Genomic DNA, 55,543 nt, shown 5'->3' with positions numbered 1-55,543 from the left:
TGTCCGGCGACGCAACACCATGTGCCGCTTCAGGACTTTTGACCAGCTGACAGCAACCGCACGCGGGTCACGCACCAGATTCAAAATACGCAGGTTCACAGTCGGGGCCAGATGAAGCGCAAGTGCAAGATCGACGGACTTGGAACTGTCGATCAACATCCGCCCCCCCGCCTGCTGCGCGGCTGCCCCGTAAAGGTCGCCGAACAGACCCAGAAAGATGTCATGTTCGCGCGACAGCCTTGCGCGAACGCGCGCATCGCCCCAGTTGGTGTCGTGTGCAGCCGCTTTTGCGAACTCGGCCATGCCAATCGAAAGCGCCTCAACCACATCACTGTCATGCGTTGCAATCAAATCGTCGACGACAGCACCCCAGAATGCACAGTCTAGCACGGACCTGCCGCAACTACAGGGCGATGATTTCGCATAGGCATCAGCAAGGTCGCGCATCTGGCCAACATTGTGCGTCTGCGCGTGTTGGGACAACAGCAACGACAAAAACGTCGACCCGGATCGCCCGGCCCCCGCAATATACAGCACATCAACTGTCATAGATTCCCCGATCAATTACTGAGTGGTCAAATAGATCGTCAGATACCTGTCATGCCAGCTCCTCAGACGCAACAGAACGACCCCGCAGCTAGCCGCCCTCGTCGCTCAGCGTTTTGACCTGTGACAATTTGAGACTGCGATCATTCCTGAGACCGTCACGCACGGCGCGGGACAGAAAGCGAAAATAGGCCCGTCTTTGACCTGTGGCAAACCGCCCCCGCAAAATCCACTTGGGGAGGATCAAAACCATAAGCGGCCAGAACGCCCAGCCCGTCGCCTGACGGTATAGGATCAACAGGTTGCGATGGTAATAATAGGCTTTCCACAACGGGGTAAACACACGCGCCGTCCCCGCCGAAAACGTAGAACAGTCATGTTCAAACCGGACAGCAGGATGAAATACCAGCCGGTATCCCCGCTTGGACAAGCCCAGTGAATACAACCCGTCATCCCCGTAGATAAACAAATCAGGATCGGGCAACGCAACCTCACGCGCGGCCTGTGCGGACACAAAGAAGCCGACAAAAGACGTGATATCGATCTCGGACGGATCGCTTGACTGGTACTGATCCGGCCAGATATGAAAACCGTCGCGCCGCCCCAGACACAGCACAGTGCGCACAAAGACCCCCTTGTGCCAGAATGGGTTCCGGCTGGGTCGGTTCATGTCACAAATCGCACCGTCAGGATAATAAACCGCAGCGGCAAGTGCGTCCCAGTTTTGCTCCTCCGGATCAAGGCTGTGAAAGACGTCCAGCGCGCCGATGTCGGGTCGTCCGTCGTCGTCCATAACGACCAACCAGTCCGGGTCATGCGCCTGAAGCGCGCGGCCCATCCCCATCGCAAAGCCCCCTGCCCCGCCCGTGTTCTCGCAGCTTAGGATAACATCAAGGCGCGGGTCTGTTTGGGCCGTCAGCCAGTCTTGCGTGCCATCCGTAGAGGCGTTGTCCACCACGACGATGGCGGCAAGGGCATCGGCCTGCGACCCACACAACCGTTCAATCGTAGCCTGCAACTTTTCCAACCGGTTACAGGTCACGACCACAGCCACCAGACGCCGTGCGGGTTTGGTTTGCGCGTCTACTTTGGTCATACCTTGGGCTCTCGGTTGTTTCACTTTGCCAACAAAACAACGACTAGACCGTTTGACATTGGATCACCACGGGGAAAAAGGCGCGATGTCGCCCGCAAGCCCGATTGGCCCCGACCAAATCGACTAAGTAATTGATAAAAATTTTCTTAGCAATCAGGCCAAAAACGGCGCGACCTTATCCGCGGATAAGGTTTTCACCCCTGTCTGACGTCAGCACTTATGGGACCAAATAGGGTCATTTGCTAAGAGAGGGTTTGTTGCTCATCGTAACCACCGAGGAGTGGACGATGAGAAAGACAACGAAGAGCCCTGGCGAGAAGATCGTCAAAGACATCAAGCGCGCCGACCACTGCCCGGCAGTCGAAACGCTGTTTCGATGAGAGGGGCGCAAACACTATTCATCTGAAGAGAAGATCAGGATCGTGTTGGATGGGCTGCGTGGCGAGGACAGCATTGCTGAGCTCTGCCGTCGTGAGGGCATATCGCAGGGCATCTACTACAAGTGGTCGAAGGACTTCATGGAAGCCGGGAAGAAGCGTCTGGCTGGGGACACCGCGCGCGCCGCAAACAGTGACGAAGTAAGGGAACTGCGGCGTGAAGCGAAGGATCTCAAGGAAGTTGTCGCGGAACAGACGCTTGAACTGCGTCTTCTCAAAAAAGCATGACAGGCGATGGGGGCGGCCTCGAATGAGATACCCTGCATCTGAGAAGCTAGAGATCATCAGGCTGGTCGAAAGTTCGCATATGTCGGCGCGTCTGACACTGGCCAAGCTCGGCATTCCCCGCACCACATTCTACCGCTGGTATAATCGGTATCTGCAGCGTGGTGAAGCTGGTTTGCAGGACCAATCTCCTAAGCCAAGGCACGTCTGGAACCGCATTCCCGACGCAGTGCGCCGCAAGGTGATCAAACTGGCGTTGAAGGAGACGGAATTGTCACCGCGAGAACTGGCGGTGACCTTCACTGACAAGGAAAGTTACTTTGTATCAGAGGCTTCGACGTATCGGATCCTCAAGGCACATGATCTGATCACCAGCCCAGCTTTCATTGTCATCAAAGCGGTCAGCGAGTTCAAAGACAAAACCACAGCGGTCAATCAGCTCTGGCAGACAGACTTTACCTACATCAAAGTTCTGGGATGGGGCTGGTTCTATCTCAGTACGGTCCTTGACGATTACAGCCGCTATATCGTCTCCTGGAAGCTCTGCACAAACATGAGAACCCAAGACGTGACGGACACGCTGGACTTGGCTTTGGAAGCATCCGGTTGCGATCAGGTTCACGTCGTCCACAAACCACGTTTACTTAGTGACAACGGGTCCAGCTACGTCTCTGGTGAACTGGCGGCATGGTTGCAAGACAAAGGCATGAAGCACTCTCGCGGGGCACCGTATCATCCACAGACCCAAGGCAAGATTGAACGCTGGCATCAAACCTTGAAGAACCGCATCCTGTTGGGTCTAGCTGGGCCAACGTCCTCTGGGTGATCTTCGTCTGCATGCTTCATCATTAGTAGCCAATTGGTAGCCTAAATAATTGCACAACTTGCAGCAGCGGCACAGTGCGAAAATCAGAAATGCTCGTTTTCTTTGAAAAAGTGGTGCCCAGGGGCGGAATCGAACCACCGACACGAGGATTTTCAATCCACTGCTCTACCCCTGAGCTACCCGGGCACGGGATGCGGCGACCATAAGATCACTGCTTGGGTGCGGGCGTTCTAGGCCGTTGTCACGGGGCTGTCCAGAGAGAATTTGGACAAATCAGTCAATGAGGTTTCGTATCATCAGCCTGTGGCGGAACTTCATCATCAGGATCGTTCGATGCGACCGCATAAGTACCATTAAACCACTTGGCCAAATCCAAATCTGCACAGCGTTTTGAACAGAACGGGCGATAGGTCGCAACGGTCTCTTTTTCGCACATTGGACAGGCCATTACAGATCCTCAGAGACGAGATCACTAAGCGGCAGCCGCTCTCGTTTGCGCTGTAGTTCGTAGTGTCCAAGCGGTGTCCAACCGACCAATGCAGTCTCGATCCGGTCCGCTCGAAACGCAGCCCGAAGTGTGGTTTCAAACTGCTTACGGTCATTCTTGGTCATCGGGGCCAGATCCAGCGTGATCTGCCCGCCAAGGCCGCGCAAACGCAACTGACGCGGCAATGCGCGTGCGACAGACATGTTCACTTTGAGACCAGCTGCAACGGACGTGTCCCCGCCTGTATTGACGTCCACCGCAATCAGGGCGCGGGTCGGTTCGATATACATATCACCAGAGGTCAAGCGCACCTTGGGGTCAAAAAACGCAGGCAGTTGATCCAGCACGCCGTGGCTCTCGAACCCGCCAGCATCGGTCATTACATCCGACTGGTCGGTCCATTCGCGCCATGCTGTTACATGGGGACCATCACCCTCATTCAGCATCTCTGCGTTTGGACCTTCGGCTTGGGCGATCACATGGTCAGCAATCGCCAGCATAGCTTCGATGTCTTCGGCGATTTCTTCGGCATCGGCACCGTCGCAGGACGATCTCAGGATCAGACCGTGATCGCCGTCAAAAACACTGTGTGCAACCGCGAGCAATGTATCGCGTGCGTCATCATCACGGATCGACCGGCTGACGTTCACACCCGGCGCACCGGGGGTTACGATCGCGTAACGGCTCTTGAACAATACCTTATGCGTGACAGGCACTGCTTTGCCCTCATCCGCATAGCCGGTCACTTGAACGAGAATAGGTTGGCCCGGTGCCAATCCCTTGGCGGCCCGCAGAAACCCTGTGTCGCCATCAGGCAGGCGCACCATCATACCGCCCTGCCCTTTGAGCGGACGATCACAGATCGCACGAAAGATTGTGCCAGGGCGCGGAACATCACCGCCGTCGATCAGAATATCGTCTAGCTTACCTTCGACCATGCGTGCGGCAGCTTCGACACCGTCAATATGGTCCAAAATGATCGTCGTCTTGTTCATCAAATTCCCTCGAAAACGGGCACACCGGCCGTTCTTAGCAACGCTGCGGCTTCGGCCAGCGGCAAACCTACGACGCCAGTGAACGATCCGTTGATCCACGGGATAAAGGCCCCCGCCGGTCCTTGGATCGCATAGCCCCCTGCCTTGCCCTGCCAGTCATTAATGGCGAGATAGGCGTTCATCTCGTCGTCCGACAGGCGCTTCATTCGAACGGCAGTCTCAACCACCCGTTCCCACAGCTGTTCGCCGGACCGGACCGCCACAGCAGTGATGACCCGATGACGACGCCCGCCGAGAGCCGTCAGAAACGATGCGGCTTCGCCAGCATCCACAGGCTTGCCAAAAATACGGCGGCCCAGCGCGACAGTGGTGTCGGCGCATAGGACAACCTCACCAGCGCCCAGCGTGACAGCCGCCGCCTTTTCCCGCGCCATACGCGCACAATAAGGTCGAGGCTTTTCGCCAGCTAGGGGTGTTTCATCAATATCGGGGGGCCGCACGTCCGAAGGGACAACGCCAATCTGCGCGAGCAGCTCTAACCGCCGCGGCGAGCCAGAGCCTAGAACAAGCGTCGGGGCATCGGTCATTTGCACAGCCCTAAATGCTGTACAAACCGACACCGCACGTTATTTAAAGCGGTAATTGATCCGACCCTTGGTCAAATCGTAAGGGGTCATCTCGACCTGTACTTTGTCGCCAGCCAGAACACGGATGCGGTTTTTGCGCATCTTGCCTGCCGTATGTGCGATGATCTCATGGCCGTTTTCCAGCTCGACCCGAAATGTCGCATTAGGCAGGAGTTCCTTCACGACGCCGGGAAATTCGAGCAGTTCTTCCTTGGCCATGGTATCTCCATACTTATCCGTCCGCCCAAATGCGAACAGAGCACTAAATGCGCCCGAACACGCGGGTTTTCAAGGGTTAATCGTCGTTGTCGCGTCTTTGTTCGGATAAACTCTGGTCCGAGAGGCACACAAGACCCAGGGGCACGGCGTCCTTTTGGCCTACCTGCCAGAGGCACGACCTTGCTAGACGGTGGCCGGTCCCCAACGCGCAATCAAACGCTCGCGGATTTGGTCACGGCTTTGACGGTACGACACCAATCGGTCTTCGCGGCCCTCGCCCAATCCCGTCGGATCCAGAATGGGCCAGTATTCCACCTCGAGATGAAAGAACCGCGTCAAATCCAGCGCTCTGCGCTGGCTGGCCGGCGACAACGCCAGAACCAGATCAAAGGACGATAGGTCATCGCCCCAATTCTCCATCTCATCAAAGGATCGCGAACGATGGCGCGACAGTTCGACCCCGAGCTCGGCGCAGACAGAAATCGCAAAGCCGTCGATCTCAAGATCATTTTTGACACCTACGGACTGAATGTAGCACCCAGTTCCATAGAGCTGCTTCATGATCCCTTCGGCCATGGGCGATCGGACAGCATTGTGGTCACAGCAAAACAGCACAGACTGAGGCAGCGGCTGGATGACAGTGCTTTCCTCCATCCTGTGCTCAGCCTCCGAAATGCAGGACGCAGATCAGCGTAAAGAGCCGGCGCGCCGTGTCGATGTCGACCTCGGCCTTGCCCTCTAGACGCTCTTGCAGCACCCGTGCACCTTCGTTGTGAATTCCGCGACGCGCCATATCGATCGTTTCGATCTGGCCCGCAGGCAATGTTTTGACAGCATCAAAATAGCTCTCGCAAATCTGAAAGTAGTCTTTGACCACCTGACGAAATGGGCCCAGCGACAAATGAAATTCGCCAGCGGCCTGTTCAGCCTCAGTCGCGATATCAAACACCAACCGCTTTTCCCGAATGGCAAGCCCTAGACGGTACGGGCCATCAAGGACCGCGCGTCCGTCACGTGCTGGCAGCGCAAAGCTATTGTCTTCGAGCAGATCAAACATCGCCACCTTGCGCTCTTGATCGATTTCAGGCGTGGGCGGCGGCAAATTGCGATCATCCAGATCTATGTGAATAATTCGGCTCATTCCTAACCCTCGTTCAAACGGTCAAGCCGCGCGCGCACACTTAGACCGTGCGCCTCAAGGCTCTCTGACTGGGCCAAACGTTCGGCCGCAGGGCCAATCGCCGCCAAAGACGCGGGCGTCATTTTGGCCAATGTTGTCCGTTTTACAAAATCCATCACGCTCAACCCGCTAGAGAACCGCGCCGACCGCGCTGTTGGCAGCACGTGGTTTGGTCCCCCAATGTAGTCACCAATCGCCTCGGGCGTGAACCCCCCTAGGAAAATGGCCCCTGCATGAGTGATCTTCTGGGACAGCGCATCGGGGTCGCCAACACATAGTTCGAGATGCTCGGGCGCCATACGGTCCGACAGCGTCGCCGCCTCGTCGAAATCGCGCACGGTGATCACCGCCCCAAAGTCGCGCCAGCTGGCCGCTGCGATTGTTCGGCGTTCGAGCGTTTCGAGCCGCTTGTCAACGGCGTCTGCCACAGCGCGCCCGAACGCGGCGTCATTAGTCATCAAAACCGACTGTGCGCTCTCGTCATGCTCGGCTTGGCTAAGCAGATCGAGCGCGATCCAATCAGGATCATTTTCCTTGTCAGCGATGACCAAAATCTCGGACGGGCCAGCGATCATATCGATGCCCACCTTGCCAAACACGCGCCGCTTGGCAACCGCGACAAAGGCATTGCCCGGACCTGTAATCTTGTCCACGGGGGCAATCGTGTCCGTCCCGTAGGCCAGAGCGGCCACCGCTTGGGCGCCGCCAATGCGGTAGATCTCGTCGACACCTGCGATTTGCGCGGCCAATAGCACCAGCGGGTTTGCGATACCGTCAGGGGTTGGCACCACAATCGCGAGCCGTTTGACCCCTGCAACCTGCGCAGGGATCGCATTCATCAAGACCGAACTGGGGTAGCTCGCCAATCCACCTGGCACATAGAGCCCCGCGGCCGACACAGGCGTCCACCGCCATCCCAGTGTCGCGCCACTGTCGTCGGTCCACGTCTCGTCGCGCGGCATTTGGCGCTCGTGATAGGCCGTGATCCGGGCCGCCGCCAGCTCGAGCGCTTCGCGGTCTTCTTTTGAAACTTTGGCGCATTCCGCTGCGATCTCGTCCTTGGAAAAGGCAAGCGTCTGCGGCGTCAGGTCCATGCGGTCAAATTTTGCGGTCAGATCAATCACCGCAGCATCACCACGAGTGCGCACATCAGCGATGATGGCTGCGACGGCGTCATCAACATCTGGGCTGTCTTCCCGCTTGGCCGTGAGCAGCGCGCCAAAGGCCGCTTCAAAGTCAGAGTCAGCAGTATTCAGAAACTGGGGCATATCGGATCCTATCGGTTCCGCCCTGATCTATCTGCAAACAAGGGCGGTTTGAACCACCCTTTTGACAGGGTGCGGTTAATCTAGCGAATGAGTTGGCGCCTTACGAGAAGGTGCGACATAGGGCCGTGTGACGTCTTTCAAGACCACTTCGAGCGCTTCGCACTCGATCTTGATCGCACCATCGCCGGCCAGCGTGAGCAAAACGGCACCGTCGGCATCTGCACCTGCGTCCCATGTGACTGACAACAACGACATCACTGTCTCGTCGTCGCGCGCGATCCCTTGGGTCGCGACCTTCTGGGCGCCTTCTATCACCAGCACGGCCTGAACCCGTTCGAAATTGCGGGACCGCCGTTCGGCCAAGGTCGCGTCTTCCCAACGGAACCGGTTCAACAAAATCGCAAAGCGACCTGTCTTGCGGTCCCACGTCATTTCAGACGCAGGAAAAACAGCATCTTGGATCAACGCCGACATGACATTCAAGTCGTCGGTATCCACGGCCATCAAGCGGAGAGGCCGTTCAGCCCCATCTTCAAATTTTGCGTCTTCGGTCATACGCCTTTGATCCGTTCCACGTTTGCGCCCACGCCTTGCAGCTTTTTCTCGATGTGCTCGTAACCACGATCAAGGTGGTAGACGCGGTTTACCTGAGTTTCACCCTCGGCGGCGAGACCTGCGAGGATCAGCGACACCGAAGCACGCAAATCAGTCGCCATGACCTGTGCGCCCTTCATCTTTTCGACACCGTGCACGGTTGCCGTGCCGCCCTGAACTGCGATGTTTGCACCCATACGGATCAATTCCGGCGCGTGCATAAAGCGATTTTCAAAGATCTTCTCTTCCAGAACCGAAGTCCCATCGGCCAGACAAAGCATCGCCATCATCTGCGCTTGCAGATCGGTTGGAAAGCCGGGGAACGGCTCGGTCACGACGTCGACGGCTTTGACGCGGTCGCCCGTGCGTTTGACCAACAAACCGTTCTTGGTTTCGGACACATCCAAACCAGCCAGCGCAAGTTTCTCAACAAAGGCACCGATTAAATCCAAACGCCCACCAAGACACTCGACCTCACCACCGCAGAACGCAGGTGCGAGCATAAAGGTGCCCAGTTCGATCCGGTCCGTCACAACGGGGTGCGTGGCCCCGCCCAAACGATCAACACCCTGAATTTCGATGCTGCTGTTGCCATCACCAGAAATCTGCGCACCCATCTTGCGCAGGCAATCCGCGAGATCGACGATCTCGGGCTCGCGTGCTGCGTTGTTGATGACTGTCGTGCCTTTGGCCAATGTCGCGGCCATCATGATGTTTTCGGTCGCGCCCACAGACGCAAACGGGAAATCAACGACAGCACCTTTCAGCTTGCCGCCCTCAGCCTTGGCATGCAGGTAGCCATCCTTGAGCTCGATGTCCGCGCCCATCTTGGCCAAACCGTCAGTGTGAATATCCATCGGGCGGGCGCCAATCGCGCAACCGCCAGGCAGCGACACAACCGCGACGCCTTCACGAGCAAGCAAGGGGCCAAGTACGAGGTTGGATGCGCGCATCTTGCGCACGATGTCATAGTCAGCCACATGGTTGATCGGGCCGTGCGACGACATCGCCTGAACTTTGCCGTCTTTCATGCTGGTGACCTCTGCCCCCAGTGACTGCAACAGCTGGGTCATCGTCTTGATATCCGAGAGACGGGGTGCATTTGTCAGCATCAGAGGTTCCTCAGACAACAGGGTCGCTGGCATCAGCGTCAGTGCCGCGTTCTTGGCACCCGCGATCTCGATCTGTCCTTTGAGCGGTCCACCGCCTTTGACCAAAATAGAATCCATTGCCCGCCTACTCTTTCTCTTTACCTGTGACGGACGGCGCTGTGCGCGCCCGTGCTTGTGCCTTACGCCGCCCCATGTTTGCCTTCAATGCCGCTTTGAGACGTTGTTCACGCCGCTCGGCCTCGGTTGGCTGGGATTTAGGGTCTTTTTTCTGCGTCATACAACAGGCTTTAACCGCTTGTGCAAAAACCGTCCAGTCAGGGCTTGCACCATTCGCACAGAACCGCTAATTCCCGCGCCAGTGCTGTGGTAGCTCAGTGGTAGAGCACACCCTTGGTAAGGGTGAGGTCGGGAGTTCAATCCTCCCTCACAGCACCATTAAGATATTGAAAAAAAATCAATATTTTATGAAGTTGCTTTTCCAAAAATACCGCAAATCCAGCAATGCTGGATTACCTTACCTCGGACCTCACCCCAACAGGTCCGAATGTCTTTTGTGTCTCGCGGTCAAACAGACACCACTTGCCGGTGCGCCACCCCCGGCCAGACGATCCTGACTGCCACCCTATTCATCCCTGTCCCCGACAACCATGTCGGCAAACTTGGAAGCCGCCGAGGCCAACGACCCGTATTGGATCGCGCCCGCACGTGGCGCTGCCAGCGTCGGCACGGTTGGCGTTACGGAAAGCAGAGCGGACAGGAACGGCCCGACGGTAAGCAGGTAGGCGCTTTTGACTGCGGTGTGTTCCGCTTTATTGGTGTTCGGGCTGTTGCAGCCAAGGCCGGGGACAGCCTTCAACACGTTCTGAATATGCGAGAGAGTGTAGGCTACGCCCGCGCCCGACGACACGCTCGTCAGATTGCGCTCAAAACGCATACCGTAAAGAATGTTGTAAGGAATATCGAACGGCCCATACACGCCCGACCGGCTCACAGCCGTCCACAAAAACTCTGGCATCCTGACGGGTGTATTCTTCTACAATCTTAGAACCACAGATCTCAGCCAACCTATTTACAGCAATAAAAACAGGCTTAGGGTTGATACCCTTTAGTTCGACGTATTCTTGTGTGATTTCAACTAAATTAGTCATTTTGTTATCCTTATGTTTTCCCAAGAGGAATCGACATAAGAATGAAGCCCCCACACAGACTCACTTACCGCCATCGGTACCGCCTATATTATTGATTAATATGGACTTATATTACCTGATCAGAATCATTTAGTACCATATCTGCGAAATACTTAGTAACGACCTCATCTTTAGGCTCCAGCGCTTTCGATATGGCACTCAGCAGGTCCATCCGGCTAACAGGTTTCATCAAACTAATCTCCGACGGCTTGAGCCGATTGCCCTGCGCTGCAGTTTCTGACGCATAACCAGACAAGAAAATGCAAGGAATGTTTGGATTGATCAAACGGATCTCTTTTGCTAAATTGGGCCCCAGAAGTGTGCCCGGCATGATGACGTCTGTCAGAAGAAGATCAAACCCACACTCGGACTTGAACACCTCCAAAGCCTCGTCGCCGCTGTTTGCTGTCGTGACAGAGTGTCCTGCATTTTCCAGAATGCTTTTCAGTATGTTCATGACTTCTATCTCGTCTTCGGCAACCAGGATTTTTGCACAATTTTTCGGTGAATGAAGCCGTTTGCGGACGTGACGAGTGGGTTTATCGGCCACTTGCTCAGCCGATTTGAAATAAAGTTTGAATGTCGTGCCAACGCCAACTTCGGAATAAACACGGATGGCGCCACCGGACTGCTTGATAAAACCCTGCACCATCGAAAGGCCCATCCCCGACCCTTCCCCGACGGGCTTCTCAGTATAGAAGGGTTCAAAGATCTTTTCGAATTTATCTGCTGGAATACCATGTCCTGTATCGCTGATGCCGAGCACGACATAGCTGCCCGGTCCGATATCCTCATCCCGATCAGAGTTATATTTGTCGTAAATTTGCAGGTTGGCGGTTTTAATCGTCACCTTGCCACCCTCCGGCATTGCATCCCGTGCGTTTAGAAGAAGGTTAATCAGCGCATTCTCCATTGACGTGGGATCCAGTTCAACATCCCAAAGCTCCGCAGCTAGCGAGTTTTCGATAATTACCGTCTCAGGCAAAACCCGAGCGCCCCACGTCATTGTGTTTCGAATTATCTGGTTTAAGTTTATGTGCGTCGGTTCAAGATGTGCGCGCCGTGCAAAGCTGAGCAGGTTTTTCGTCAGGCTTGCGCCACGCATGGTCGCCTCAATCGCGTTCTCGATTAACTCTCGTTTATCGTCATCTTGAGATGTTTCAAGGCTTAGTTCCAGATTGCCAAGGGTAACAGCAAGCAAGTTATTGAAGTCATGTGCTACACCACCTGTCAGCGTGCCAATGGCCTCGACCCGTTGTGACTGTCGCAGGCGCGCTTCTGCCTCGCGCAACTCAGTTATATCAATACTCGTGCCGATGCTTGCGGTCACATTGCCAGCTCTATTAAAAACCGGTTCGACTATTTCATAGATATACCGGATCCCACGAACTGGATGCAGGGCGCGGTATTCAAAAACTTGAGTTCCAAAGTCATCCAGTCGTGCGATGGCGTTCTTGACGACGTGACGGTCATCAACATGCACATGGTATGTATAAGGATTAAATTGTGCAGTTTTTAGAACAAATTCATTGGGTGTTAAGCCAAAATTTGCGGCGTACCGTTCGGAGCAGAAGGTACAAGTGTTGGTGGTCCTGTCAAACTCAAAGTGACCGATGCCGGCAATTCGGATCGCAGTCTCTAGTCGCGCTTCACCTTCTGCGACCTTGGCTACTTGGATGTCTTTTTCAGCCGTTTCTTCCATTAATGCCAGTTGAAGCAATTTCTCTTTTTTAGTCAGCGACCGAATGCTGGTATCAAGTTGATCTCTCAACCGACCAAGCCGGAAGCCAACACCTACAAAGAGCAGTGATCCGAGTGCCACCTGTAGAGCGCCTCCAGTCAAAGTGGGAGGGCCAAAACTTTTGAAATAGGACATAACGAGGAAGGCTCCTGCGGCAATCCCAGCGATGAGCCCCGAACGTTTTCCGCCTTGTGAGCCTGCAAGGCCAACACAAACAATGATGATCAAAAACGGCACAGGAAGAGCAAAGCCAGTAAACCGAGTGGCCTCGACGATTGCGATTGAGAGCAGCGTCGGAGCTACCCAAGAAAGTCTAGCGCCCTGCTGAACAGAACTCCCAAGTAGTCGCTTCAATTCCATCTAAATTGTTTCCAATCTTAACGTTACTGTGTCGGTTTATAATGCCCTTTGTTTCCTACAAACTCGCCTTATTCATTTTCTGCTGTCTTGTTTCATGATCAATCGGCAAAAGCATGCCATTGTCGGTGTGCTTGCGTTTTGGACCGTAGACATCTCGATGCAGTCGAATACATTCAGCAGGGCGGCACCGCGCATGAACTGAGGGGAGGACAACAAACGAAGCTCCGCCTTGGGGGGGCATCTTCCGTAGCTCTGAGGGACAGAGGCCAGTGGAAGAGATTGCATACGTAATCATCTGAGCATTCGTTTGTTGATGAATCTTGGCTAACACAGAAAGTCTCACAATCATAGCCATTAGTGTTGTTTTTGTATACTAACGAATATATTGCTAGTTAACATCAGTCTGCTCGTTTGGGGCTACCTGCGGCATCGAAAAGGGAACAAACCCATGAAAAAACGTGTTTCGCAATGGTCACAGCAAATGGTCTGGCGGTTGCGCCAAGGTTTTTTGACCGGAGTTTGAGAGTGGCGTTTTTTGGGAAGCTAGTATTGCAGGTCGTGGTAACTGGCCTAGCTGTAGCTACCTTTAGTCTTTTTCAATCTGTCTCGACGTTTCAGCGCAAGGCAGCGTACAAATCCTAGAGGAATGCCAACAGGCCATTTCTGAGGGTAACCAAACTGCTGTAGCAGATGCGGTTGCACCCATCGACATACCCTTGGTCCGCCAAGCGACGCGCATCTTTGCGGCCTTGCTGTTCAAATCTGCGATGTGCGAAACGAAGCCGGCGTAGTTTCAAAGTGCCTGTAAACCAAAACGCCAAACCGACACACGAAAGGGCAACGCCCCCGATCAAGACCCATAAAATCAGGGCGGAATGGCGTCCAGCGCCCGCCCATCCAATGAAGATGCTTGCGGCCCAAATGACTAATAACTGTGTTGGCCCGATGACATCGCAGATCCTTCTGAATGAACGTAACCTTGTCGATGTTAGCATCGGATATTGATTAACCTATCGTGTCGAATTCATGTGAAGAGTATTCAATTGGCAGGGCGTAAAGACAGCCACTTTGTGAGGCCCTAACCTCCTCGCCCGACGCATGTGAACGCAAGCAGGTTCCGTGGCTTAGGGGGCGTTTTCGGGCAAGCCCAATACAAGGAGAACTTAAAGCAGGTGGACGCACGACGAAGCAGTGCGACCGTTGGTCGAGGCGTGAGAAGTAGCTCGGCGCTGATCGCATTTGCTGAATTGTTTCTTCAAATTGAGATCGAGCAGATTGATTTCATGAGCGCTATTTATGATTTTGACACGCTTTATTTACCGCTCGAGCGTCATGCCAAACTCAAGGGTATGCACCACGCTGCGCCCACATTGTTATGACATATTCTTGTAAACGGCGACGTCCCACGCGGAGACGTTGCCGGAATCCTGGGGACCTCTCCAAGACTTTCGCCCATGATCATGACGGACATGCTGAAAGACGGGATAATAGGTTCGACCACTGCACGCGGGGCGCTTTCTTTGCGATTCCCGCCAAGCGAGCATGACCTCTTATTTCCCCGTCTATTTATTGAAGCACAACCATTCCATCAGTGTCTGACGTCAGCGCCTATGGGGGCGGTGCAGCCGCCGGACAGGGAAAGGAACGCTTGCGGCTTCTCAAAATACTCATGGCAGGGCCGCGAGTTGACCGAACAAATCAAGACACGGTAGGTTTAGTGTCTGTCAATCCAGCATCAGAAATGGTGCTGGATTTTTGCTGGATTAAGGTGTGTTCAGCGCCCAAAATCCAGCATTTCTGGCTCGTTTGTCCGTTTGTGTCTCTTTTCCTACACAAAAACTCACACAAAGGGCCTTTAAAATGAGGGTTTATTTAGGTTTTTGTCGGTTATTTTGTAGTCAGAAATGGACAGACTTACACTTGGTAAGGGTGAGGTCGGGAGTTCAATCCTCCCTCGCAGCACCACCGTTGTTTTCTTGAAAATTCGACGCACCACAATCCCACCGCACCAGCCGAAATCGACCATTCACCGTGATCTGTTCGTGGGTTTGCAAACCGGCACTTCCCCAAAAAATAGGCTACCACGATCTCTCGCAGCGGCCCAAAAAATCTTGTGGTGGGAAATCAATCCAATCCCAGCGCGGCCTTTTTCTGACGTGCCCATTCCATGATGACCATGTCACACGTCAATGCCATCAGCGACACGCAAATTCCGAGAACAAAGTTCTTGCCCAAGTCGGTCCCTGCCAGTGTCCGCTGCAGTTCTTGGCCCAAATCCTGCGTGCCGATAAAGGCTGCAATGATGACCATAAAGAACGCGAACATGATGGCTTGGTTGAACCCAACAGCCATTGTTGGCAACGCCAGCGGTAATTGAACATTCACCAGCTTCTGCATCTTGGTGGCCCCCGACATATCGGCGGCTTCGGTCATCTCTGGTGGCACATTGCGCAGCCCTTCGACCGTATAGCGGACCAGTGGGACCATCGCGAAAATCAGGATCGACATGACAACCGAGGTCGCAGTGATACCGAACAACATGATCGCAGGGATCAGGTAGATAAAGCTGGGGAAGGTTTGCGCCGTGTCACATGCCAGTAAAACCCGACGTGACCACCGTTCAGATCGCGCGGCGAACACCCCGATAGGAAGACCCAAGAGAATCGCAATCGCAACAGCCGAGAGGACAGAATAGAGCGTGATGACCGACCGGTCCCACCATCCCGAAAACGCGACCAAGCCAAAGAACACGGCCGCAAGGACCGCTGCTTTCTTGCTCGCCATCGCAAGCGCAAAGGCCACAATAAACATGATAAAGGCTGATGTCGGGATCGACAGAAGGAAATCGCGGAACGGGTTCAGAACCCACACGTTCAATACATAGCGGATGCTGCCCGTCACTGCCTGAACACCGTCCAAAGCCAAAAAGGTCTTGATCGCGGTGTCCATCTCTTTGCCTTTGGACCACGTCTGTTTGCGGCCAATCTCGCCGAACCATTCGACAAAGATCGCCAAAATCGTAAAGCCGACAAAGGCTGCCAGCCCGAGGACCAGATATTTGTGTCGGACCCACCACGGTGTGCCGCGCTCAAAATGCTCGGGCAGCTTGACGACCCATGCCTTGGACAGGCGGTCCAACGTGACCGCCAGCAGCACAATCGTCACACCAATTTCGAAAGAACGGCCCAGTTTGAAACTGCCCATCATCGCAAGCAGTTTGGCCCCAAGCCCCGGCATCCCGATGAATGCGGTCAGAACCACCATCGCGAGACACAGCATTATGACTTGGTTCACACCGACCAGAATCTCCGTCCGTGCTGCGGGTACATAAACGTGCCGCAGCATTTGCCAGCGGGAACAGCCCGACATTTTGCCAGCCTCAATGACCTCGGGCGAAACTCTTTGCAGACCTAAGGTCGTCATCAGGATCATTGGCGGGATCGCATAAACGATTGTTGCCACCGCACCAGCCGTTGGTCCGACTTTGAAAAAGATCACCGCAGGCAAGAGATAAGTGAAGAATGGAAGAGTTTGGAGAACAGACAGAACCGGCTTGATCACGCGATTAAACGCTGGTGACTTCCACGCGGCGATCCCCAGCAACAAACCAATAACAAAGGCCAAAGGCGCCGCAACGACGAGAACCGACATCGTCTCCATCGCGATTTTCCACTGTCCGATCAATGCCGTCCAGACAAAGGTGCCACCCGCGAGCAGCGCTAAACGCCAGCCCCCTAAATAGTAGCCCGCAACAGCGGCCACAGCTGCAATCGCGCTCCATGGAATGGGTCCTAGATTAGGCCATCGTCGCTTGCCAAAGAGCAAGTTAGCGGTGGTATCCAACAAGACCTGCAATTGTTCGGTCAGAAAACGTGTCACGACCAGCAGGCCCAGATCGTCCTTCACAAAGTTAAAGAACGCGTCCAGCCACGGCGCAAAAGGCGGAATCCATTCTTCGGGCAAGCGGTGAAGCCACGCAGGCAACAGGCCGCTGTATTGAATGATCGTCACGACCACAGCCGTGATCGCAAACCCCGCAGCAAGCTGTTGACGGCTCCAAACTTTGGGAACAGTATTGTTTGTTGTCACGCTGGCCATCAGTCAGCCTCGAGCAGAACAGTCAGACCATCTGCACGCTCCATCGCGCCGATAATTTCCCCATCCAAAGCGACAGGGATCGTTTTACGTTTATCGTGAACCAGCAAATTGGCGAGCTGCTTGACGTTTGATTTTGCATCGACAGGCTCGCCCGTGCCTTTCTTGCCCGAGATTGCCAACACGCCAGCCGTAATGACCCGCGCCTTGTCGATGTCTTCGGTGAATTTGCGCACATATTCAGTTGCGGGCTTCAGCACGATTTGATCCGGCGTATCGCATTGTTCGACCGCGCCGTCCTTCATGATGGCAATCCGATCGGCAAGCCTAAGGGCCTCGTCAAAATCATGCGTGATAAACACGATCGTCTTGTTCAGCATCTGCTGCAGACGAAGGAATTCGTCCTGCATTTCGCGGCGGATCAATGGATCAAGGGCCGAGAACGGCTCGTCCAGAAACCAGATATCCGGCTCAATCGCGAGGCTACGGGCAATACCAACACGTTGTTGTTGGCCGCCTGACAGCTCACGGGGAAAATAATCTTCGCGGCCTTCAAGGCCTACGAGTTTGATCACCTCTAACGCGCGTTCGCGTCGGGTGTGGCGGTCTTGGCCGCGCATTTCGAGTGGGAAGGCAATGTTGTCCAAAACAGTGCGGTGCGGCAACAGACCAAAGGATTGGAACACCATCCCCATCTTGTTGCGGCGCAAATCAATCAGTTCTTTTTCCGACAGCGACATGATGTCTTGGCCGTCGACTTCGATCGTCCCGCCAGTGATGTCATGCAATCGCGAAAAACAGCGAACCAAGGTCGATTTCCCAGATCCTGACAGGCCCATTATGACCAACATCTCACCCTTGAGGACATCAATCGATACGTCGCGGACACCTGCAATATAGCCCTGAGCGCGAATGTCTTCAAAGCTCATCTCTGGTTTGATTGTTTTTAGATGTGCTTCGGGATCGGCACCAAAGAGTTTCCAAGCGTTTTTACAAGAAATGACAGGGGCTTGCGAAGACATGTGTCACCTTTTGGGATAAGTGACCCCGCCCGGAAAACCGGACGGGGCTGGTGTCGTTTTAAACGTTTGGGTGGCTTAGTTCAGCCAAGTCTTCCAAACGTCTTCGTTTGCTTCCAGCCACTCAGCAGCGGCATCTTCTGGCTCGAGCTCGTCGATGTCGACCAGTTTAGCCATTTCAGCAATCTGTGGGTTGGTGAACGAGATGTTCTCGAGAATGCCGTATGCGTTTGGCCATTTCTCTTCCATACCGTCCCAAGCCGCTTTCTTGAGGTAGCCCGTAGCTGGGTTGCCGCAATCATACAGCGCATCTGGGTTTGGACCAACAGCTGGATCTTTGTCACAGCCATCTTCCCATGCTGGGAACTCGACGAACTCACCTGGCCATACAGCCTCGGCAAAGTTTGGTGTCCAGTTAAAGACAACCACTGGACGTTTGTCCGCTTCGGCAGCGCCGATTTCAGCCCAAAGAGCTGCAGCCGATCCCGCGTTTACAACGACAAAGTTCATATCGAGCGCTGCAACACGCTCTTGACCGTGCTTGAGCCAGTCCACTGGACCGTCGAGGTAACGACCTTTGTCGCCAGTCTCAGGTGTCGCGAACAGAGCCGCACAATCGTTCAAAGCTTCCCAAGATGGCAGGCCTGGGCATGCATCTTTGGTCCACATTGGATACCACCAGTCTTCGCGTGTCACAGCGTTGTGGTCACCCACATCGACGATACCGCCCTTTTCCAAAGCCGCGCGGAACGAAGCGCCAAAGGCCCCTTCCCATACTTCCAGCTCGAGTGTGACGTCGCCCAGACGGACCGACTCGTACACCGCTTGGCTGTCAGTTGTGACGTACTCAACGTTGTTGCCAGCCTCTTCGAGGATTTGACCTACAACATTCGACATCACGATCTGGCTGGACCAGTTGTGAATTGGAATGACGATTGGATCGTCACTGTCACCGTGACCGGCAGCCATTGCAGCGATTGGAGCGATTGCCAATACGCCAGCTGTCAGTGCTGTTGTGAATTTTTTCATTTTTAGTCTCCCTTTGAACAGTGCGCCACACTTGGCGCGCCCAACCCCTAGACGAGGCCGTGAGAGGCGATGCGATTCTCTTGTGACCACTAACACCTCAATGACCGCAGTCTGACCAATTATTCCTACCAATCAAGTTTTTTTCTTGCCGATGAAACAATCGGATGTCGCTCAATTTTTCATCGCGTCGGTTTTGCGGTGGCAAATGTCTAATATCACGAGGACGTGCGCCCCGTATCGGACCACATTGAGATTGCGAAAGGATGCATCTCATGAGGTACTCTGGATTTCAGGTCATCAAGCAGGCCCTCACTGGGCACAAAGGCTGGGCGCCCGCGTGGCGAGATCTCGAGCCACAACCACACTATGACATTGTCATCATCGGTGGTGGCGGTCACGGACTGGCGACGGCCTACTATCTGGCCAAGGAATTTGGGCAGAAAAAGATCGCAGTGATTGAAAAGGGCTGGATCGGCGGCGGCAACGTAGGTCGGAACACCACAATCATCCGTTCGAACTATTTGCTAGATGGGAACGAGCCGTTTTACGAATTCTCACTAAAACTTTGGGAGGGGCTCGAGCAGGACTTTAACTATAATGCGATGGTGTCCCAGCGCGGCATTCTCAACTTGATCCACTCTGACGCGCAGCGAGATGCGTTCACCCGTCGGGGCAACGCCATGATCCTAAATGGTGCGGATGCGGAGATGCTGACCACCGCGCAGATCAAAGAACGCTACCCGTTTCTCAACACAAATGACGCACGTTTTCCGATCAAGGGCGGTCTTGCCCAGCATCGTGGCGGCACAGTTCGTCATGATGCGGTGGCTTGGGGTTATGCGCGCGGCGGCGACAGTCGCGGTGTAGACATCATTCAAAATTGCGAAGTCACCGGCTTTAAAATCGAAAACGGCAAATGTCTGGGTGTCGAGACGACCAAAGGATTTATCGGCGCCACCAAGGTTGGTTGCGCTGTTGCAGGCTCATCCTCGCGCCTGATGTCCAAAGCAGAGATGCGCCTCCCGATGGAGAGTCACGTTTTGCAGGCCTTCGTGTCCGAGGGACTGAAACCTGTCTTGCCCGGCGTCATCACCTTTGGCGCAGGACATTTCTATTGCAGCCAGTCTGACAAGGGAGGCCTTGTTTTTGGCGGCGACATCGACGGCTACAACTCTTATGCCCAGCGCGGCAACTTGCCCGTGGTCGAAGACGTCTGCGAAGGCGGCATGGCAATCTTGCCTGCGATTGGGCGTGCACGATTGCTGCGGATGTGGGGCGGGATCATGGACATGTCGATGGACGGCTCGCCCATCATCGACCGCACTCATATCGAAGGCCTATATTTCAACGGTGGCTGGTGCTACGGCGGGTTCAAAGCAACGCCCGCCTCCGGCTTTGCCTTTGCGCATTTGCTGGCCAAAGACGCCCCGCACGAGACCGCAACCGCATACCGCTTCAACCGTTTCGAGACCGGTCACATGATCGATGAAAAAGGGATGGGCAATCAGCCCAATTTGCACTGATGATTATCAATCACCCCTTGCTAGGCCCCCGCGACAGCGCCGAATTCACCTATCTTGGCGATGCGCGCCTGATCGACCGCCCCGACTGGCAATCCGACACAGCCACGGCAGAATTTCACGACTATGGCTATCTGCGTGACAACCCAGCGGGCAATCACCGCGAGCTGTGGTTCCACGAAGGCGGCGACCGCTCTTGGCTGGTTGTCACCCGCAACACTGTCACTCACGAGATCAAGTCAGTCGAACTTGCCCGTGACGTGGCCCGTGCACAGGGGCGTTCCAAATGACCCAGAAAAATCGTCTTAAAGGTGGTCAAATTGACACCTCGCAAACTCTGAATTTCAGCTTTGATGGCAAGCAGTTCACAGGACACCCTGGTGACACGCTGGCATCGGCTTTGGTGGCAAACGGTGTTCGGCTGATGGGCCGTTCGTTCAAATATCACCGTCCACGCGGCCTTTTGACCTCGGGCTCAGAAGAGCCTAATGCGTTGGTCGAACTGCGCGCCGGAAACCGCCAAGAGCCGAACACACGTGCGACGACGATTGAATTGTTTGATGGTTTGCTCGCCAAGAGCCAGAATCGCCTCGGGTCGCTCAAGTTCGATCTGTTGTCGATCAACGATCGGTTCTCAAACTTTCTCGCCGCTGGTTTCTACTACAAAACCTTCATGTGGCCTGCCGCTTTTTGGGAGAAGATTTACGAACCGATCATTCGCAACGCAGCGGGTCTTGGCTCGCTCTCGCTTGAGGACGATCCGGACGTCTATGATAAAGGGTTCCTGCATTGTGATCTGTTGATTATCGGCGCGGGGCCATCGGGCGTTGCTGCCGCTCTGACCGCTGGTCGTGCCGGTGCGCGGGTCATTCTCGCCGACGAAGATTTCCGTATGGGTGGACGTCTCAACAGTGAAACGATTGCTGTGGGCGACGCTCATGGCTCTGATTGGGCCGCCCAAACCGTAGCCGAGCTGGCCACCCTTCCAAATGTTCGCATGATGGCACGCACAACAGTGATCGGTGCGTTTGACCATGGCACCTATGGCGCGGTTGAACGGGTCAGCGACCATCTCCACACCCCTGACGCTGGCAAACCGCGACAGATCCTGTGGCGTCTCTATACCAAACGAACATTGTTGTGTGCGGGTGCAATCGAACGGCCTATCGCGTTCGAAAACAACGACCGTCCTGGCATCATGATGGCAGGTGCGGTGCGCAGCTTTGCCAATCGCTGGGCCGCGACACCGCACGAACGGGTCGCTATTTTCACCAACAATGATGACGGCCACCGAACCGCCGCTGATCTACATGCAAAAGGCGTCAAAATCGCTGCCGTGGTCGACACCCGCGAAGGTGCCCCACGCAGCAACAGCTACGAAGTCCTCGCTGGCGCGCAAGTCACGGACACCAAAGGTCGGCTGGGCCTGACATTTGCCGAAGTAAAATTGGCGGATGGCAGCACTCGCAGACTAGATTGCGGCGCGCTGGCAATGTCAGGTGGCTGGAACCCGAATGTTCACATGACCTGCCACCAACGCGGACGCCCGACGTGGAACGATGACATCGCGGCCTTTGTCCCCAGTGCAGAACTGCCTGCGGGCATGTCCGTCGCCGGAGCCGCCACAGGTGTCTTTTCGACCCATGCCGCATTGACCACTGGCGCAAAAGAAGCAGCCGCGATCCTACGCGACCTAGGCATCAAATCTCGTGCGCCAAAGATGCCACAAGCCGAGGATGCGCCAACCAACATCACGCCATTCTGGTATGTCGAAGGCGCAAGCCGCGCGTGGCTGGACCAACAAAACGATGTGACCGTCAAAGACGTCAAGCTCAGCCACCAAGAAGGCTTTCGTTCGGTCGAACATCTCAAACGCTACACCACATTGGGGATGGCCACCGATCAGGGCAAGACATCCAACATGGGCGGCTTGGCCGTGATGGCTGAAATCGCGGGCAAAACCATTCCAGAGGTTGGCACAACGATCTTCCGCCCCCCTTATACCCCCGTCCCGATTGGCACGTTTGCGGGCAGAGCGCGTGGAATGGACTTCCACCCAACACGCAAGACACCCAGCCACACCTTTGCAGAAGAGCGTGGAGCCGTGTTTGTCGAGGTCGGCAACTGGCTGCGTGCGCAGTGGTTCCCGATTGAGGGCGAAACCACGTGGCGTGAAAGCGTTGACCGTGAAGTGTTGGCCACCCGCAACTCTGTTGGCGTTTGCGATGTCACCACATTGGGCAAAGTTGATGTCCAAGGCGCAGACGCTGCGGACTTTCTCAACAAAATCTACTGCAACGGCTTTGCCAAACTTGCTGTCGGCAAAGTGCGGTATGGCCTGATGCTGCGCGAAGACGGCATTGCAATGGATGATGGCACCGCCGCACGGTTGGCCGAAGACCATTTTGTTGTCACGACAACCACGGCCAACGCTGTTGGTGTTTACCGTCACATGGAATTTGTGCGCCAGTGCCTGTTCCCAGACATGGACGTGCAGCTGATCTCGACCACCGAAGGTTGGGCGCAATACGCCGTGGCGGGCCCCAACAGCCGCAAGGTGCTGGAAAAGATCGTTGACCAAGACATCAGCAACGAGGCGTTCCCATTCATGGCCTGTGCAAATATCACCGTCTGTGGTGGTCTGCGCGCGCGTCTGTTCCGCATCTCATTCTCAGGCGAGCTGGCTTATGAAATCGCTGTGCCGACGCGCTATGGCGACGCCTTGATCCGTGAGATTATGACAGCTGGAGCCGATTTCGACATCGTCCCTTACGGCACCGAAGCCCTGGGTGTGATGCGGATTGAAAAAGGCCACGCTGCAGGCAACGAGCTGAACGGCACGACCAGCGCCCTGAATCTTGGGATGGGTCGCATGGTCAGCAAGAAAAAGGATAGCATCGGCAGCACCCTGTCTGAACGCCCCGGCATGAACGAGGCAGATGCGCTGGCTCAGGTCGGCATCAAGCCGACCAATCCGAACGACCCTGTGCCTGCGGGCGCGCACCTGATGGCCGCCGACGGCCCGATCGACGCGGCCCACGACCAAGGGTATGCGACCAGTGCCTGCTACTCGCCCATCTTAGGTCATTCTATCGCAATCGGATTTCTCAAGGACGGCGCAAACCGCAAAGGCGAGGTCATGCGTCTGGTGAGCCCCCTGACCGGTATCGAAACCCAAGTTGAAATTGTCAGCGCCCACTTTATCGACCCAGATGGAGAGCGGTTGCGTGCATAATCTCAAACCCCTCACAGCCCTCGGTGGCGCAGTTGCGGACGTTCAAACCGTCGGAACCCTGACCATTTGCGAAGTGCCTGATTTGGCGCTGGCATCCGTCGCTGCGCGATTGGGTCGCGAAAAACAAACGCTCAAGACGCTCAAGACTTTGGTTGGCGCGACCCTACCCGGTCCGGGCAAGGCATCGCTCAAGGGCGACATCCCGGCCATGTGGATTGGCCCAGACCAATGGATGCTAAGCGCGGACTATGCCGATCACGAAACGCTTTTCGAAACCGTTGCTGGCGCGACCGGAGCCGACGCTTCTGTCACAGAACAGTCCGATGGTTGGGTTTGTTTTGACATCTCAGGCTCGCAAATGCCTGCGATGTGCGAACTGCTGTGCCCCGTTGATATTCACGGCATGGCTGTTGGCGACGCCACGCGTTCTACGATCCACCAGATGGGATGCTTTATCTGCAGAACAGGTGACACCGAATTGCGAGTGATTGGACCACGATCGTCAGCCGGATCATTGCATCATGCACTGATCGCCGCCGCCCATTCGGTCGCTTAGGCCGCTGGGATCGGGCCGTTGTCCTGAACGCGAAACATATTGATTTTGCGGCGATCCTCAGCGGGATGAAGACCAAACACTTCTTCGTAGTTCGCGATCATCGTAGTGGACGAGGCATAGCCAACCGCCAGCGCGATCTCGGTCATCGTATCATTTGAATATAGCACCAACTGCCGCGCGGCCTTCATCCGAAGGGCACGGTAATAATGCAGTGGGCTCTTTCCCGTCGTCTTTTTGAACATTCGTTCCAGTTGTCGACCTGAGACACCGATGGCGTTGGCGACGTCTGCCACGTTGACGGGATCCTCGATATGGCTGGCAAACATATCAACCGCATCACGAACGGCCACTGGCAACATATCATCTGTGCTGGCGGCATTCATGGTCGGGACCCGTTGTGCGACGCCTTGGCGGCGAACCAATGGGTGTTGGAACCAACACGCAACTTCGGTCGCGACACCAGCACCCAGCGTCTCTTCGATCAGGTGAAGCGATAGGTCAAAGGCAGCCGCGGCACCCGATGCCGTAATGCGCCGATCACTGAACGACATCACCTCGTCCGTCGCGGCTAGATCTGGGAACTCGGCATCAAAAGCAGCCGCATAACACCAATGAACCGACGTCGTGCAATCCGACAGCAACCCCGCACGAGCGAGCGGGAAAACACCCCCGCTAACCGCGCCCAGCGTCATGCCGTGCCGCGCGCTTTTGCGCAGCTTGCCCTCAGAGGACGTCGGATTTTCAAAGCGACTGGTGGGGCCACTTAACAAAAACAACTGGTCCAATGTTTCGAGGTCATCCAAAGCAAGATCAGGGTCGAAAGACACCCGAGCACTGGCCTCGACACGCGCTCCGGTCTCGCTGATAAGTGCCCAGTCAAAAGCTGTGTGGCCTACAATTTCATTCGCAGCACGAAGAGGTTCAATCATCGAAGTCAGGCAAGCCATTGGAAAGCCTGGGAAAATCAGGAATCCGAGCTTGATTTTTTTACCAGTATTCATATTTTTACACTATCAGGAAAAAATCCTGCTAAGCTAGAGCCAACATTTCAAAACGAGCGACTTGATTGAGACTGACAAAGGAATAGAAGGCAACCGGTAATGAACGTCGAATCTCCGAGGTCAAATATGAGTGCTGCGCAATTAAGCCAGAACCCCCACAGATTGCGCGAAGTGCGCGAGAATGTGTTGGAAGTCGCGATTGGACGAGAAGTCAAGGGATTCAGACGCCGTCAGAACATGACCGTTGCCGAGCTATCCGCCATGACAGGTCTGTCGATCGGGATGCTATCCAAGATCGAGAACGGCAACACATCACCATCCCTGACCACACTGCAAACCCTCGCTGATGCGCTAACTGTCCCAATTACATCCTTTTTTTCAGGCTTCGAGGAAAAGCGGATGGCGGTCCATACCCCTGCGGGTGAAGGCGTCGAGATGGAGCGGGACGGAACCCGAGCCAACCATCAATACAATCTGTTGGGCCACATTGGTGCCAACGCGAGCGGCGTGATCGTCGAGCCTTATCTGATCACCCTTTCGGCGAAATCAGACGTATTTCCAACGTTCCAGCATGGCGGGATCGAAACGATCTATATGCTGGAGGGGGAAGTTGATTATCGACATGGTGACGCTGTCTATTCGCTGAAACCCGGAGACACGTTGTTCTTTGATGCGGACGCGCCGCACGGGCCAGAGGTTCTGGTAAAGCTGCCAGCGCGGTATCTTTCGATTATTTCGTACCCGCAGAAACGTTAACCCACCGTTCGGGTTCGTTTTCGAACAGATCCCCATGCCCCAAAGATCCAAAAAATATGTAATTTATGTATTTTTGGTTCTGAAATACATAATTTGCATATTTTGGAATCGCCCAAACCCGCGTGTCAATCCGTGCGGTGGCGCAAGGATTGGAACACACAGGTTAAAGCGTTAACCAGTTTGGGACGCCCCCTTGGGACCCTATCTTAGGGGTGGCTCGGTGTCGAAATCAGGCCAGATGCCAGGGCTGGTCGGCTGCCCATCATCAAATTTTGACAGGTAATCGAGCATCATCGGACGGTTGTCGATAAAGCCTTTGTACGTCGCCAATTCCTCGGGGAGATCACGGATCACGCGGTGCAAACGGCGACCCCATTTTGGCATCGTCATCATGTCCTGAAAGCTGCACAGGTAGCAGCGGATCGGGAACACGAGCGCATTTGAACGTGGCAGACGGAAGAACGTCTGAAGCTCGACCCGCAGGTGCTGTTTCGCGCCAATGTTTTCGGGCGTCAGCGTGGTCTTTTGGATACCCCATTTGTGATAGTTCTCGGGCGACGTGTCCAACAGCGGGTTCACGGTCATCGTCCAGTTTAAACGCCGCGCGGGCGAGCCCTGTTGAATGTTCAACAGGAATTTTAGCGCACGAACAAAGATGCCTTTTTCGTGAGCCAGTGGAACCGGCGCATGCCATTCAAAAAAGTTCATGCCGAGATCAAAGTCGAGCGACCAATCGGCCTGTGTCGTGATCATGCCCGCGTCCATCCACAGGTTATCATCCCGTTGATCAAGGACGCAAAAATCACCTTGGGTCTGACGGGTGATGTATTCCATCGGGCCATACGGCAGCGTGGTTTCATCAAGAAACACAAAGCTGTCGTCGATGCCCAAAGGTTTGTTCAGCCAGCGCCAGTTGTCGCCATCGCGGTGCAGTTCGAAGAGATCAGGATAGTCCTCGGATTTGGACACCATGATGAGTTCCAACAGATCCCAGCCCGCCAACGTCATGTGCGGCAGCGACTGACAGCGCAGCGGATCATCGGCCAGTACCATCGCACGGTCGCGCATTTCCGAGACATAATGCTCGTCTACGTCGAAACGCTTTTCATAAATGCTGTCTGCGGGGCCGCCTTGGTGTTGTTCCATGTTGACCGAATACATGTAGCTGTCTTCGTGGAACGGAAACGGAAAGCGTTTGATCGCGCGTTCCGAGTTGTGGAACGAATAGTCGTCGCGGAAGGTTTCGTCGTTGAATTGAATGGTCATTGGATCGCCTCCTTAGCGGTCGAGCACGAGGGTCTTGCCCTCGAAGCGGGACACACATGGCATGATTTTCTGGCCCGATGCGTGTTCTGCATCCTCGAGCCAGTGATCGCGGTGAATGAAATTGCCGGAATAGTCGATAACGCTGGTTTCGCATTGCCCGCACGCGCCGCCGCGGCACAGGTATGGCGCGTCGACACCTTCGCGTTCCATCGCTTCGAGCAAGCTCTCTTGTTCGCCGACTTGGATGGTTTTGTTCGAAATCGCCAGCTTGACCTCAAAGGGTTTACCGGGTTGTGGAGCGAGGAATTCCTCGTAGTGGATCGCCTCGGCAGGCCAGCCCGCAGCCGCAGCCGTTCTGCGCACCCACTCGATCATACCTTTGGGCCCGCACACGTAGATATGCGTGCCAAGCGGCTGACCATCCAGCAGGTTCTGCAGATCGATCATCTGCTTTTGATCATCGTAGTAGACGTGCGTGTTGTTGGGGTGGTTTTCTGTCAGCTCGTCAACATACGAGCCCAGCGCGGATGTGCGGCAGGCATAATGGAGTTCCCATAGGCCATTGCTGCGCTCGAGCTGTTTGAGTTGCGCAAGGAACGGCGTGATGCCGATGCCACCTGCGATAAAGAGGTGTTTACGCGCGCGCAGATCGAGGCTGAAAAGATTGACCGGATAGCTGATGGTCATCTCGTCGCCAACCGACACGTTATTGTGCATGAAGAGCGAGCCACCGCGACCTTCGTCGTCGCGGCGTACACTGATGGTGTAGGCGCTCTGATCGGCCGGATCGGACATCAGCGAATAGGGGTTCATGCGCGTCAGGTCGCCATCGCGCATTTCAACAACCGTGTGCGCGCCGCCGGAAAACGTGGGCAGACGACCGCCGTCGGTGGGTTTGAATTCGAACCGTGTGACCAGATCGTTCAGAGGAACGATATCGGTGACTGTGACGGCGATTTTTGTGGCTCCGCTCATGTGTACAGCTCCTTGGGCTCGGGCACATTGCCGGGGTCTTCGGCGTCGATGCACACACCTTGGTAGGCGGCGAGACGGCGGGAATAGTGGTCGCGGACAAAGAGGTTGAGACCGCAGTGCGAACAGACAAACGGGTCTGTTGCGACGTCTTCGGTGATGCCTTTGCAGTGTACACATTGCATACGGCGCGCGACAGAGCCGCGATGTTCGGTTTGGATTGCCGTGTGCGGGATGCCTGCCTGCATGGCCTCGTTCTGGGCCTGCCCCATGAGACCCTCGGTCCCTGTCAGATACACCTGAAGGCCCATCTTTGCATCCTCGAGCGCCTTGCGGATGCGCTGTTGAGCGGCGGCGTAGCTGGGACCTGCGTAGAACTGGGCGGGGTTCAGGGCGCGCAGGGCATCCTCGTGATCCTCGCCTTTGGGGATATAGATGATATGCGCGGTCGCCATCAGACTTGGGTCTGACTTGGCCAGCTCGAGGATCGCCTCGGCGCCATGGGCATCGGCAATCAACAGATGGGCCGAACCTGCGCGGGGTTCCAGGGTGCCGTAAACGGGGCGGCTGCGAATGCTGTCGGGGAATTTGAATGTGGACATAGGGTCTCGTTCATTAAAGGACAAAAGGCGCCCCCGTTCAAACGGGGACGCCTAGAGTGTTAACCTTTGGCGGTGCGGACCGATTTGTCCTGATCGTAGAACGGCATTTCTTCGGCTGTGGCGGCAAGCTCGGTGCCGTTTGGCTGAACAACGGTCAGTTTTGTGCCGGGTTTCGCCGCATCAGGTGCGATACGCGCGATAGCCACGGAATACCCGTTCAGTTCAGAGGACAGGCCGTATGTGATCACGCCGATGTCTTTGCCATCTTGGTGGACACGCGCAAACATTTCCATCTGCTCCATGCTGCCGGACAGTTTAACGCCGTAGATCTTGAAGCGTTCTTTGCCTTTGGAAGCATAGTGGTTTTCGGAGCCGATAAAGCCCTCTTTACCCGGTGAAACCGTAAAGTCGAGACCGAGTTCCCACAGGGTATCGCCACAGGGCGAGCCATCCTCGAACGGGAAGGTTTCCGAGTTGTCGCCAGGATAGAACAGCAGGTAGCTCTCGATGCGGAGCATATCGAGCGTGCTGAACTGAGTTGGGCGGACGCCTTCGGCTTTGCCTGTTTCAAGAATGTTGTCCCACAGATGAACAGCGTCTTTGCCGCGGCAGAAAATCTCGTAGCCACGCTCGCCAGTATAACCGGTCCGCGAGATCATCACGTCACGACCAAAGAGGCGCGTTTGCATGATGCCAAAATAGGCGAGATCGCGGATCGCTGGAATTTCCTTGGCGAGGATGTCCACCGAGTTCGGACCCTGAAGCGACATGTCGTGCAGATCGTCGTCCATAAGGACGGTACAGTTTTTCGCTGCAGCAACTGTCGTCAGCTGCTCCATCCCAGTGCCTGTGCCGTGGACGACAAGCCAAGAGTTCACCGCGAGGTGGTAGATGATGCAGTCATCGATGAATTTGCCGTCCGAATTCAGGATCGACGCATAGGTCGAACGACCGGGTGCGATTTTCTCGACGTTGCGGGTGGTGACGCGGTCGATGACATAGGCCGCATCGGGACCCGTCACGTGGACCTTTTTCAGACCCGAGACATCCATGAGGCCTGCCTTGGTGCGGATAGCCTCGTAATCGGCCTTGGCCCGCTCGGGGGTGTTGTCATAGAACCAAGCGGTTCCCATACCGTTCCAGTCCTCAAGATCACCACCGATTTCGGCGTGACGATGAGCGAGTGCAGACGTTCTCCATAAAATGGCCATATATTTTTTTCCTTATGACGACTCTTTTTGTATTTGTCGTATTCAGCCCGACCCCATTCTAAAAAGCAAGAATGTGGTGCAACTTTTTTTCCTGTCAGGTAAATTTTTGTCACTTCTCGCCACTCATTTGGGCGCTCGGGCGCACAGAGGGGCCGATCCGGAATCGTCCAGTCGTTGATCTGGCCATCCAAACGGGATGCAATTTCTTGGGCCCAGCCGGAATTGGCCGCGACGAGCCCATTGATTTCGCGCGCGATCACCGACAATCTCCGCCCTGTATCGCCTGCACGGGCGGCCTCGATCCGGGCGTTTATCGACAACATCGAGAGCTGTTGGACCGATCCAAGGATGTTTTTGGCAAGACGCAGAATTTCGGTGCCGACCTGATCGGTTGTCTCAACCTTATCAGCCAGCTCTTGGCGCAGGGCCATTTCAGCGCTGGCATCGACGATCAGACCCTAAAGGTATTCGATCTCGCCCTCGCCGTTTCGCACAGCCCCGGCACGTTCGCGGATCCAGACAGGATGTCCGTCTACATGGCGCAGGCGGTATGACATGTCCCATTCGATCCGTTTGGCGATCGCGTCATCCACAATGCCAAAGACGCGATCGGTGTCTTCGTGCCACGTGATTTCGAAAAAAGAACGCGTAGCGTTGCCGACGACATCCTCGGGCCAGTAGCCTGTGATTTTCTGAACATGCCCCTCGATCTGTTGCATCGTGTAATTGCGATCGTTCACGCAACGAAACACGAATGCATCAGCGGTGGTGAACACACTGCGGAACATCCGAAGGGCGGCGTCATCAGTACGAGGGATGATGGTATGGGCAGACATGGCGTCGTGCATAGCCGACGCAGATTACCAAATCGTAACTAAAAAAGGACCGCCCCTGAGGGCAGCCCTTGGTCGTTTGGCATCTGAAACGGCTTAGTCGAATTTCTTCGCTTTTGCTGTTTCAGAGCGTTGACCTACGACCAGTACCGCGACGCAGATCACTGCAGCGATAAAGGTGGTCAGACCGGGCAGCGCTGTGCCCCAGCCCATAAACATGGCACCGTCAACGACAGACCAGCTTGCTTCTTCATATGGGAACATAGTGGTTCTCCTTTTCTAGTGTGTCGTTATTCGGCAGGTGTCTTGCTCGCGCCGGTGCCCCACTCGGGGTAGCCTGCAGCAGGCACTTTGACGACGTCCATACCAGCCAATTCCGCCCCTTCGCGTACACGCAGCATTCCGAACATGTTCAGGATGTACGAGACAACGTAACCTGGGACGAAGCCACAGAGGAAGAACACAATCGCACCGATGATTTGACCCATCAGGTTGATCGTTGGCACTTCACCAGCAGCACCCTGCAGCGCTGGGTAGCCCGCGCCAAAGATACCTAGCAGAACCACACCGTAGAGACCGATTGTGCCGTGTACTGTAACCGCACCAACAGCATCGTCGATGCCGCGGCGTTCCAGCCAATCAGCACAGCTCTTGAGGATGAAGCCAGCCGAGAAGGCGATGATGAATGTCAGAGCCGGGTAGTAGATATCCAGACCAGACGCGGTCGAGATGATCCCTGCCAGTGCGCCAGACATCATCCAGAACGGATCACGTGTGATCACCCATGCACCAATGATGCCGCCAGCGACGGCCATCAGGATGTTAAAGGCCAGAGCCGAAAGTGTGATCGGTGTGCCGTAGATGGTGGATGGCTTGTCAGCAAACCAGCTCCATGCTTCGCCAGGTACAATAACGCAGGCCATGAGAAAGCCCCAGAAACCAACGATGATCAGCATCAGGCCGACCACGGTCAGAGGCATGTTGTGGCCTGCGATGTGGTTGGCAGAGCCGTCGGCGTTGAATTTGCCGATCCGTGGCCCGAGGTTGATCAGGACACCCAGTGCAAAGAAGCCAGCAACCGCGTGCACGAGGCCCGCAGCACCAAAGTCATGGACACCGAATTCCGTAACCATCCAGCCGTCTGCATGCCAACCCCAAGCGGCGGCAACGACCCAAGCGAATGAGCCAAGCACAACTGCGAGGATGATAAAGCCGACTGTTTGGATACGCTCAATCACCGCACCCGACATGATCGAAGCGGTGGTTGCGGCGAACAGAGCAAAGGCACCGAAGAAGACGCCCGACGCTTGGTCTGCGATGTTTGGACCCATGTACTGTGCGCTTTCGCCCCAGCCCCATGCGATGGCATTGGCGTATTCAACGCCCGAGATGCCTGCTGGACCCGGTGCACCCGGTAAACCAGTTGGGAAGCCCCAATAGACCCACCAACCAAAGAAGTAGAAGGTTGGGATCATGAACGCGAATGCGAGGATGTTCTTTACACCCGACGACAGAACGTTCTTGAGACGCGATGCGCCCATTTCATAAGCTAGGAAACCCGCGTGGATGATGATCATCAGCGGGATGGTGAGATAATAAAATGTCTCGGCGAACATGGTGTTGGTGACGGCGCCACCTCCTCCTGCTGCCTCGAGCTCGGCCAGTCTGGCCGTGAGTTCTGCGATTTGTTCTTCCACGGTGGAATCCCCTGTCGGCTGTTTGCTTTTTGCACGAAACATTCTGTGTGCAATTACGTGCCCACTGGTTCCGCTGCGGAAACTGAACCACACGATAGACCCCACGCCTAGAATTTTTTTGCCTTCAGTGAAAAAAAGTTTCCCGACAGTTGAGTGAGGATATGTTTTCCATTAGCGTTCGATTCGACGGGACCGTGACAACGGGACCATGATTTCAGGGAATTCAAACATGTGCGGAATTGTAGGGTTGTTCCTCAAAGACAAATCACTGGAGCCTCAGCTTGGCGATCTATTGACCAAGATGCTGGTGACGATGACCGACCGCGGCCCCGACAGTGCAGGGATCGCAATTTATGGTAGGGAATCAAATGGTAAGACCAAAATGACAGTGCAGTCAGACACACCTGACGAGGACTTTGCAGGGCTTGATAAAGCACTGGCCAAAGCCTTGGGTGGGGATGTCGCCGTAGAGGTCAGTAGCACCCATGCTATTTTGACATTGCCAGCAGGCAAAACGGCCGATGCACGGGCCACTTTGGCAGAGATCAGCCCGTCCATTCGGGTGATGAGTCGGGGTGACAGCCTAGAGATCTACAAAGAGGTCGGACTGCCTGAAAATGTGGCAGAACGGTTTAAAATTGATCAAATGAGCGGTTCACACGGAATCGGTCACACCCGTATGGCAACCGAATCTGCTGTTACAACGATGGGTGCGCACCCGTTCAACACGGGCGACGATCAGTGCCTTGTGCACAACGGATCTTTGTCTAATCACAACAGTCTGCGCCGCAAATTGCGCCGTGCTGGTGTGCATATTGAAACCGAGAACGACACCGAAGTCGGCGCGGCCTATCTGACATGGCAAATGCAGAATGGTGCGACGCTGGGCGAGGCGCTGGAATCATCGCTCGATGATCTGGACGGCTTCTTTACCTTTGTGGTTGGCACAAAAGACGGGTTCGGCGTGGTCCGTGATCCGATCGCTTGCAAGCCCGCTGTGATGGCTGAAACCGACCAGTATGTTGCGTTTGGGTCCGAGTATCGTGCGTTGGTTGACCTACCCAGGATCGAGGACGCCCGCGTTTGGGAACCCGAGCCCGCAACCGTCTATTTCTGGAGCCATGACACGGCCCCGACGACTTCTGAGAAAGCGGCCTAAGATGCAGACTATTGATTTGACCCAAGTGGGGTTGCGCGAAACCAACAAGACGTTGCACGCGCAATCCGGAGACACCAACCAAACCGCATGGGAAATCGTAAATCCGCGCGGCAGCCATGCGATCGCATGTGGTTTGGATGCGCCAATCGAAGTGATCGTCAAAGGGTCGACCGGCTATTACTGTGGCGGCATGAACCAACAGGCGACCGTCAACATTCATGGCTCGGCCGGTCCGGGCACGGGTGAAAACATCATGTCTGGCAAGATCGTCATCGAAGGTGACGCAAGCCAATATTTGGGTGCGACAGGCCATGGCGGCTTGATTGTGGTCAAAGGCAACGCGTCATCGCGGTGCGGCATCTCGATGAAGGGCGTAAACATCGTTGTTCAGGGCAACATCGGGCACATGTCGGCGTTTATGGGCCAGTCTGGCAACCTCGTCGTATGTGGTGACGCAGGCGACGCGTTGGGTGACAGCTGTTACGAAGCGCGGTTCTTTGTCCGCGGATCGGTTAAATCGCTGGGTGCAGACTGTGAAAAGAAAGAAATGCGCGAAGAGCATTTGGTGCTTTTGCAGGGACTGTTGGATGAGGCTGGCATCGATGCTGACCCGTCCGAGTTCACCCGCTATGGGTCTGCGCGGACCCTCTATAACTTCGACGTCGATAACGCTGGCGCGTATTAAGGGCTATTTGAAATGACTGACAAAAGAATCCCCACAACGACGCCCCGCCAATCGGCGACGTTTACCCAAGACATCAACAGCGATATTCGTCGTGCGGCTGCCACGGGCATCTATGACATTCGCGGTGGCGGCGCCAAACGTAAGGTTCCGTCGTTTGACGACCTGTTGTTCATGGGTGCATCGATCTCTCGCTATCCTCTCGAAGGGTACCGCGAGAAATGCGAGACAAACGTCACAATCGGCGGTCTGCATGCAGAAAACCCGATCGAGTTGGACATTCCGATCACGATTGCGGGCATGAGCTTTGGTGCATTGTCCGGCCCTGCAAAAGAAGCGTTGGGGCGCGGTGCGTCTGCGGCTGGTACGTCGACCACCACTGGTGATGGCGGCATGACACCCGAAGAGCGCGGCCATTCCGACAAGCTGGTCTATCAGTATCTACCGTCTCGCTACGGTATGAACCCTGATGATCTGCGCAAAGCGGACGCGATTGAAATCGTGGTTGGCCAAGGTGCCAAGCCCGGTGGTGGCGGTATGTTGCTGGGTCAAAAGATCAGCGACCGTGTCGCCGAGATGCGTAACCTGCCCAAGGGTATCGACCAGCGTTCTGCCTGTCGTCACCCTGACTGGACTGGCCCCGACGATCTAGAGATCAAAATCCTAGAGCTGCGCGAAATCACCGGCTGGAAGGTTCCGATCTACGTCAAAGTTGCAGGTGCACGCCCCTACTATGACACGACACTGGCAATCAAAGCGGGTGCGGATGCGGTCGTTTTGGACGGCATGCAGGGTGGTACAGCCGCCACGCAAGACGTGTTCATCGAGCACGTGGGTCAGCCTACTCTGGCGATTGTACGCCCCGCGGTTCAGGCGCTGCAGGATCTCGGAATGCACCGCAAGGTTCAGTTGATCCTGTCGGGTGGCATTCGGTCGGGCGCAGATGTGGCCAAGGCGATGGCCTTGGGTGCGGATGCGGTTGCAATCGGTACTGCGGCGTTGATCGCACTGGGCGACAACGACCCCAAGTGGGAAGCCGAATACAACGAGTTGGGCACAACTGCGGGCGCATATGATGATTGGCACGAAGGTCGTGACCCTGCAGGCATCACGACGCAAGACCCTGAGTTGATGAAGCGCTTTGACCCCATCGAAGGCGGGCGTCGGTTGAAAAACTATCTCAAGGTTATGACGCTCGAGGCGCAGACGATCGCGCGGGCCTGTGGCAAGAACCACTTGCACAACCTCGAACCTGAGGATTTGGTAGCACTGACGATGGAAGCGGCCGCCATGGCCAAAGTTCCGCTCGCGGGCACCGACTGGTATCCCGGCAAACCGGGCACTGGGTACTAATAACATGGGCGCGCGGTCAGAGACGACCTGCGCCCCTTTCAATTAAAAGACAGACGACAGGGATAAAATCGATGGCTAGAGACCTCGCAAAATTTGCCGAAGAAAACGGTGTTAAGTATTTCATGATTTCCTTTACCGACCTGTTTGGCGGTCAACGCGCCAAGCTGGTGCCAGCACGTGCTATTGCGGATATGCAAGAAGACGGTGCGGGCTTTGCGGGATTTGCAACATGGCTCGATCTGACGCCTGCGCACCCAGACATGCTGGCTGTGCCAGACCCTGATGCCGCGATTATCCTGCCGTGGAACAAGGAAATCGCATGGGTGCCTGGCAACTGTGTGATGGAGGGCGAAGACGTCGCTCAGGCGCCTCGCAATGTGCTGCGCAAATTGATCGACGAAGCCGCCGCCAAAGGCATGCACGTCAAGACAGGCATCGAAGCCGAGTTTTTTTTGCTGACACCTGCGGGTGACCAGATTTCAGACGAATTCGATACAGCGGCCAAGCCTTGCTATGACCAGCAGGCATTCATGCGTCGTCTCGACGTGATCCGCGAGATCAGCGACTACATGCTAGAGCTGGGTTGGGGGGCGTATCAGAACGACCACGAGGACGCGAATGGCCAGTGGGAAATGAACTGGGACTTTGACGACGCGCTGGCGACAGCAGACAAGCACAGCTTCTTTAAGTTCATGACCAAATGCGTTGCGGAAAAGCACGGCTACCGCGCAACGTTTATGCCCAAACCAATCGAGGGTCTGACAGGCAATGGCTGTCACGCACATATCTCGGTTTGGGATGCGGCTGGCAAAGACGCAAAAACCAACGTCTTCGCGATGGACGCCAATGACAGCAGCCAAACCGCCGAGTTGGGCCTGTCCGAAAAGGGGCGCCATTTCCTAGGCGGGATCATGAAGCACGCCAGCGCACTGGCCGCGATCACGAACCCGACCGTCAACAGCTACAAGCGTATCAATGCGCCCCGCACAACATCGGGCGCGACATGGGCGCCGAATACTGTCACGTGGACCGGCAACAACCGGACACATATGGTGCGTGTTCCCGGCCCCGGTCGTTTTGAATTGCGTCTGCCCGACGGAGCGGTGAACCCGTATCTGTTGCAGGCGATCATCATTGCCGCAGGTCTGTCGGGTGTCCGGTCCCAAGCTGATCCGGGCAAGCGTCACGACATCGACATGTATGCTGAAGGTCACAAAGTACGCGGCGCGCCCAAACTGCCGCTGAACATGCTTGATGCGTTGCGCGAGTATGACAAGGACAAGGGCCTGAAGGCTGCGATGGGCGAGGATTTTTCGGCTGCGTATCTCAAAATGAAAATGCAGGAATGGAATGATTTCTGCGGCCATTTCTCGGATTGGGAAAAGGCCAACACAATGGATATCTAACCCTATCCATTGCCGATATTGGCCACGTTCGGGGATGCCTGAGCGCGGCCTTTTTTATGCGGGGATGGCGACGTGGCCGACTTGGGTACCGGTCAGCGTATAGCGACGTCCCGAGGTCCACCCATGTGCCGCGAGCGCCGTTTTGACCGTGTCTTTGTTGATGTGTTTGGGATGGTTGGCGTCGCCGTGGGTCACCAGCATGATCTTTTGGTCCAGCTTTTTCAGCGTGCGCGTGAGGTCGGCGTCTGATGCGATGCAGATGCGTTTGAGGGTCGGAATGGTCATGGCTTGGGTCCTAAATGCGTGTGCCATTATAGGAACATGATGGCGCGATGCGCAAATCGGCGGCTATTTTGGGGGCGTTTGGGACGCAATCGGCGGCGGATGTGGCCGATGTCAGCCCGCGTGGTGACCCTTGCGGGTGAATGGCACCGCGCAGATTACACGCGACCCAGCACGATTGGCACAGCTCGAGGTGCAAGGGCGCAGGCCCACGGTGGTGATCGTCGTCACGGTGGCGACTGTATTCATCCACTGCGCCAAGGCGCTGCGGCGGAGGCAGAGGCAGAGGCAGAGGCTCAATTGGATGCGGATCTGGAGCAGGAATACCGCGACACGATGTACTAGCGGTTCGTTCCGGTGGTCGTCAGCAAAAGGTGCCTGGGGCGCCCGATATGGGACCTAAAATTGGATACGAGGCGCCCACACTATGTGAGGCGCCTCGCTATAGTTTTTGGGATTAGAGACGTGCGCCGGATTCTTTGTCAAAGACGTGCACGAGATCTGGCGCGATGCCAAATCTGATGGTTTCACCCTTGGCTTCGACCGGTGGCTTTTCGGTTTTGGCGATAAATTCGACGCCAGTCGCTGTGACCAAGTGGACCAGCGCATATTCACCGAGGTTCTCAACCAGCTCGAGACGTCCTTCGACCACAGCCTTTGCCCCTTTGGCGGGAACGAGGTGCTCTGGACGCAGGCCCACGTGATGCGAGACTGCGATGTCGCGACCCAATGCTTTGGCAGCATTCCCTGTCAGATCATCAGCTGCGAAAAAGTTCATTTTTGGGCTACCGATGAACTGAGCAACAAAGGCATTGGCAGGCGTGTCATAGAGTGCGATCGGCGAGCCAACCTGTTCGATGCGACCGTCCCGCAAAACAACGATTTTGTCGGCCAATGTCATGGCTTCGACCTGATCGTGCGTCACGTAGATCATTGTCGTCTCTAGCCGCTGGTGAAGGCGCGCAATTTCCAGACGGGTCTGGACACGCAGCGCTGCGTCGAGGTTCGAGAGCGGCTCGTCAAAGAGGAACACCTTGGGGTCGCGAACAATCGCACGGCCAATGGCTACACGCTGGCGCTGACCACCCGAGAGGTTACGCGGGCTACGATCAAGGTAGTCTGTTATCTGAAGAATTTCGGCAGCATCGCGGACGCGGCGATCAATTTCTGCAGGGTCGGTTTTGGCCTGTTTGAGACCAAACGCCATGTTTTTGTAGACCGTCATGTGCGGGTAAAGCGCGTAAGTCTGGAAAACCATCGCAACGCCACGTTTCGCAGCGGCAACTTCGTTTACGACCTCGTCACCGATAGCAACTGTGCCATCCGAGATTTCTTCGAGGCCCGCGATCATGCGAAGCAGGGTCGATTTACCACAGCCCGACGGGCCGACGAACACGACAAATTCACCATCTTCAATATCAAGATCTACGCCATGCATGACCTGCGTCTCGCCATAGCTTTTGCGGACGTCGCGGAGTGTTAGACCGGCCATTGTGTCTCCAATTCATTGATTTCATGCCGAAGGGTTTCGGCAAATACAGGATAGGTGTGAGGAAGGTCGCCCCAAAGTTGGGCCGAATTGATGAAGGCATCAGTGCCCAACATCGCTTGAAGGTCGTCCCAACTTGGTTCGACATATTTGAAAGGAATTTTGCGCGCTTCGACGTGACAGGCAAAGACGTACCAGCTCGCGATGCTGCGGATCGCGTTGACCGGTACGATGCCTTGGGCCAAGCAGCCTGCAAGCGTCGGGCGGATAAAGATCGGGAATTTTGCCATGCCGTCCGCACAGATACGCGCAACGGTATCGCCAATCGCCTGATTGCCAAAACGACGCGTGATCGAGGTCAGGTATTCAGCCTTAGAGAACGGCAAATCAATTGTGATCGCTGGCAGGACTTCTTGGGTTTCGAACGCGTCAAAATGCGCGGCGAGTTCTGGCACGCGCATCGCTGCATCAAACGTCTCGACACCGCGAAGAGCAGCCAGATAGGCAAGTGCGGTGTGGCCGCCATTCAGTACACGAATTTTGGTTTCTTCGAAGGGGTCAACATCTGCAGTGACTGTGACACCAGCCTGAGCAAGGTCGGGCATGTCGCCCTTTTTGGTCGATTGCAGAACCCACTGGATAAAGTCTTCGGCCATGATCGGAGATGTGACATCACGACCGGTCATTTTGGTTAGCTCGGCGCCCAGACCCTCGGGCGCGCGCGGTGTGATCCGGTCGACCATCGAGCACGGGAACGCCACGTTTTCTGCGACCCAAGCGGACAATTCAGCCTCGCCTGTGGCATCAAGATATGCCAACAGGTTGCGGTTCAGCATCTTGCCGTTCTGGCGGATGTTGTCGCAACACGCGATGGTCAGCGGCGCACCTGTGGTGGTCATACGTTGGGCGAGCGCTGCGCGCAAATAGCCATAAACACTGGTTGGTGTTTCGCCCTGCATTTCAGCCGCGATCGCGGGATCCGTGAGGTTCAGCTGACCATTGGGATCGGTGTAATAGCCGCTTTCGGTGACGGTGATCGTGACGAGATAAACAGAACTGTTCGTCAGCAAAGCCTCGGTTTCAGCGGGTGTCACGCTCCAATCAGAAAAGGCAACATGCGCCCGTACGAGGCGCAGAGACACCTGACCGTCAAACGAATGGGATTTCAGATAGTAGCCGTCATTGCGTTCGATATCTGCCGCCGCATCGGCAAAAAGATCAGCTTCGGAGCCGCGCAAATTGACTGCGGCAACACCCCAGCGGAGGTCACCGGACAGATCCATGTAGTCGTCGAGGTAGACGGCCTGATGGGCACGGTGGAACGCACCAAAGCCGAGGTGGACGACACCAACCTGACAGGCCGAACGGTCGTATTGTGTCGTCGAGATATTCATATGGCGCGCCGAATTCATTGCGTTGTCTCAAGATGGGGAGCCAAGTCTTTGCGCGCCGTATCGCGGTATTGCGACGGGGTCATGCCCTTCAGTTTGAGAAACTGACGGTTAAAGTTGGCAAGATTATTGTACCCAGCGGCCTGGGCGATCGTGATGATCTGGTCATCGGATGCATAGAGCATCGCGCAGGCCTGACCGATCCGGATGCGGTTTAGAAACTCGACGAAGCTGTGGCCGGTTACTGTCTGGAAATTCCGGCTGAACGTGATTTCAGTCATGCTGGCCATTTCGGCAGCTTGAGAGACCGAACAGCCGTCTTGAAAATGGTTAGTGACGTGATCGACAACCTGAGCGATGCGCGCGTGTTTGCTGCCACCTTGGGGTTGGATCAGCTTCACCGCCGAAAGGGTTTTCTTTTCCGCGTGCTCGTTCAGGCGAACAAGGAAGCGGACAAAGGCAAGGATGCGTTCGGCACCTTTGTTGTCACGGATAGATTCCATATGGCCACGGGCAAATGTCGGGTTGAAGCCTTCGAAATGGATACCCGATTGCGCGAGCTGCAAGAGTTCCAAAACTTGGGAAAATTCGGGGAACCCTTGGGCCAGTTTTTCAACGCTCTCGTGGCTGAATTGAACCAGCATATCGCGGGTTTCAACCGGCGCTTTCCAGACCTGATCGGTGATCCAGTTATGAGGCAGGTTCGGCCCCGTCATAAAGAGATCGCCAGCCTTAAAGTCACCAATGTAGTCGCCGACAAAAGCCTTGCCACGCGTCTCAACAATCAGGTGCAGTTCGTATTCCCGGTGGGCATGCCAGCGGCACAGATCAGTGGGCCACCCGTGCTGCAAATAGCGGATAGACCGCGTAGAGCGATCGACCATTTCGATTTCTGGCGCAATAATCGACATCCGGCTACCTAAGCACAGTGCCGCCATCGACACCGATGGTCTGGGCGGTCATGTATGCAGATTGGTCGCAGGCAAGAAACACTGCCGCGCGTGCGACGTCAGACGGATCCCCCATGTAACCCAAGGGCACGGCTTCTCCGACTTCACGTTTTTTCTGGCCAAGTTCTTTGTCTTCGAACTTGGCAAAGAGCGCATCAACGGTGGCCCACATCGGCGTATCGATAACACCAGGGCTGATCGCGTTGACGCGGATTTTATGGGGTGCGAGGGCCAGAGCCGCCGACTGAGTATAGCTGATGACGGCAGCTTTGGTTGCGCAATAATGCGCGACCAAAGCTTCGCCACGATGACCCGCTTGGGAGGCGAGGTTGATGATTGATCCGTGCTGACCATTGGCGACCATGGATTTGGACGCGGCCTGTAGCACGGCATAAAATGCGCGAACATTGATGCCAAAGAGACGGTCGTATTGATCAAGGTCCGCGTCCAGAACGCTGCCCATGTCAAAGATGGCTGCGTTGTTGAACACCACATCCGGTTTGATCTCTGCGACCCACTGGGTGCACTGTTCCAGACCAGCCGCGTCGAGCAGATCAAAGGCACGGTAGGTCGCAGGACCGTTAAACCTAGGCACGATATCGGTCGCATAGACCGTCCCGCCCTGGGCCGCGAAATGCGCAACCGCACTCGCGCCGATGCCACCAACAGCGCCGGTGACAAGGCAAGTCTTGCCTGTCAGGTCTGTGGGGGCGGCGTTTAACATTATTTGACAGCTCCGAATGTCAGGCCTTGAACCAGCTGCTTTTGACAGAACCAGCCCAATACGACAATCGGCATAACAGCGGCCGTAGACACAGCCGAGAGGCGGCCAAAGAACAGACCCTCTGGAGCACGGTTACCTTCGATCAGTTTCGACAGCGTTGCCGCGTCAATCGTGGTCAGGCGCACAGTCCAGTAAGCTTCGTTCCAGCAGAAGATGAATGTCAAAAGTGCAGTAGACGCCACACCACCCCATGCCAACGGGATCAGGATGTCCTTGATCTCGCCCCATGTTGTGACGCCGTCCATTTTCGACGCTTCGATAATCTCGCGTGGGATCTCTTTGAAGTAGGTAAAGAGCATCCAGATCACGATCGGCAAGTTGATCAGGCAAAGCACCAAGATCACAAGGAAATGCGTGTCAAAGATCCCGAGGAAGTTCTTGGTCAGGAACGTCATAGGATAGAGAACAGCCGCAGCGGGCAGCATTTTTGTCGAGAGCATCCACATCAGAATGTCCTTGGTGCCGCGCGACGGGTTAAAGGCCATCGCATAGGCGCAAGGAACCCCGACCACGAGCGCAAAGAGCGTCGCAAAGGTGGACGTGATCACCGAGTTGATCGCAAAACGCCAATAGTCGTAGTTCTGCGTCATGTTTGTGTAGTTCTCGAGCGTCGGCGTGAACCGGAACAAGAACTCTGGTTTGACCGCATCAGCATCTGTTTTGAAGCTGGTGAAGACCATCCAGAAGATTGGAAAGAAGAAGATAATTGCGACGGTCCAGGCCAAGACGGGCCAAAGGACGTTCCCAAGTTTCGAGCGTTCGGTTACGGCTGCCATTGTCTTACCCCTAGTCCATCAAGCTCTTGCCAACCATGCGAAGCAAGAAGATCGCGATGATGTTGGCAAGGATCACGGCAAAGATGCCGGTGGCGCTGGCTGCGCCAATGTTATTGCTAGAAAACTCACCAATCAGATAGGGCAAGTTCTTGTTACCATTGCCGCGGCTGACGATCTCGATCTCAGCATAGAGCGACAAGTGAAAGATCGATTGGATCATCACGACAATTGCGATCGGTCGTGCAAGGTGCGGGATCGTCAGGTTAACGAACTGCGACCACGGGCTTGCACCGTCGAGCGTTGCGGCTTCTTTCTGGCTCTCGTCCTCGGACTGGAGCGACGTCATAAAGATAAGTACAGCGAAGGGGGTCCATTGCCATGTCACCATCATGATGACCGCATAGGCCGATGTTTGCGTGGCGCGGAACGAGATCGGCTCAATTTCAGGCCAAAGCGAGAAGAACGACCCCAGCAGAGGGAAGTCCCGCAAACCTTCGATCAGGTTATTTAAGCCGCCAACAGCGATACCTTGGAGGCCAAGAACCGGGTCGAGCAGCATATTGATCCAGAGAACCGCGTTCACCGCTGGCATAACAAAGAAGGGCGAGATCAGGAGAACACGCACGATCCCACGGCCCGGAAAGTTGCGATTGACCAGAACCGCGATACCAAGGCCTAAAATTACCGTCATAACAAGGATGCCACCAACAATCAGAACCGAGTTCTGGATCGCAAGCAGGAAGTCTTTTGCGTTTAGGACATATTCGTAGTTGCCCCAACCACGCCAGTTACTAAGCGATGGTGTTGTCCATTCGGGACGGCGCAAGTTGTTGAGCACGTAGCGAATAAACGAGAAATAGAGCGTCATGCTCAGCGGTACGAGCATCCAAATCAACAGCAGCACAACGGCGGGTGTTTGAAGCAAGCGGGGGATGGAACGATTTGCCATAGCGTAATGATACCCTTGCAGAGCTAAAGTTTTGTTCGAATGAGAGCGAACCGGTGGTTTATCAACCAGAACCGTCAGAGCGGCGGGATGGTCCCGACAGTCAAACGTCTCTGTTGAGATATAGCGGGGAAAGGTGGAGGGCCCGGAGTACCGGGCCCTTCTGAGTAAGCCTTAAGGCTTATTCGTAGTAGCCTGCTTCACGCATGATCGCGTCAGCTGCTTCTTGAGCGGCTGCGAGAGCGTCTTCTACCGACTTAGCACCGGAGAGAGCTGCTGCCATCTCTTGTGCAACTGCGGAGCCCACTTCTGGGAACTCAGGGATCGCAGCGAACTGAACACCAACGTATGGTTTGATGTCAGATGCAGCTGGAGCAGCGGAGTCGATCGCAGCCATTTCAGCAGCGGCGAAACCAGCAGCAGCCTGGAACTCAGGGATTGCATATGTGGATGCGCGCTGACCAGTTGGAACAGAACCCCAACCGAACTCAGCGTGGTTACCTACAGCCTGAACGTAAGCTTTGGATGTTGCCCACTCGATGAAGTCGTGAGCAGCTTCGGAATTAGGCGAACCTGTTGGAACAGCCATTGCCCAAGCCCAGAGCCAGTTTGCACCAGCAGCTACACCAGCGTTTGGCGACTGTGCGTATGCAACGTTGTCGTTCTCGAGGAAGGAAGCGGCGATTGTCGCGTCGATCCAGAGACCACACTTGTCTTCGTTGTACAAAGCGAGGATCTCGTTGAACGAGTTACCTTCGGAGCCGGGAGGGCCGTAGTTGCCCAGCAGGTCAACATAGAAGTTAACTGCCTGGTTCCACATCGCGCTGTCCAACTGTGGACGGCCGTCTGCGTCGAACCATGCGCCACCAAAGGAGTTCACAACAGTTGTGATGAACGCCATGTTGTCGCCCCAACCTGGCTTACCGCGCAAACATGCACCGTAAACGCCGTTGTCAGGGTCGTGCATTGCTGCAGCAGCCTGCATAACGCGAGCCCAGCTGTCGTTGTCGTTGATTGTCACGCCAGCTGCGTCTGTCAGGTCCTTGCGGTACATGACCATCGAGCTCTCACCGTAGAATGGTGCAGCGTAGAGTGTGCCTTCGTGGGACAGACCTGCACGCATTGCTGGCAGGATGTCGTCCACGTCGTAGTCCGCGTCAAAGTCCATTGGCTCGATCCAGCCTGCAGCACCCCAGATTGGAGCTTCTTGCATGCCGATGTTGATGACGTCGTACTGGCCACCACCGGTTGCTGTGTCGGACGTTACCTGCTCGCGCAGAACGCCTTCTTCCAGGGATACCCAGTTCAGAGTAACGCCTGTTTCTTGGGTGTAAGCCTGAGCAACAGTCTGCATGTTGATCATGTGGCCGTTGTTTACGATTGCGATGGTCAGCTCGGTGTGACCGTCAGCGAATGCACCGGTTGCGCCGGTGATGCCCATGGCAAGGCCAAGTGCTGTGTTGCGTAGAGATTTCATATTTTTCCTCCCAGAAATCACAGAGTGAATAACGTCTGTGAAGCTACGATGGGCGATTCTGTTAGTCTCGCGCAAATACGATACTGACAAAACGACATACAAATCCATCATTGCAATAGAATTTTATCCAGCTTTTTTGATGAATTTCACAAAAAGGAGTTGGGAAAGTATAGGTGGCCGTTTTTTGGCTTAGCGACTCGCGGTCAGATCATACAAACTGCTCGGGCAATATTTGCGACGACCGTAAGCATAGTAGAGCGCCATCGCTGCGCCAAAGAGTGCGCCTGCGACGAGCGCCGAAATCGCCGCCGCACTGATACTCATTCCACTATCACGCCATCCGGCGAGCCACATCATGCCCCCCCCATATCGGCCCGAACCAGAGCGTAAAGCCGACAATGATCTTGGTCGTGCTGTCGTAGTGTGGCGGACGCGGCTTAAACCCCAAGCGGCGCATGATGCGCGTCAAAGGCGGGTTGCCATTGCTGGCCCAGATACCGGCGGCGGCGAGTTCGGCCTCGGCTGCGGCAAAGCGTTGTTCATAGTCTGACATGTGGCGTTCTCAGTCGTAGGCCGCGTCGACGATGATCTCGACCATCAGTTCGGTGCGGGCAAGTTTCGCCTCGCCACAAGCACGTGCGGGGGCGTGACCCTCGGGGACCCACGCGTTCCAAACTTCGTTCAGGCCGGCAAAGTAGGACATGTCCGACAGCCAGATCGTTGCGCGTAGCATATTTTCGCGGCTGGACCCTGCTTCGATCAAAAGCGCATCAACCTTGGCCAGACAATCGCGGGTTTGGTCCTGAATGGTATCGCCTTCGGCCACTTGGCCAGACAGATATGCAATGCCGTTGTGTTTGACGATTTTAGAAGCGCGGGCGGTGGTCCCGATACGTTCGATCATAAGAGATGTCCTGTTGTGAATTAGCGCAGCCACCCCTTGCGGCGTGCAATCGTGGCGTACCAAAAGAGAGCGATGCCGACCAGCAACGACAGCGCGGTCGAGGGCACGAACCCAATCAGCATAGTTATAAAGACGACCCTCGCGAGGATGCCCAGCAGCGAAAGCACCAGAAGTTCGGCAGCGATCCGGCGACGCAACAGCAACAGGATGCAACCAACTGCGCCTGCGAATACCGCGATCGCAAATGCGGCTGTCGCCCATGCGGGGCGACCGTTGATAATGATCTGATATACCTCGGGCATTTCAGCCACGACATCAGCGACTGTTTGCATGACGTAGTTCAGACAGCCCCTCAAGTTCCAGATCAAGCCTGCACCAGCGATCAGCCAAAATGTAATGTGGGGTTTGGTCATGGAGCAGCCTCTTTGATAACTCGGCATAGCTTAGGAGCAAAGCAGCCAAAGGGGCCAGCCCTTTTCGCAGCTCGCCAATTTTACTGTCACGAATAATTGTTGACTGTCGTGGCCTGTATCGGGTCACCTGATGACACCGAGAATCCAAGACAGGGAAAACACATGTCCAAGAGAATTGCCGTCATCGGCGCAGGTCCATCAGGTCTGGCGCAATTGCGTGCGTTCCAATCGGCTGCCGCAGTTGGGGCGGACATCCCCGAGATCGTATGCTTTGAAAAGCAATCGAACTGGGGTGGCCTATGGAATTACACGTGGCGCACAGGTCTAGATGAATACGGTGAGCCCGTGCACGGATCGATGTACCGCTATTTGTGGTCGAATGGCCCCAAAGAGGGTTTGGAGTTTGCCGACTATTCATTCGAAGAGCATTTCGGCAAACAAATTGCGAGCTATCCGCCGCGTGCTGTTCTGTTTGACTATATTCAGGGCCGTGTTGAAAAGGCTGGTGTGCGCGACTGGATCAAGTTTGAGACCGCCGTGCGCTGGGTTGAGAAAACCGATGCGGGCTTTGACGTGACGGTGTGCAATCTGCCCGAGGATCACACTTATACAGAGAGCTTTGACCATGTGATCGTGTGCTCTGGTCACTTTAGCACGCCTAACGTTCCGTACTTTGCGGGCTTTGAGAACTTTAAGGGCCGCATTTTGCACGCGCATGACTTCCGCGATGCGATGGAATTCAAAGACAAGGACATCTTGATCGTCGGCACCTCCTACTCTGCCGAGGACATTGGCAGCCAGTGTTGGAAGTACGGCGCCCAGTCGATCACCGTCAGCCACCGGACAGCGGCGATGGGGTATGATTGGCCTGAAAACTGGGCCGAGGTTCCCCTGTTGACCCATGTGGATGGCAACACTGCGCATTTCAAAGACGGCACCAGCCGCGATGTAGATGCGGTGATCTTGTGCACAGGCTACAAGCACCACTTCCCCTTTATGCCCGACGACCTGCGGCTGAAGACTGCGAACCGTTTGGCCACGGCGGACCTGTATAAAGGTGTGGCGTATGTGAACGAGCCTGATCTGTTCTACATCGGGATGCAGGACCAGTGGTTCACGTTCAATATGTTTGACGCCCAAGCGTGGTGGATCCGTGACGCGGTGATGGGCCGTATCGAGATGCCAGACCGTGCCGCAATGGAGGCGGATGTGGCAGATCGGGTTGCACGCGAAGATGCGGGCGAAGACGATTATGACGCGATCTGGTATCAGGGCGATTATATCAAAGAGCTGATCGACGAGACGGATTACCCGTCGTTCGACGTCGAAGGCGCGTGTCAGGCGTTCAAAGCGTGGAAGGGCCACAAGAAGGCCGGCATCATGACGTTCCGCGACAACGGCTACGCGTCGGTCATTACAGGGACCATGGCGCCCAAGCACCACACACCTTGGAAGGACGCGCTGGACGACAGTCTGGACGTCTATCTGGAGAACTAAGGTCAGACAGACCTGTTAGACGCCGCTCGTCAGAACGGGCGGCGTCTCGAACTCATCTTTCCAAATCACCAGACATAGCACCGGTTCGTCATGGGTTTGCATGGCGTGCGGCTGGTTGCTGACGTGGATGGCTGTGTCGCCCGCGCGGAGCGTTTCGTTTGGCGCACCCGCCTTGCGAAACTCTGCGCTGCCAGACACGATCAGATACATCTCTTGGGCGGGGTGATGGTGATCAGGGTAGTCGAGGTCCGGCGGCATATAGACCATCCACACTCGCCCCGTGTCCGAAGCAAAGGGACCACCGGGGCCGATGATGCTGTAGCAGCCAAAGCGGTCCATGAAATCAGATCCGATGTCCGTGCCTTTATACGTCTCGCGCCAATGGGCGGTTGGCGATACGGCCAAGAGTGCACGGCGCAAGGGATCATAGGTGTCGTCGGGCCAGCCGGCTTCGGTCTCGAAATAGTCACTGCAGGGGCAATAGTGAGGGTCGAGCGGCTGTCGTTTGACGGCTGTTGGGAACGGGGCGAATGCGCGGACCACCGGATGCCCAAAGCAGGCCGCAAGGGTTTCGGCCAAGAGTGTTTCGTATGGATCGAGGTTCGTCATAGGGACGATAGTGGGACAATCCCCAGTGGGGTGTCCTCTCTGATTGCGACACCGGACGGGTCGGAAAATAATGCTCTACTAGATCAAAGTATGGGCCAAGACGCGGCTACCCACCCTGCCCTGTCAGCCGGACAAAGATGTAGGTCTGCGACAATGCGCCTTTGTCCTTAAGCGATATTTGCAGGGTCGCATCCGGCAATACGAAGCGGCGTAGATCATAGCTGTCGGGGTGGCTAACGTCTGGATCGGTTTGATCCAGCGAGGTGCCACATGTCGTGGCATCATCAAGTGCGCTTTCAAAGGTGGCCGTGGCCAAGGGCGCGCGAAAGTCGAACGGCACAGCACAGTGAACGGATGCCGCGCCACCAATGGCAAGGCTATGTTGGCAGCGCAATGTCTGTCCGGCGAGTGTAAATTCGGGGATGACATCAGGCTTGCCCAGCGCGCGGGTCAGTGTGCGAGGTGATCACAGATGTTCGCCGCGGCGGGTTGCCCAAGACAAAGTGCTAAGACAAGCGCCGAGCTTATCATTCATCGACCAACTTGAGACCGTCGAGAACCTCGAACAATGTGGGCGGGGTGGTTTTGCTGACCCAATAGAAATCGCCACCAAACTCCATGACAAACCAGCCCTGCCATTCGGCATCGCTGGGCCAGATGGATTGGAATTCATCCTGTTCGGGATCAGTGCGCCACTGACCACGGGCCGAACGGCTGCCGTCTTGGGCGTAGATGGTGTGGCCATCGGGGTCAAAATACTGTGCGTATTTGGCGCCTTCCCACTGGCCGACCACCGTATTGCCGGACAAGAGCGCGTCAATCTCGTGCGCTTGGAGCTTGACCGATTGCGCATGCGCCATGCTGCCCGCCACAAGAAACGCTACGGCCAGCACGGGCCGCACAAAATCCAGTATCTTGTGGCGCAGCATCATGAGCGAGGACGCGATTTGGTTGGATCGAAGGCCGCGAGGTCCGTGCGAATGGTTGCTGGAAGACGCTTTTGATGGCCATCCAGTTTGCCAATCTCAACGTCGGTCTCGGGGTCAGCATGTGCTACGTCAATGCGGGCCATCGCGATGTTGCGCCCCAAGAGAGGCGAACGCATCGCGGATGTCACTTCGCCAATTTGAGCGCGTCCAATGTGGATGCAATCGCCATGTTCGACGTCCACGTTGCTGTCGATATCCAGGCCCACCAGTTTGCGCTGTGGGTGTTCTTTGCGGCGGATCAACGCATCGCGACCGATAAAATCATCCGGCTTGGATTTGAGCGGCACGGTAAAGCCGATGCCCGCCTCGAACGGGTCGGTCTGGTCGGAAAAGTCGTAGCCTGCAAAAATCAGACCCGCTTCGACGCGGACCATATCCAGAGCCTCTAGGCCCATCGGTGTCAGACCGTGGCCCTGTCCGGCCTCCCAGATCGCATCAAAGATCTCGGGGGCGTGTTTGGGGTGGCACATCACCTCGTAGCCCAATTCACCTGTGTAGCCGGTCCGCGACAAAACAAAGGGAGTGCCGCCTTCGTTGTTGAGCCGCGCAGGCGTAAAGCGGAACCATCCGAGTTGGTCAAATTCAGGGTTGTGCGGCGCAGTCCAAGTGATTTTGCGCAGGATATCGCGGCTCTCGGGCCCTTGGACCGCGACGTTGTGCAGCTGGTCCGTTGACGAGCGGGCCAGAACCTTGAGCCCCAGTTTTTCGGCCTGCTCGCGGATCCATTCACCACCGTAGTCATTGCCGCCGATCCAGCGGAAGTTATCCTTGGCCAGACGGAACACCGTACCGTCGTCGATCATGCCGCCGTGCTCGTAGCACATGGCGGTGTAGACGACGCCACCAATGGGCAGTGTCTTCATGTTGCGGGTAAAGATGTATTGGCACAGCGCCTCGGCATCGGGGCCATTGATCTCGAACTTGCGCAGCGGCGACAGGTCCATGATGACGGCCTTTTCACGGCAAGCGTGGTATTCTTGGATCGGGCCCGCATCGGCAAAGCAGTTGGCCAGCCAGTAACCATTGTATTCAATAAAGTTGCGCGTGTGTTCGGCGAACTTGTCGTGGAACCCTGTTTGTTTGGTCATCTTGAACTCTGCATCTGGGGTCGGGCGATAGGCGACCGAGCGTTGGAATGTTTCGGCGCCCGAATAGGTGCGCACGTGAATATCTGTGGGGTTCCAGCCGTTGGCCGGAGTTGTGTCATCAGGACAGGCCGAGCTGACGCAGACCAGATCAGTCAGCGCGCGCAACAGAACATAGTCGCTGGGTCGCGACCACGGTTCGTCCGTGAACATCACACCGTGTTCGTCGATGCCGGTATTGAAGAAAAAGTTGATCGCCATCCAACCGGGACGCCCTGTGACACCAAAGGGGTCGAGGGCTGCGTTAAAGTTATCCGAGCAGTTGGCGTGACCCGGATACCCGATGTCGTCGTAGTATTTTGCGGCACAGGCCAGCGCAAAGGCATCGTGGCGTCCGCAGGTGTCTTGGACCACTTCGACCAGTGGGACCATTTCCTGATCATAATATTTCGCGTGAAGGCCCGGCATTGGATAGGCGTGACCCATCAGCGTGCGGGTCGTCGTCACGTCCAACGCATGTTCGATCCCTTTGTCCAGCTTGCGGGCACTGAAGCATTCAAAGTCCGTGCACTGACGCCCATCCACATCGATGATTTGGATATAGTCGCCTGCTTTGACGAAATATGCCTCGGCGGTTTGGCTGTGGACACGAATGTCAGCCAGCGGATCGGCTAGTGGATCAGGCAGTTCAAACCGCGCATGAGATTTCAGAACAGCGCGTTTGACCATCACAGTCAAAGGGGTCGCAGTATTCTGCGCCTCAATGTCCATCGTCCCGTCGCCACCCAAGATCGGGGCGGCGACGATTGCGATGCCGTCGCGGGTGGCTGTGAAACTGGCGGATGTTTTGGCAGGTGTGCCGGCGTCAAACATGCGCAGCGAGCTGGCCTGCAATAGATCGAGACCGCGTGCCTCAATCCCCATACGCAAGGACCGGAGCGATTGGTCGTCAGAGGTGAGCAACGACTTGAGACCGCTGGCATCTGAATTGGGCGCCTCGCCCAAGAGACCCGTATCGATCACCCCTTTGCGGTCCGCTGCAAGGATTTCACAAAGCTGGCCACCTTCGTCGTTGGTGACAGTCAACGTATCGCCCGTCTCGACAGCGACCAGGATCGCACCGCAGCCTTCGACGACATAGCGTTCGGTGCCCGGCGACAACGAAAACACACGGGGTTCGATTATTTTGCTAGGCTTGGGCGGCCCCGCATTCACATTTGGATAGATGTCGTCCAGCATCTGCGGACCTCCCCAACGCAGATGTTGCATCTGCGGAATAAATATTGAACTAAAAGAATATCGACTTTTATCTCTTCCATCAAGAAAAACGGAACGCCATCGTGACGAATAACCAGATCAACTTGCTTGGGTGGGTGCTGTTTATAGTATCTGCAATCGGATTCATCATCGCGAGCATCGGATCCTTTTGGGCAATGTTCGGAAGCGTGTTCTTTCTGATCGCCTGTCTGGTGTTTCTGATTCCCTTCTTCAGAGCTGATAAATGAGCGCTCTTGCTCTGGGGTTAATTGCCGCGTTTGCGTGGGGATTTCACGATATCTGTGTGCGGTATCTCAGCCAGCGCACCCCGTTGATGGCCGCGCTGTTGACCGTCTCACTGGCGGGCACGGCGTTTCACCTAGGGATGATGGTCTTGCAGAGCGACTTTCACCCTATGCCGCGAGAGGCCGTTGGTTGGTCCGCTTTGGCGGGTGTCTTTTTTCTGATCGCCAGTCTGGGCCTTTACGGCGCGTTCCAACGCGGGCCCGTCCGGTTGGTTTCCCCGATCATTGCCAGCTATCCGGTTTTGTCCGTTGGATGGGCCGCGATGCGCGGGGCCGAGATCAACCTGTGGCAATGGGGGGCTGTTTTAGCGATCATCTTTGGCGTTTCTATTGTCGCGGCTCTGTCAGATGACAGCACCGAAGACGTGCCAGCCAAGGGGCCAACAATCGCACTATCCGCAATCGCCGCAGTCGGGTTTGCGGGGACATTCGCCCTAGGGCAGATGGCAGCAGAGATGTCGCACGATATGCCAGCCACGCTGGTCACACGTCTGGTTCTGATCACGCTATTGGTGATCGGCATGGCCGCGCTGCGTTTGCCGTTTTGGCCCGGACGCAGTACATTGGCGGTCTTGTGCCTAATGGGGATCGCAGACGGGATCGCATTGATGAGCGTGGTATCCGCGGCAGGGTTGCCGGACGCACAATATGCGGCCGTCGCGAGCAGCGTCTTTGGGCTGCTGACCATCGTGATGGCATGGGCATTTCTGCGCGAGCGCATGACCAGCATCCAGTGGTTAGGGTGCGCAATCGCCTTTGCAGGGATCGGGTACCTCGCACTCTAGAGCCAACCTGCTGCAAGCTGGCGTTTATGTGCGACCACAGCGTTGCGCATGAGGATCGCGACAGTCACGGGTCCAACGCCACCCGGAACAGGGGTGACCCAGCCTGCTACCTCTTTGACAGCGTCTGTTTGGACGTCGCCCACGATCTTGAACTGACCATCTTCTTCGATCTGGTTGATACCGATGTCGATGACGGCAGCACCCGGCTTGATCATGTCAGGCCCCACGAGGCCAGCCTTGCCCACGGCAACAACAACCACATCTGCGCGACGCGAATGCATCGCCACCGAACGGGTCATGTGGTGACAGACCGTGACCGTCGCTCCCTCGGCCATCAGCATCATAGCGGCAGGTTTACCGACGATTTCCGAATGACCGATCATGACGACTTCTAGCCCTTCCATCGGAAGACCCGTTTGTTTGATCAACTCGACACTGGCTGCTGCCGTACAGGGGGCAAGCGCCACATCCGAATAGACAATATTGCCGATGGATGCAGGGTTCATACCTTCGACATCTTTGAGCGGGTGAATGGCCGATTGCAGTGATCGGACGTTGATGTGATCGGGAACAGGACGTTGTAGAATGATGCCCAACACATCGGCGTCATCGTTCATGGCCAGAATGCGCTGTTTGCAATCTTCTTGGGTCACATCCGCGGGCCAGACCTGTTGATCGAACCGCAGGCCTGCGGCCTCGGCGGCGCGGGCTTGGTTGCGGACGTAAACTTCGGCGGCAGCCGTATCGCCAATCAGGATCGACACAAGGCGCGGCATTATACCTACGGCATCTGTATAGGCGCGTACCTCGGCCAAAATGGTCTTTTTGACAGCAACGCCGTCGATCAAGCGGTGGTCGTTTTGCATTGTGTTCCCTGACCCGTTTCAAAGCTGTGCCAACACTGCTGCAGCAAAGAATGCGCGCTGTCGTGAGGGGAAACGGTCATTTCACTGCAGAAAAGCGACGGAACGCCAATAACTCTGAGCGCATAGGAAACAGAGGTTGGCCGCTAGTAATTCCCGTAAGCGACCTGCACCGCTGGATCAGGTGGGTGGTCGGTCAGGGTCGTTTTGCATCTGAAAATGGGTGTCATCCGCCCCAAAATTACGCATCTACATTGCGACCCGCCTAGCCTTCTGAACCAACATCCAGACGCATCGGGTGCCACGCTTTGCTGACCAAGAGAGGGTCACAGGCACGAGGTCCGAGAGCGTCTCTAAGCCTATCCGCGCAAACAGCCCAAGATCCGTCCGATAAGGGTTGTATCTGGTCGCTGCGTGGTGGAACGTCGTCTTACAAAATAGAGGATGATGTGATGGCTCGCCCTTTGCGTATTGCGATCAATGGATTTGGCCGGATTGGACGGTCTGTGCTGCGAATTTTGATGCAGGACCGACTGGAGACCGGCATCGAAGTGGTTTGCATCAACGACATCGCGCCAGTGGAAACATGTGCCTATCTCTTTGAGTATGACAGCGTGTTCGGCGTGTTTCGCGGCGATGTCTCGCATGATGCGGATCATCTGATTGTCGATGATACGCGGGTCCGTTTTCACCGGACGCCAGATCTGTCGACCGTTGATCTGGCTGGCGTTGATCTGGTGCTCGAATGCACAGGCAAGGCGCAGGCCCGCGACTGGGCGATGCGCGGCTTGGACGCGGGTGCCAAACGGGTGATGATCACAGGCCCTAGTGACGCGGCGGATGTGACCGTGGTTCTTGGGGCGAACGACGCGGTTCTGGGGGATCAAACGATTGTGTCGAATGCATCCTGTACGACCAATGCCTTAGCCCCGTTGTTGGCCCGTTTGGACGAACGCTTTGACTTGCGCGCGGCGCATATGACTACGATCCACTGCTATACCGGCAGCCAGCCAATGGTCGATGGGCCGCGCGGCGACATGGCGCGATCACGGGCGGGGGCGCTGTCGATGGTTCCCACTACTACCAGCGCATCGCGAATGGTCGGTGTGATCCTGCCTGATATGGCAGATCGTTTGACGGCTGCATCGGTGCGGGTGCCCACGGCCAGCGTGTCTGCAATTGATGTGGTGGCACGGTTTGATCAGACGCCCGATGCCGGATCCTTGCAGGCGTGGGTCGCCGAGCAAAGCGATACGATCATTGGCCATACGGACCGCCCTTTGGTCTCGACCGATTTGCGTGGACGCCCCGAGAGCCTGATCGTGGCCCAACCCGAAGCAATGGTAGGCGGAGACGGGCAGGTTCGGATTTTCGGTTGGTATGACAACGAATGGGGCTATGCCAACCGCGTGATTGATTTGGCGCTACGGATGACCTGAAAGAGTTAGGG

Annotated in this window: 57 protein-coding genes, 3 tRNA genes and 1 pseudogene (1 of these 61 cut by a window edge); 17 read left to right on the top strand and 44 right to left on the bottom strand. The window is 55.7% G+C overall.

Translation table 11 applies throughout. The features are described from left to right. Both TR2A62_RS16630 and TR2A62_RS16625 read right to left on the bottom strand, forming a co-directional pair. Positions 1–549: the 5' portion of a sulfotransferase gene (locus TR2A62_RS16630; protein ID WP_009157734.1), read on the bottom strand. It extends 369 nt beyond the left edge of the window; 549 of the gene's 918 nt are visible here — the first part of the coding sequence; the start codon lies at positions 547–549; the stop codon falls past the left edge of the window. Between the two features lie 88 nt (positions 550–637). After that, entirely contained in the window at positions 638–1,642 is a 1,005-nt protein-coding gene (locus tag TR2A62_RS16625) for a glycosyltransferase (RefSeq protein ID WP_040820906.1), read from the bottom strand. Between the two features lie 287 nt (positions 1,643–1,929). Here TR2A62_RS16625 and TR2A62_RS16615 point away from each other — a divergent pair. Further along, positions 1,930–3,100, top strand: a pseudogene (locus tag TR2A62_RS16615) (IS3 family transposase); the annotation flags it as partial. 141 nt (positions 3,101–3,241) lie between these two features. Here TR2A62_RS16615 and TR2A62_RS16610 read toward each other — a convergent pair. The 11 genes from TR2A62_RS16610 to TR2A62_RS18860 form a co-directional block, all read right to left on the bottom strand. Beyond that, positions 3,242–3,316, bottom strand: a tRNA-Phe gene (locus tag TR2A62_RS16610). Between the two features lie 91 nt (positions 3,317–3,407). Continuing rightward, positions 3,408–3,578, bottom strand: coding sequence for a DNA gyrase inhibitor YacG (locus tag TR2A62_RS16605; RefSeq protein WP_009158974.1), 171 nt, complete (start codon positions 3,576–3,578; stop codon positions 3,408–3,410). After that, positions 3,578–4,612, bottom strand: a complete 1,035-nt coding sequence (locus TR2A62_RS16600) for a ribonuclease E/G (RefSeq protein WP_009160451.1) — start codon at positions 4,610–4,612, stop codon at positions 3,578–3,580. The genes TR2A62_RS16605 and TR2A62_RS16600 overlap by 1 nt, the downstream gene beginning before the upstream one ends. Continuing rightward, positions 4,612–5,199: a nucleoside triphosphate pyrophosphatase gene (locus tag TR2A62_RS16595; protein WP_009157773.1), complete on the bottom strand. Its 588-nt coding sequence runs from the start codon at positions 5,197–5,199 to the stop codon at positions 4,612–4,614. Before TR2A62_RS16595 ends, TR2A62_RS16600 begins: the two co-directional genes overlap by 1 nt. A gap of 39 nt (positions 5,200–5,238) precedes the next feature. Next, on the bottom strand, positions 5,239–5,457 hold the full coding sequence (gene infA / locus TR2A62_RS16590) for a translation initiation factor IF-1 (RefSeq protein ID WP_007205486.1): 219 nt from the start codon (positions 5,455–5,457) through the stop codon (positions 5,239–5,241). 183 nt (positions 5,458–5,640) lie between these two features. Further along, a complete protein-coding gene (locus tag TR2A62_RS16585; RefSeq protein ID WP_009159362.1) occupies positions 5,641–6,111 on the bottom strand; it encodes a low molecular weight phosphatase family protein in 471 nt (156 codons plus the stop codon). Positions 6,112–6,118: 7 nt separating this feature from the next. After that, on the bottom strand, positions 6,119–6,598 hold the full coding sequence (locus TR2A62_RS16580; protein ID WP_009159943.1) for a UPF0262 family protein: 480 nt from the start codon (positions 6,596–6,598) through the stop codon (positions 6,119–6,121). A gap of 2 nt (positions 6,599–6,600) precedes the next feature. Further along, positions 6,601–7,905 carry a histidinol dehydrogenase gene (gene hisD / locus TR2A62_RS16575; RefSeq protein WP_009160940.1) on the bottom strand — a complete coding sequence of 435 codons (1,305 nt, stop codon included), beginning with the start codon at positions 7,903–7,905 and terminating at the stop codon, positions 6,601–6,603. 75 nt (positions 7,906–7,980) lie between these two features. Further along, complete coding sequence (locus TR2A62_RS16570; RefSeq protein ID WP_009160126.1) at positions 7,981–8,460, bottom strand: DUF2948 family protein; 480 nt, start codon at positions 8,458–8,460, stop codon at positions 7,981–7,983. Then, positions 8,457–9,728 (bottom strand): UDP-N-acetylglucosamine 1-carboxyvinyltransferase, encoded by a 1,272-nt coding sequence (murA, locus tag TR2A62_RS16565; protein ID WP_009158376.1) that lies wholly within the window; start codon positions 9,726–9,728, stop codon positions 8,457–8,459. Before murA ends, TR2A62_RS16570 begins: the two co-directional genes overlap by 4 nt. Positions 9,729–9,735: 7 nt before the next feature. Continuing rightward, positions 9,736–9,888: a hypothetical protein gene (locus TR2A62_RS18860; RefSeq protein WP_009159241.1), complete on the bottom strand. Its 153-nt coding sequence runs from the start codon at positions 9,886–9,888 to the stop codon at positions 9,736–9,738. 83 nt (positions 9,889–9,971) lie between these two features. Between TR2A62_RS18860 and TR2A62_RS16560 the strand changes: the two genes are divergently transcribed. Then, positions 9,972–10,046 (top strand) — tRNA-Thr (locus TR2A62_RS16560). A gap of 187 nt (positions 10,047–10,233) precedes the next feature. Here the strand turns inward: TR2A62_RS16560 and TR2A62_RS16555 are convergent. Together TR2A62_RS16555 and TR2A62_RS17785 are read right to left on the bottom strand one after the other, a co-directional pair. After that, positions 10,234–10,626 (bottom strand): hypothetical protein, encoded by a 393-nt coding sequence (locus tag TR2A62_RS16555; RefSeq protein ID WP_150103523.1) that lies wholly within the window; start codon positions 10,624–10,626, stop codon positions 10,234–10,236. Between the two features lie 239 nt (positions 10,627–10,865). Continuing rightward, positions 10,866–12,899 (bottom strand): ATP-binding protein, encoded by a 2,034-nt coding sequence (locus tag TR2A62_RS17785; protein ID WP_009159640.1) that lies wholly within the window; start codon positions 12,897–12,899, stop codon positions 10,866–10,868. A 1,172-nt stretch (positions 12,900–14,071) separates the two neighbouring features. Here TR2A62_RS17785 and TR2A62_RS16535 point away from each other — a divergent pair. Further along, the gene (locus TR2A62_RS16535; RefSeq protein WP_150103522.1) at positions 14,072–14,278 is read left to right on the top strand and encodes a hypothetical protein; all 207 of its coding nucleotides are present in this window, start codon (positions 14,072–14,074) and stop codon (positions 14,276–14,278) included. A 515-nt stretch (positions 14,279–14,793) separates the two neighbouring features. Beyond that, positions 14,794–14,864 (top strand) — tRNA-Thr (locus TR2A62_RS18590). 159 nt (positions 14,865–15,023) lie between these two features. On the opposite strand, the gene TR2A62_RS16530 is transcribed toward TR2A62_RS18590, so the two are convergent. The 3 genes from TR2A62_RS16530 to TR2A62_RS16520 all read right to left on the bottom strand — a co-directional run bounded on the left by TR2A62_RS16530 (position 15,024) and on the right by TR2A62_RS16520 (position 19,042). Next, positions 15,024–16,997: a proline/glycine betaine ABC transporter permease gene (locus tag TR2A62_RS16530; protein WP_009158311.1), complete on the bottom strand. Its 1,974-nt coding sequence runs from the start codon at positions 16,995–16,997 to the stop codon at positions 15,024–15,026. Beyond that, on the bottom strand, positions 16,997–18,016 hold the full coding sequence (locus TR2A62_RS16525; RefSeq protein WP_009160787.1) for a glycine betaine/L-proline ABC transporter ATP-binding protein: 1,020 nt from the start codon (positions 18,014–18,016) through the stop codon (positions 16,997–16,999). Before TR2A62_RS16525 ends, TR2A62_RS16530 begins: the two co-directional genes overlap by 1 nt. Before the next feature lie 75 nt (positions 18,017–18,091). Next, on the bottom strand, positions 18,092–19,042 hold the full coding sequence (locus TR2A62_RS16520; protein ID WP_009160767.1) for an ABC transporter substrate-binding protein: 951 nt from the start codon (positions 19,040–19,042) through the stop codon (positions 18,092–18,094). Between the two features lie 272 nt (positions 19,043–19,314). On the opposite strand from TR2A62_RS16520, the gene TR2A62_RS16515 reads away from it, so the two are divergent. The 4 genes from TR2A62_RS16515 to TR2A62_RS16500 are packed head-to-tail and all read left to right on the top strand — an operon-like array spanning position 19,315 to position 24,353. Continuing rightward, complete coding sequence (locus tag TR2A62_RS16515) at positions 19,315–20,565, top strand: sarcosine oxidase subunit beta family protein (RefSeq protein WP_009160035.1); 1,251 nt, start codon at positions 19,315–19,317, stop codon at positions 20,563–20,565. Next, entirely contained in the window at positions 20,565–20,852 is a 288-nt protein-coding gene (locus TR2A62_RS16510; RefSeq protein ID WP_009158665.1) for a sarcosine oxidase subunit delta, read from the top strand. The genes TR2A62_RS16515 and TR2A62_RS16510 overlap by 1 nt, the downstream gene beginning before the upstream one ends. Further along, positions 20,849–23,797 carry a sarcosine oxidase subunit alpha family protein gene (locus TR2A62_RS16505; protein WP_009158718.1) on the top strand — a complete coding sequence of 983 codons (2,949 nt, stop codon included), beginning with the start codon at positions 20,849–20,851 and terminating at the stop codon, positions 23,795–23,797. Before TR2A62_RS16510 ends, TR2A62_RS16505 begins: the two co-directional genes overlap by 4 nt. Next, positions 23,790–24,353, top strand: coding sequence for a sarcosine oxidase subunit gamma (locus TR2A62_RS16500; RefSeq protein ID WP_009160342.1), 564 nt, complete (start codon positions 23,790–23,792; stop codon positions 24,351–24,353). The genes TR2A62_RS16505 and TR2A62_RS16500 overlap by 8 nt, the downstream gene beginning before the upstream one ends. On the opposite strand, the gene TR2A62_RS16495 is transcribed toward TR2A62_RS16500, so the two are convergent. Beyond that, complete coding sequence (locus TR2A62_RS16495; protein WP_009159561.1) at positions 24,350–25,354, bottom strand: GlxA family transcriptional regulator; 1,005 nt, start codon at positions 25,352–25,354, stop codon at positions 24,350–24,352. The two genes, TR2A62_RS16500 and TR2A62_RS16495, sit on opposite strands and share 4 nt — an antisense overlap. Positions 25,355–25,480: 126 nt before the next feature. Here TR2A62_RS16495 and TR2A62_RS16490 point away from each other — a divergent pair, with 126 nt between their 5' ends. After that, a complete protein-coding gene (locus TR2A62_RS16490) occupies positions 25,481–26,110 on the top strand; it encodes an XRE family transcriptional regulator (protein WP_009159019.1) in 630 nt (209 codons plus the stop codon). Between the two features lie 201 nt (positions 26,111–26,311). Here TR2A62_RS16490 and TR2A62_RS16485 read toward each other — a convergent pair whose 3' ends face one another. From TR2A62_RS16485 to TR2A62_RS16455, 8 genes are all read right to left on the bottom strand, one after another. Further along, positions 26,312–27,376 carry a DUF3445 domain-containing protein gene (locus TR2A62_RS16485; RefSeq protein WP_009158034.1) on the bottom strand — a complete coding sequence of 355 codons (1,065 nt, stop codon included), beginning with the start codon at positions 27,374–27,376 and terminating at the stop codon, positions 26,312–26,314. Between the two features lie 12 nt (positions 27,377–27,388). Next, positions 27,389–28,351 carry a PDR/VanB family oxidoreductase gene (locus TR2A62_RS16480; RefSeq protein ID WP_009160199.1) on the bottom strand — a complete coding sequence of 321 codons (963 nt, stop codon included), beginning with the start codon at positions 28,349–28,351 and terminating at the stop codon, positions 27,389–27,391. After that, a complete protein-coding gene (gene dmmA, locus TR2A62_RS16475) occupies positions 28,348–28,950 on the bottom strand; it encodes a dimethylamine monooxygenase subunit DmmA (RefSeq protein WP_009159134.1) in 603 nt (200 codons plus the stop codon). Before dmmA ends, TR2A62_RS16480 begins: the two co-directional genes overlap by 4 nt. A gap of 59 nt (positions 28,951–29,009) precedes the next feature. Next, entirely contained in the window at positions 29,010–30,083 is a 1,074-nt protein-coding gene (locus tag TR2A62_RS16470; protein WP_223296132.1) for an aminomethyltransferase family protein, read from the bottom strand. Then, complete coding sequence (locus tag TR2A62_RS19265) at positions 29,984–30,592, bottom strand: methyl-accepting chemotaxis protein (RefSeq protein ID WP_083791084.1); 609 nt, start codon at positions 30,590–30,592, stop codon at positions 29,984–29,986. The genes TR2A62_RS16470 and TR2A62_RS19265 overlap by 100 nt, the downstream gene beginning before the upstream one ends. A gap of 27 nt (positions 30,593–30,619) precedes the next feature. Beyond that, on the bottom strand, positions 30,620–30,997 hold the full coding sequence (locus tag TR2A62_RS16460; RefSeq protein ID WP_190275721.1) for a PAS domain-containing protein: 378 nt from the start codon (positions 30,995–30,997) through the stop codon (positions 30,620–30,622). 93 nt (positions 30,998–31,090) lie between these two features. Further along, on the bottom strand, positions 31,091–31,258 hold the full coding sequence (locus TR2A62_RS18855; protein WP_009160727.1) for a hypothetical protein: 168 nt from the start codon (positions 31,256–31,258) through the stop codon (positions 31,091–31,093). A 26-nt stretch (positions 31,259–31,284) separates the two neighbouring features. After that, the gene (locus TR2A62_RS16455) at positions 31,285–32,691 is read right to left on the bottom strand and encodes an ammonium transporter (protein WP_009158924.1); all 1,407 of its coding nucleotides are present in this window, start codon (positions 32,689–32,691) and stop codon (positions 31,285–31,287) included. 229 nt (positions 32,692–32,920) lie between these two features. Between TR2A62_RS16455 and TR2A62_RS16450 the strand changes: the two genes are divergently transcribed. The 4 genes from TR2A62_RS16450 to glnT all read left to right on the top strand — a co-directional run bounded on the left by TR2A62_RS16450 (position 32,921) and on the right by glnT (position 37,291). Beyond that, a complete protein-coding gene (locus tag TR2A62_RS16450) occupies positions 32,921–33,850 on the top strand; it encodes a glutamine amidotransferase family protein (protein WP_009160211.1) in 930 nt (309 codons plus the stop codon). Position 33,851: 1 nt separating this feature from the next. Further along, positions 33,852–34,535: a protein glxC gene (locus TR2A62_RS16445; protein WP_009158522.1), complete on the top strand. Its 684-nt coding sequence runs from the start codon at positions 33,852–33,854 to the stop codon at positions 34,533–34,535. Between the two features lie 12 nt (positions 34,536–34,547). After that, on the top strand, positions 34,548–35,885 hold the full coding sequence (locus tag TR2A62_RS16440) for an FMN-binding glutamate synthase family protein (RefSeq protein ID WP_009159727.1): 1,338 nt from the start codon (positions 34,548–34,550) through the stop codon (positions 35,883–35,885). A 71-nt stretch (positions 35,886–35,956) separates the two neighbouring features. Further along, on the top strand, positions 35,957–37,291 hold the full coding sequence (gene glnT, locus TR2A62_RS16435) for a type III glutamate--ammonia ligase (protein WP_009160087.1): 1,335 nt from the start codon (positions 35,957–35,959) through the stop codon (positions 37,289–37,291). Between the two features lie 54 nt (positions 37,292–37,345). Here the strand turns inward: glnT and TR2A62_RS16430 are convergent, their stop codons facing one another. Beyond that, positions 37,346–37,576: a hypothetical protein gene (locus tag TR2A62_RS16430; RefSeq protein WP_009157330.1), complete on the bottom strand. Its 231-nt coding sequence runs from the start codon at positions 37,574–37,576 to the stop codon at positions 37,346–37,348. A gap of 108 nt (positions 37,577–37,684) precedes the next feature. Between TR2A62_RS16430 and TR2A62_RS16425 the strand changes: the two genes are divergently transcribed. Then, entirely contained in the window at positions 37,685–37,918 is a 234-nt protein-coding gene (locus TR2A62_RS16425) for a hypothetical protein (RefSeq protein WP_009158175.1), read from the top strand. A gap of 112 nt (positions 37,919–38,030) precedes the next feature. Here the strand turns inward: TR2A62_RS16425 and TR2A62_RS16420 are convergent, their stop codons facing one another. The 11 genes from TR2A62_RS16420 to TR2A62_RS16375 form a co-directional block, all read right to left on the bottom strand. Further along, the gene (locus tag TR2A62_RS16420) at positions 38,031–39,065 is read right to left on the bottom strand and encodes an ABC transporter ATP-binding protein (RefSeq protein WP_009158964.1); all 1,035 of its coding nucleotides are present in this window, start codon (positions 39,063–39,065) and stop codon (positions 38,031–38,033) included. Beyond that, positions 39,053–40,474 (bottom strand): mannitol dehydrogenase family protein, encoded by a 1,422-nt coding sequence (locus TR2A62_RS16415; RefSeq protein ID WP_009159722.1) that lies wholly within the window; start codon positions 40,472–40,474, stop codon positions 39,053–39,055. The genes TR2A62_RS16420 and TR2A62_RS16415 overlap by 13 nt, the downstream gene beginning before the upstream one ends. Next, entirely contained in the window at positions 40,471–41,364 is an 894-nt protein-coding gene (locus tag TR2A62_RS16410; RefSeq protein ID WP_009160558.1) for an AraC family transcriptional regulator, read from the bottom strand. Before TR2A62_RS16410 ends, TR2A62_RS16415 begins: the two co-directional genes overlap by 4 nt. Before the next feature lie 4 nt (positions 41,365–41,368). After that, positions 41,369–42,127: an SDR family oxidoreductase gene (locus tag TR2A62_RS16405; protein WP_009159139.1), complete on the bottom strand. Its 759-nt coding sequence runs from the start codon at positions 42,125–42,127 to the stop codon at positions 41,369–41,371. Then, complete coding sequence (locus TR2A62_RS16400) at positions 42,127–42,963, bottom strand: carbohydrate ABC transporter permease (protein ID WP_009158649.1); 837 nt, start codon at positions 42,961–42,963, stop codon at positions 42,127–42,129. The genes TR2A62_RS16405 and TR2A62_RS16400 overlap by 1 nt, the downstream gene beginning before the upstream one ends. A gap of 10 nt (positions 42,964–42,973) precedes the next feature. Next, entirely contained in the window at positions 42,974–43,912 is a 939-nt protein-coding gene (locus TR2A62_RS16395; protein ID WP_009158410.1) for a carbohydrate ABC transporter permease, read from the bottom strand. A 178-nt stretch (positions 43,913–44,090) separates the two neighbouring features. Further along, positions 44,091–45,386: an extracellular solute-binding protein gene (locus TR2A62_RS16390; RefSeq protein WP_009157355.1), complete on the bottom strand. Its 1,296-nt coding sequence runs from the start codon at positions 45,384–45,386 to the stop codon at positions 44,091–44,093. A gap of 189 nt (positions 45,387–45,575) precedes the next feature. Beyond that, positions 45,576–45,710, bottom strand: coding sequence for a hypothetical protein (locus TR2A62_RS19445; RefSeq protein WP_009160010.1), 135 nt, complete (start codon positions 45,708–45,710; stop codon positions 45,576–45,578). Between the two features lie 7 nt (positions 45,711–45,717). Beyond that, positions 45,718–45,939, bottom strand: coding sequence for a DUF6404 family protein (locus tag TR2A62_RS19440; RefSeq protein WP_009158981.1), 222 nt, complete (start codon positions 45,937–45,939; stop codon positions 45,718–45,720). Positions 45,940–45,948: 9 nt separating this feature from the next. After that, entirely contained in the window at positions 45,949–46,290 is a 342-nt protein-coding gene (locus TR2A62_RS16380; protein ID WP_009160390.1) for a RidA family protein, read from the bottom strand. 20 nt (positions 46,291–46,310) lie between these two features. Continuing rightward, positions 46,311–46,703 carry a hypothetical protein gene (locus TR2A62_RS16375; protein ID WP_009159820.1) on the bottom strand — a complete coding sequence of 131 codons (393 nt, stop codon included), beginning with the start codon at positions 46,701–46,703 and terminating at the stop codon, positions 46,311–46,313. A gap of 162 nt (positions 46,704–46,865) precedes the next feature. Here TR2A62_RS16375 and TR2A62_RS16370 point away from each other — a divergent pair, with 162 nt between their 5' ends. Further along, positions 46,866–48,200 (top strand): NAD(P)-binding domain-containing protein, encoded by a 1,335-nt coding sequence (locus TR2A62_RS16370; protein ID WP_009158337.1) that lies wholly within the window; start codon positions 46,866–46,868, stop codon positions 48,198–48,200. Positions 48,201–48,215: 15 nt separating this feature from the next. Here TR2A62_RS16370 and TR2A62_RS17780 read toward each other — a convergent pair whose 3' ends face one another. The 4 genes from TR2A62_RS17780 to TR2A62_RS16350 form a co-directional block, all read right to left on the bottom strand. Next, on the bottom strand, positions 48,216–48,809 hold the full coding sequence (locus tag TR2A62_RS17780) for a dimethylsulfonioproprionate lyase family protein (protein WP_009157698.1): 594 nt from the start codon (positions 48,807–48,809) through the stop codon (positions 48,216–48,218). 106 nt (positions 48,810–48,915) lie between these two features. Continuing rightward, positions 48,916–49,149, bottom strand: coding sequence for a hypothetical protein (locus tag TR2A62_RS16360; protein ID WP_050761098.1), 234 nt, complete (start codon positions 49,147–49,149; stop codon positions 48,916–48,918). Positions 49,150–49,336: 187 nt separating this feature from the next. Continuing rightward, positions 49,337–49,741, bottom strand: a complete 405-nt coding sequence (locus tag TR2A62_RS16355) for a hypothetical protein (protein WP_009157527.1) — start codon at positions 49,739–49,741, stop codon at positions 49,337–49,339. Then, positions 49,738–52,122, bottom strand: coding sequence for a DUF1989 domain-containing protein (locus tag TR2A62_RS16350; protein ID WP_009160230.1), 2,385 nt, complete (start codon positions 52,120–52,122; stop codon positions 49,738–49,740). Before TR2A62_RS16350 ends, TR2A62_RS16355 begins: the two co-directional genes overlap by 4 nt. Positions 52,123–52,384: 262 nt before the next feature. Here TR2A62_RS16350 and TR2A62_RS16340 point away from each other — a divergent pair, with 262 nt between their 5' ends. Beyond that, a complete protein-coding gene (locus tag TR2A62_RS16340) occupies positions 52,385–53,230 on the top strand; it encodes a DMT family transporter (RefSeq protein WP_009159659.1) in 846 nt (281 codons plus the stop codon). Here the strand turns inward: TR2A62_RS16340 and TR2A62_RS16335 are convergent. After that, positions 53,227–54,096, bottom strand: a complete 870-nt coding sequence (locus tag TR2A62_RS16335) for a bifunctional 5,10-methylenetetrahydrofolate dehydrogenase/5,10-methenyltetrahydrofolate cyclohydrolase (protein ID WP_009158615.1) — start codon at positions 54,094–54,096, stop codon at positions 53,227–53,229. The two genes, TR2A62_RS16340 and TR2A62_RS16335, sit on opposite strands and share 4 nt — an antisense overlap. Before the next feature lie 449 nt (positions 54,097–54,545). On the opposite strand from TR2A62_RS16335, the gene TR2A62_RS16330 reads away from it, so the two are divergent. Next, entirely contained in the window at positions 54,546–55,532 is a 987-nt protein-coding gene (locus tag TR2A62_RS16330) for a type I glyceraldehyde-3-phosphate dehydrogenase (protein WP_009160719.1), read from the top strand. Positions 55,533–55,543 lie beyond the last annotated feature (11 nt).

The organism is Thalassobium sp. R2A62 (assembly GCF_000161835.1).
Taxonomy (GTDB): Bacteria; Pseudomonadota; Alphaproteobacteria; order Rhodobacterales; family Rhodobacteraceae; genus Thalassobium.
This window is presented reverse-complemented; position numbering and strand designations above follow the sequence as displayed.

Coding starts and splice junctions, on each gene's coding strand:
- TR2A62_RS16625 (WP_040820906.1), bottom strand. CDS start 1,642: ATGACCAAAGTAGACGCGCAAACCAAACCCGCACGGCGTCTGGTGGCT.
- TR2A62_RS16605 (WP_009158974.1), bottom strand. CDS start 3,578: ATGGCCTGTCCAATGTGCGAAAAAGAGACCGTTGCGACCTATCGCCCG.
- TR2A62_RS16600 (WP_009160451.1), bottom strand. CDS start 4,612: ATGAACAAGACGACGATCATTTTGGACCATATTGACGGTGTCGAAGCT.
- TR2A62_RS16595 (WP_009157773.1), bottom strand. CDS start 5,199: ATGACCGATGCCCCGACGCTTGTTCTAGGCTCTGGCTCGCCGCGGCGG.
- infA (WP_007205486.1), bottom strand. CDS start 5,457: ATGGCCAAGGAAGAACTGCTCGAATTTCCCGGCGTCGTGAAGGAACTC.
- TR2A62_RS16585 (WP_009159362.1), bottom strand. CDS start 6,111: ATGGAGGAAAGCACTGTCATCCAGCCGCTGCCTCAGTCTGTGCTGTTT.
- TR2A62_RS16580 (WP_009159943.1), bottom strand. CDS start 6,598: ATGAGCCGAATTATTCACATAGATCTGGATGATCGCAATTTGCCGCCG.
- hisD (WP_009160940.1), bottom strand. CDS start 7,905: ATGCCCCAGTTTCTGAATACTGCTGACTCTGACTTTGAAGCGGCCTTT.
- TR2A62_RS16570 (WP_009160126.1), bottom strand. CDS start 8,460: ATGACCGAAGACGCAAAATTTGAAGATGGGGCTGAACGGCCTCTCCGC.
- murA (WP_009158376.1), bottom strand. CDS start 9,728: ATGGATTCTATTTTGGTCAAAGGCGGTGGACCGCTCAAAGGACAGATC.
- TR2A62_RS18860 (WP_009159241.1), bottom strand. CDS start 9,888: ATGACGCAGAAAAAAGACCCTAAATCCCAGCCAACCGAGGCCGAGCGG.
- TR2A62_RS16555 (WP_150103523.1), bottom strand. CDS start 10,626: ATGCCAGAGTTTTTGTGGACGGCTGTGAGCCGGTCGGGCGTGTATGGG.
- TR2A62_RS17785 (WP_009159640.1), bottom strand. CDS start 12,899: ATGGAATTGAAGCGACTACTTGGGAGTTCTGTTCAGCAGGGCGCTAGA.
- TR2A62_RS16530 (WP_009158311.1), bottom strand. CDS start 16,997: ATGGCCAGCGTGACAACAAACAATACTGTTCCCAAAGTTTGGAGCCGT.
- TR2A62_RS16525 (WP_009160787.1), bottom strand. CDS start 18,016: ATGTCTTCGCAAGCCCCTGTCATTTCTTGTAAAAACGCTTGGAAACTC.
- TR2A62_RS16520 (WP_009160767.1), bottom strand. CDS start 19,042: ATGAAAAAATTCACAACAGCACTGACAGCTGGCGTATTGGCAATCGCT.
- TR2A62_RS16515 (WP_009160035.1), top strand. CDS start 19,315: ATGAGGTACTCTGGATTTCAGGTCATCAAGCAGGCCCTCACTGGGCAC.
- TR2A62_RS16510 (WP_009158665.1), top strand. CDS start 20,565: ATGATTATCAATCACCCCTTGCTAGGCCCCCGCGACAGCGCCGAATTC.
- TR2A62_RS16505 (WP_009158718.1), top strand. CDS start 20,849: ATGACCCAGAAAAATCGTCTTAAAGGTGGTCAAATTGACACCTCGCAA.
- TR2A62_RS16495 (WP_009159561.1), bottom strand. CDS start 25,354: ATGAATACTGGTAAAAAAATCAAGCTCGGATTCCTGATTTTCCCAGGC.
- TR2A62_RS16490 (WP_009159019.1), top strand. CDS start 25,481: ATGAGTGCTGCGCAATTAAGCCAGAACCCCCACAGATTGCGCGAAGTG.
- TR2A62_RS16485 (WP_009158034.1), bottom strand. CDS start 27,376: ATGACCATTCAATTCAACGACGAAACCTTCCGCGACGACTATTCGTTC.
- TR2A62_RS16480 (WP_009160199.1), bottom strand. CDS start 28,351: ATGAGCGGAGCCACAAAAATCGCCGTCACAGTCACCGATATCGTTCCT.
- dmmA (WP_009159134.1), bottom strand. CDS start 28,950: ATGTCCACATTCAAATTCCCCGACAGCATTCGCAGCCGCCCCGTTTAC.
- TR2A62_RS16470 (WP_223296132.1), bottom strand. CDS start 30,083: ATGGGAACCGCTTGGTTCTATGACAACACCCCCGAGCGGGCCAAGGCC.
- TR2A62_RS19265 (WP_083791084.1), bottom strand. CDS start 30,592: ATGGCCCTGCGCCAAGAGCTGGCTGATAAGGTTGAGACAACCGATCAG.
- TR2A62_RS16460 (WP_190275721.1), bottom strand. CDS start 30,997: ATGTCTGCCCATACCATCATCCCTCGTACTGATGACGCCGCCCTTCGG.
- TR2A62_RS18855 (WP_009160727.1), bottom strand. CDS start 31,258: ATGTTCCCATATGAAGAAGCAAGCTGGTCTGTCGTTGACGGTGCCATG.
- TR2A62_RS16450 (WP_009160211.1), top strand. CDS start 32,921: ATGTGCGGAATTGTAGGGTTGTTCCTCAAAGACAAATCACTGGAGCCT.
- TR2A62_RS16445 (WP_009158522.1), top strand. CDS start 33,852: ATGCAGACTATTGATTTGACCCAAGTGGGGTTGCGCGAAACCAACAAG.
- TR2A62_RS16440 (WP_009159727.1), top strand. CDS start 34,548: ATGACTGACAAAAGAATCCCCACAACGACGCCCCGCCAATCGGCGACG.
- glnT (WP_009160087.1), top strand. CDS start 35,957: ATGGCTAGAGACCTCGCAAAATTTGCCGAAGAAAACGGTGTTAAGTAT.
- TR2A62_RS16430 (WP_009157330.1), bottom strand. CDS start 37,576: ATGACCATTCCGACCCTCAAACGCATCTGCATCGCATCAGACGCCGAC.
- TR2A62_RS16425 (WP_009158175.1), top strand. CDS start 37,685: ATGTCAGCCCGCGTGGTGACCCTTGCGGGTGAATGGCACCGCGCAGAT.
- TR2A62_RS16420 (WP_009158964.1), bottom strand. CDS start 39,065: ATGGCCGGTCTAACACTCCGCGACGTCCGCAAAAGCTATGGCGAGACG.
- TR2A62_RS16415 (WP_009159722.1), bottom strand. CDS start 40,474: ATGAATTCGGCGCGCCATATGAATATCTCGACGACACAATACGACCGT.
- TR2A62_RS16410 (WP_009160558.1), bottom strand. CDS start 41,364: ATGTCGATTATTGCGCCAGAAATCGAAATGGTCGATCGCTCTACGCGG.
- TR2A62_RS16405 (WP_009159139.1), bottom strand. CDS start 42,127: ATGTTAAACGCCGCCCCCACAGACCTGACAGGCAAGACTTGCCTTGTC.
- TR2A62_RS16400 (WP_009158649.1), bottom strand. CDS start 42,963: ATGGCAGCCGTAACCGAACGCTCGAAACTTGGGAACGTCCTTTGGCCC.
- TR2A62_RS16395 (WP_009158410.1), bottom strand. CDS start 43,912: ATGGCAAATCGTTCCATCCCCCGCTTGCTTCAAACACCCGCCGTTGTG.
- TR2A62_RS16390 (WP_009157355.1), bottom strand. CDS start 45,386: ATGAAATCTCTACGCAACACAGCACTTGGCCTTGCCATGGGCATCACC.
- TR2A62_RS19445 (WP_009160010.1), bottom strand. CDS start 45,710: ATGAGTATCAGTGCGGCGGCGATTTCGGCGCTCGTCGCAGGCGCACTC.
- TR2A62_RS19440 (WP_009158981.1), bottom strand. CDS start 45,939: ATGTCAGACTATGAACAACGCTTTGCCGCAGCCGAGGCCGAACTCGCC.
- TR2A62_RS16380 (WP_009160390.1), bottom strand. CDS start 46,290: ATGATCGAACGTATCGGGACCACCGCCCGCGCTTCTAAAATCGTCAAA.
- TR2A62_RS16375 (WP_009159820.1), bottom strand. CDS start 46,703: ATGACCAAACCCCACATTACATTTTGGCTGATCGCTGGTGCAGGCTTG.
- TR2A62_RS16370 (WP_009158337.1), top strand. CDS start 46,866: ATGTCCAAGAGAATTGCCGTCATCGGCGCAGGTCCATCAGGTCTGGCG.
- TR2A62_RS17780 (WP_009157698.1), bottom strand. CDS start 48,809: ATGACGAACCTCGATCCATACGAAACACTCTTGGCCGAAACCCTTGCG.
- TR2A62_RS16355 (WP_009157527.1), bottom strand. CDS start 49,741: ATGATGCTGCGCCACAAGATACTGGATTTTGTGCGGCCCGTGCTGGCC.
- TR2A62_RS16350 (WP_009160230.1), bottom strand. CDS start 52,122: ATGCTGGACGACATCTATCCAAATGTGAATGCGGGGCCGCCCAAGCCT.
- TR2A62_RS16340 (WP_009159659.1), top strand. CDS start 52,385: ATGAGCGCTCTTGCTCTGGGGTTAATTGCCGCGTTTGCGTGGGGATTT.
- TR2A62_RS16335 (WP_009158615.1), bottom strand. CDS start 54,096: ATGCAAAACGACCACCGCTTGATCGACGGCGTTGCTGTCAAAAAGACC.
- TR2A62_RS16330 (WP_009160719.1), top strand. CDS start 54,546: ATGGCTCGCCCTTTGCGTATTGCGATCAATGGATTTGGCCGGATTGGA.